Origin of the sequence: Bartonella rhinolophi, from assembly GCF_036576165.1 — a bacterium.
GTDB lineage: Bacteria > Pseudomonadota > Alphaproteobacteria > Rhizobiales > Rhizobiaceae > Bartonella.
The window spans coordinates 1-42,305 of the sequence record NZ_JBAFWY010000010.1; the positions used below are offsets into that span (position 1 = coordinate 1).

At 37.7% G+C, this 42,305-nt stretch carries 35 protein-coding genes, 1 tRNA gene and 3 pseudogenes; 12 read left to right on the top strand and 27 right to left on the bottom strand.

From position 1 onward, the window contains the following. The 15 genes and pseudogenes from V5N67_RS05990 to V5N67_RS06060 all read right to left on the bottom strand — a co-directional run. A pseudogene (locus V5N67_RS05990) lies at positions 1–2,257 on the bottom strand (hypothetical protein); the annotation flags it as partial. A gap of 245 nt (positions 2,258–2,502) precedes the next feature. After that, the gene (locus V5N67_RS05995) at positions 2,503–3,465 is read right to left on the bottom strand and encodes a phage late control D family protein (protein WP_332060989.1); all 963 of its coding nucleotides are present in this window, start codon (positions 3,463–3,465) and stop codon (positions 2,503–2,505) included. Further along, positions 3,456–3,710 (bottom strand): tail protein X, encoded by a 255-nt coding sequence (locus V5N67_RS06000; protein ID WP_332061022.1) that lies wholly within the window; start codon positions 3,708–3,710, stop codon positions 3,456–3,458. The genes V5N67_RS05995 and V5N67_RS06000 overlap by 10 nt, the downstream gene beginning before the upstream one ends. 569 nt (positions 3,711–4,279) lie before the next feature. After that, positions 4,280–5,062, bottom strand: coding sequence for an ABC transporter ATP-binding protein (locus V5N67_RS06005; RefSeq protein WP_332060990.1), 783 nt, complete (start codon positions 5,060–5,062; stop codon positions 4,280–4,282). Then, positions 5,055–5,846, bottom strand: a pseudogene (locus tag V5N67_RS06010) (ABC transporter ATP-binding protein); the annotation flags it as partial. The gene V5N67_RS06005 and the pseudogene V5N67_RS06010, both read right to left, overlap by 8 nt. Before the next feature lie 79 nt (positions 5,847–5,925). Beyond that, the gene (locus tag V5N67_RS06015; protein WP_332060992.1) at positions 5,926–6,855 is read right to left on the bottom strand and encodes an ABC transporter permease; all 930 of its coding nucleotides are present in this window, start codon (positions 6,853–6,855) and stop codon (positions 5,926–5,928) included. A 2-nt stretch (positions 6,856–6,857) separates the two neighbouring features. Then, entirely contained in the window at positions 6,858–7,931 is a 1,074-nt protein-coding gene (locus V5N67_RS06020) for an ABC transporter permease (RefSeq protein ID WP_332060993.1), read from the bottom strand. A 93-nt stretch (positions 7,932–8,024) separates the two neighbouring features. Then, positions 8,025–9,659, bottom strand: a complete 1,635-nt coding sequence (locus V5N67_RS06025) for an ABC transporter substrate-binding protein (RefSeq protein WP_332060994.1) — start codon at positions 9,657–9,659, stop codon at positions 8,025–8,027. A gap of 233 nt (positions 9,660–9,892) precedes the next feature. Next, complete coding sequence (locus V5N67_RS06030) at positions 9,893–11,527, bottom strand: ABC transporter substrate-binding protein (protein ID WP_332060995.1); 1,635 nt, start codon at positions 11,525–11,527, stop codon at positions 9,893–9,895. A 377-nt stretch (positions 11,528–11,904) separates the two neighbouring features. After that, complete coding sequence (locus V5N67_RS06035) at positions 11,905–13,530, bottom strand: ABC transporter substrate-binding protein (RefSeq protein ID WP_332060996.1); 1,626 nt, start codon at positions 13,528–13,530, stop codon at positions 11,905–11,907. A gap of 1,373 nt (positions 13,531–14,903) precedes the next feature. Continuing rightward, positions 14,904–15,530: a DNA-3-methyladenine glycosylase I gene (locus tag V5N67_RS06040; RefSeq protein ID WP_332060997.1), complete on the bottom strand. Its 627-nt coding sequence runs from the start codon at positions 15,528–15,530 to the stop codon at positions 14,904–14,906. After that, the gene (gene xseA / locus V5N67_RS06045) at positions 15,508–17,133 is read right to left on the bottom strand and encodes an exodeoxyribonuclease VII large subunit (protein ID WP_442879250.1); all 1,626 of its coding nucleotides are present in this window, start codon (positions 17,131–17,133) and stop codon (positions 15,508–15,510) included. The genes V5N67_RS06040 and xseA overlap by 23 nt, the downstream gene beginning before the upstream one ends. A 566-nt stretch (positions 17,134–17,699) precedes the next feature. Further along, positions 17,700–18,500 carry a TIGR02186 family protein gene (locus V5N67_RS06050; protein ID WP_332060998.1) on the bottom strand — a complete coding sequence of 267 codons (801 nt, stop codon included), beginning with the start codon at positions 18,498–18,500 and terminating at the stop codon, positions 17,700–17,702. Positions 18,501–18,502: 2 nt separating this feature from the next. Next, positions 18,503–19,423 carry a sulfite exporter TauE/SafE family protein gene (locus V5N67_RS06055; protein WP_332060999.1) on the bottom strand — a complete coding sequence of 307 codons (921 nt, stop codon included), beginning with the start codon at positions 19,421–19,423 and terminating at the stop codon, positions 18,503–18,505. Between the two features lie 167 nt (positions 19,424–19,590). Beyond that, positions 19,591–20,397 carry a hypothetical protein gene (locus V5N67_RS06060; RefSeq protein ID WP_332061000.1) on the bottom strand — a complete coding sequence of 269 codons (807 nt, stop codon included), beginning with the start codon at positions 20,395–20,397 and terminating at the stop codon, positions 19,591–19,593. A gap of 574 nt (positions 20,398–20,971) precedes the next feature. Between V5N67_RS06060 and V5N67_RS06065 the strand changes: the two genes are divergently transcribed. From V5N67_RS06065 to V5N67_RS06075, 3 genes are read left to right on the top strand one after another with little or no spacing between them, the layout of a single operon-like run. Further along, positions 20,972–21,718, top strand: coding sequence for an electron transfer flavoprotein subunit beta/FixA family protein (locus V5N67_RS06065; protein WP_332061001.1), 747 nt, complete (start codon positions 20,972–20,974; stop codon positions 21,716–21,718). Positions 21,719–21,770: 52 nt separating this feature from the next. Further along, positions 21,771–22,691 (top strand): electron transfer flavoprotein subunit alpha/FixB family protein, encoded by a 921-nt coding sequence (locus tag V5N67_RS06070; RefSeq protein WP_332061002.1) that lies wholly within the window; start codon positions 21,771–21,773, stop codon positions 22,689–22,691. 3 nt (positions 22,692–22,694) lie between these two features. Further along, entirely contained in the window at positions 22,695–24,356 is a 1,662-nt protein-coding gene (locus V5N67_RS06075; RefSeq protein WP_332061003.1) for an electron transfer flavoprotein-ubiquinone oxidoreductase, read from the top strand. A gap of 383 nt (positions 24,357–24,739) precedes the next feature. Here the strand turns inward: V5N67_RS06075 and V5N67_RS06080 are convergent, their stop codons facing one another. From V5N67_RS06080 to V5N67_RS06105, 6 genes are all read right to left on the bottom strand, one after another. Then, positions 24,740–25,531, bottom strand: coding sequence for a pyrroline-5-carboxylate reductase (locus V5N67_RS06080; RefSeq protein ID WP_332061004.1), 792 nt, complete (start codon positions 25,529–25,531; stop codon positions 24,740–24,742). A 59-nt stretch (positions 25,532–25,590) separates the two neighbouring features. After that, the gene (locus V5N67_RS06085) at positions 25,591–25,836 is read right to left on the bottom strand and encodes a hypothetical protein (protein WP_332061005.1); all 246 of its coding nucleotides are present in this window, start codon (positions 25,834–25,836) and stop codon (positions 25,591–25,593) included. A 106-nt stretch (positions 25,837–25,942) separates the two neighbouring features. Then, positions 25,943–26,323, bottom strand: a complete 381-nt coding sequence (locus tag V5N67_RS06090; RefSeq protein ID WP_332061006.1) for a YraN family protein — start codon at positions 26,321–26,323, stop codon at positions 25,943–25,945. Next, entirely contained in the window at positions 26,316–27,203 is an 888-nt protein-coding gene (gene rsmI / locus V5N67_RS06095) for a 16S rRNA (cytidine(1402)-2'-O)-methyltransferase (protein ID WP_332061007.1), read from the bottom strand. The genes V5N67_RS06090 and rsmI overlap by 8 nt, the downstream gene beginning before the upstream one ends. A gap of 55 nt (positions 27,204–27,258) precedes the next feature. Next, entirely contained in the window at positions 27,259–27,957 is a 699-nt protein-coding gene (gene pyrF / locus V5N67_RS06100; RefSeq protein ID WP_332061008.1) for an orotidine-5'-phosphate decarboxylase, read from the bottom strand. A gap of 80 nt (positions 27,958–28,037) precedes the next feature. Further along, entirely contained in the window at positions 28,038–29,132 is a 1,095-nt protein-coding gene (locus V5N67_RS06105; protein ID WP_332061009.1) for an Mrp/NBP35 family ATP-binding protein, read from the bottom strand. Between the two features lie 653 nt (positions 29,133–29,785). Here V5N67_RS06105 and rpmH point away from each other — a divergent pair. The 8 genes from rpmH (at position 29,786) to V5N67_RS06145 (ending at position 35,719) form a co-directional block, all read left to right on the top strand. Next, positions 29,786–29,920, top strand: a complete 135-nt coding sequence (rpmH, locus tag V5N67_RS06110) for a 50S ribosomal protein L34 (RefSeq protein ID WP_332061010.1) — start codon at positions 29,786–29,788, stop codon at positions 29,918–29,920. A gap of 117 nt (positions 29,921–30,037) precedes the next feature. Further along, a complete protein-coding gene (gene rnpA / locus V5N67_RS06115) occupies positions 30,038–30,430 on the top strand; it encodes a ribonuclease P protein component (RefSeq protein ID WP_332061011.1) in 393 nt (130 codons plus the stop codon). Beyond that, positions 30,420–32,258 carry a membrane protein insertase YidC gene (gene yidC / locus V5N67_RS06120; protein WP_332061012.1) on the top strand — a complete coding sequence of 613 codons (1,839 nt, stop codon included), beginning with the start codon at positions 30,420–30,422 and terminating at the stop codon, positions 32,256–32,258. The genes rnpA and yidC overlap by 11 nt, the downstream gene beginning before the upstream one ends. Then, positions 32,255–32,902, top strand: coding sequence for a ribosome biogenesis GTP-binding protein YihA/YsxC (gene yihA / locus V5N67_RS06125; RefSeq protein ID WP_332061013.1), 648 nt, complete (start codon positions 32,255–32,257; stop codon positions 32,900–32,902). The genes yidC and yihA overlap by 4 nt, the downstream gene beginning before the upstream one ends. A 138-nt stretch (positions 32,903–33,040) precedes the next feature. Then, the gene (locus V5N67_RS06130) at positions 33,041–33,733 is read left to right on the top strand and encodes a glutathione S-transferase family protein (RefSeq protein ID WP_332061014.1); all 693 of its coding nucleotides are present in this window, start codon (positions 33,041–33,043) and stop codon (positions 33,731–33,733) included. Positions 33,734–34,057: 324 nt separating this feature from the next. After that, the gene (gene dapB, locus V5N67_RS06135) at positions 34,058–34,870 is read left to right on the top strand and encodes a 4-hydroxy-tetrahydrodipicolinate reductase (protein ID WP_332061015.1); all 813 of its coding nucleotides are present in this window, start codon (positions 34,058–34,060) and stop codon (positions 34,868–34,870) included. A gap of 33 nt (positions 34,871–34,903) precedes the next feature. Next, positions 34,904–35,524 carry a 2,3-bisphosphoglycerate-dependent phosphoglycerate mutase gene (locus V5N67_RS06140; RefSeq protein ID WP_332061016.1) on the top strand — a complete coding sequence of 207 codons (621 nt, stop codon included), beginning with the start codon at positions 34,904–34,906 and terminating at the stop codon, positions 35,522–35,524. 110 nt (positions 35,525–35,634) lie between these two features. Beyond that, a tRNA-Leu gene (locus V5N67_RS06145) sits at positions 35,635–35,719 on the top strand. A gap of 219 nt (positions 35,720–35,938) precedes the next feature. Here the strand turns inward: V5N67_RS06145 and V5N67_RS06150 are convergent. The 4 genes and pseudogenes from V5N67_RS06150 to bgtA all read right to left on the bottom strand — a co-directional run bounded on the left by V5N67_RS06150 (position 35,939) and on the right by bgtA (position 38,619). Further along, positions 35,939–37,321 carry an AAA family ATPase gene (locus V5N67_RS06150; protein WP_332061017.1) on the bottom strand — a complete coding sequence of 461 codons (1,383 nt, stop codon included), beginning with the start codon at positions 37,319–37,321 and terminating at the stop codon, positions 35,939–35,941. A 96-nt stretch (positions 37,322–37,417) separates the two neighbouring features. Next, the gene (locus V5N67_RS06155; protein WP_332061018.1) at positions 37,418–37,636 is read right to left on the bottom strand and encodes a hypothetical protein; all 219 of its coding nucleotides are present in this window, start codon (positions 37,634–37,636) and stop codon (positions 37,418–37,420) included. 128 nt (positions 37,637–37,764) lie between these two features. After that, the gene (locus tag V5N67_RS06160) at positions 37,765–37,992 is read right to left on the bottom strand and encodes a hypothetical protein (protein ID WP_332061019.1); all 228 of its coding nucleotides are present in this window, start codon (positions 37,990–37,992) and stop codon (positions 37,765–37,767) included. Further along, positions 37,989–38,619, bottom strand: a pseudogene (gene bgtA, locus V5N67_RS06165) (gene transfer agent endolysin BgtA). Before bgtA ends, V5N67_RS06160 begins: the two are co-directional and overlap by 4 nt. A gap of 999 nt (positions 38,620–39,618) precedes the next feature. Between bgtA and V5N67_RS06170 the strand changes: the two are divergent. After that, the gene (locus tag V5N67_RS06170) at positions 39,619–40,779 is read left to right on the top strand and encodes an MFS transporter (RefSeq protein WP_332061020.1); all 1,161 of its coding nucleotides are present in this window, start codon (positions 39,619–39,621) and stop codon (positions 40,777–40,779) included. 145 nt (positions 40,780–40,924) lie between these two features. Here the strand turns inward: V5N67_RS06170 and V5N67_RS06175 are convergent, their stop codons facing one another. Both V5N67_RS06175 and V5N67_RS06180 read right to left on the bottom strand, forming a co-directional pair. Further along, positions 40,925–42,169 carry a phage late control D family protein gene (locus V5N67_RS06175; RefSeq protein WP_332061021.1) on the bottom strand — a complete coding sequence of 415 codons (1,245 nt, stop codon included), beginning with the start codon at positions 42,167–42,169 and terminating at the stop codon, positions 40,925–40,927. Next, positions 42,166–42,305 (bottom strand): tail protein X (locus V5N67_RS06180; RefSeq protein ID WP_332061023.1); only part of this gene is annotated, 140 nt, incomplete at its 5' end. The genes V5N67_RS06180 and V5N67_RS06175, both read right to left, overlap by 4 nt.

Sequence of the window (42,305 nt, forward strand, 5' to 3'; positions counted from 1 at the left end):
TTCTGCCATCGCTCTTGCCACCAATGCTAATGACACCATCAGCACTTTTTACCAAACCATTGCTCGATATATGCGAAATCCGACCGTAAATATCTGTCAGAGATTGATCAACTGCCGTAAAAGCAGAGCCTACACTCATATAATTGGCACTCTGGATCGCGTAAGTTGGAGACTGACCGTTCAGCATATCCGCACCAGCACCAAAATAACCCGAAGCATTCGCTGCAACCTCAGAAATGTCTGATTGTGCTTCTCCCAATTTAATATGCATCTGGTCTAACTTACTATTGGTCGCATAAAATTGTGAACCACTCACCGCTTCTGTCGAGCTCTCAGAAACTTCAGCTGTAATTCCAGAAATGTCCGACACAACAAAGTCTCTTAAAGCTTTTAGCTGTGCAACATTTACTGCATCAGTATCTGCAGTTCCTGCTGCCACTCCTATAATCTGCCGTGTTATGCCCTTATCAAGATTGCCAACACTGATAGCACCTGTAGTGCTTTTCCATGCAAGTCCAGCAGGATTATTACTGTTGATTACAGCACCCAATACAGGATCATAACCCCATCTCGCTCCAAAATTAGCAACAGATTTTGCACCCAAAGCAACTCCATCATGAACAGATGCCGCTGCATTATAACCAATAGCAATTGCATTGATTCCTGTGCTAGATGTACCTCTACCAATAGCAATTGCATCATCAACTGTAGCTCGCGCAGAAAATCCTACAGCAACAGTATAAGAACCAGCTGTCGTTAAATTTTTGCCAATTGCAATAGTCTGTTTTCCAGGATTCTCAATTACTGATACATATTGAGTTTTTTGTTTTACAATCTCTTCTAAAGATTTTAACTGCACAACATTATCAGAAATTTTATTAGAAGCCTCCGTGAGAAATTGATCAACAGCAGTAAAAGCAGACCCTACATCAGTATATTGTACATTCTGAATGGCATAAGATGCAGCAATTTGAGCACTATCTGATACTACAAGGTCTCTTAAAGCTTTTAGCTGTGCAACATTTACTGCATCAGTATCTGCAGTTCCTGCTGCCACTCCTATAATTTGCCGTGTTATATCTTGGTTAGGATCGCCAACACTGATAGCAGCTAGAGTGCTTTTCCATGCAGCACTATTATTGTTTGTTACCATATCTGAGATAGGATCGTAACCCCATCTCGCTCCAAAGTTAGCAACAGACTTTGCACCCAAAGCAACTCCATCATGAACAGATGCCGCTGCATTATAACCAATAGCAATTGCATTGATTTCTGTGCTAGATGTACCTCTACCAATAGCAATTGTATCATCAACTGTAGCTCGCGCAGAAAATCCTACAGCAACAGTATAAGAACCAGCTGTCGTTAAATTTTTGCCAATTGCAATAGTCTGTTTTCCAGGATTCTCAATTACTGATACATATTGAGTTTTTTGTTTTACAGCCTCTCCTAAAGCTTTTAGCTGTGCAACATTTACTGCATCAGTATCTGCAGTTCCTGCTGCCACTCCTATAATCTGCCGTGTTATGCCTTTATCAAGATTGCCAATGCTAATAGCACTTGCAGTGCTTTTCCATGCAATATCATCATCTCTATCTATTATAGCGCCCGCTATAGGATCATAACCTATTTGCTTATCACCAATATTAGCGAGAGAATCTGCACCCAAAGCAACTCCTCCCAAAACAGTTACCCGTGTATACTCACCAAAAGCAATTGCAGACCCCGCCTTTGAAACAATGGCTGAACGTCCAATAGCAATTCCACTTTGAGCAAAATCAACAAATGCGTTATTACCAATAGCGATAGCAAAATTGCCCTTCGCTACCACGCCATCTCCTATACCAATAGGATCTTCCCATAACCAATGTGGTTCTCTCGTAGCTGGAGTTAAGCCCGTATTAAAATACCTAGGTGCAACATTATTATCAATTTGCTCCGTATACTGAGGAATTGCACCTACAGCTATTTCTTCTTGAGGAGTTGTACTGACTGTTATCGCTTCACCAAAACTTGGACTATAAGCTCCATTAACAGCACTATCTGTATCACAAGCATCGATATTATTATTTAAAACGGCATTACCATGATTATCTTCAGAATCAGATGTACTGGAACTGTCAGGCTTCACAGGAGGATCTCCTGCCACCGCAATATTCATAATAAAAACAGGGGATACACTCAATAAGAGTGCAGCTATTGTCGTTTTCAATAAACTTATCTTAAAAAAACTTTGTGTTGGATATGATTTTTTCATAAACGTCCCCAATAAAATATTATCACAAAAAAAACATATTTTACCGATATAATCATTCCATTATGCCATAATTTTGACATATAATCGCCACATATATGATGTAAAAACAAATAGCAAGAAAAAATGCAATGTCTTTGTGTTCGTGGAAATAATTTAAAGAATTGAAGCCTATAGAAGAATTATGGGGTGTTATTTTTCTGCATTTTTTAAGTTACTGCTAAAATTTTGAAGCTTTTAAAATCCCTTCAAAATATAATTTTTGTTGCATATCTGCTAGCTTTTTCATAGCGATGGGTAACTGTAGAAGCTCTCCATTGCCCGTTAATCTCTCCACGAAACCCACGCAGCAGAAGAGATTGATCTGCCATAATCTCTGGGCAGCCCTCCAGCGTTAACGAACCACTCCCAACAGCACGACAAAGCCTATCCCCTTCTGAGGCAGCTGCTGCCAGTGCCTCTTCCTTACATGTATAACAACTGCGCAAACGCCGCGTGGGACCTGTGAAGCTTGTCTGATGCTTAACCTGTACTTGCTGCCCCTTGGCACGATCAAAATAACTGGCTTCAACCGCACCATATTGCGTTCGCGGCTCTAAGGTGAACTCCCATTGAGAGCAATGATGCTTATGGATTTCGAGGGTTGGTAAACTCTCACGCCCTAAAAATAAGAACTTATTGTCCTTGATTAAAAAACGTGCCTGCATCTGATCAGCAAGCCGTGTTAAAAAATCAACAGCCGATTGATCCGTACGGACAACATAAGACAACGGTTTCTCATAGAACTCTGGACTGACTTTTGCTTGGTAACCATGGCGTTTGGCTAATGTCTCAACAATATCCCCAACGGTTTGGGCATCAAAATGCTCACTTGTCTGTTCTTTGATCTCTTTGCGCATGGAAGCACTTTTGCCACAGATGCGCAAAATTTCTCCGTCACTGCTACCAGAGCTCACAACCGATTCGACAATAAAACATCCCATCAAAGCACTGATGCTGTCCTCATAACCAAAGCTAACCTGTAGATCGCTTTTACTTTGGGGAATCTCTAAATCATTGCCACTATCATCAAACTCTGCCTCGAATGTATCACATTCATTCCCTGCATGATCAACGATGGTGGCAGATAAAAGACGCTGGTAAAAAACCTCATGAACAGGTTTGTCACCCACTTTCACCACAATAAAAGGGCGTGTATACCTTAATCCCATAAGCGCCTCACCGTGCTTTTCTTATCACGCGTTGTAAATTCAGGCAGGAGAACACGCAAACCACGCGGCAAAAAATGACCATATTGGGCAATCCCTAGATTCGCTGATAAGGTGGCTTCTAAATACCCTTCTAAAGCTCCCACTTGAGCACGATCCCCTAGAACAGAAGTTGCATGCTCATGGCAAATCAGATCAAGGCTCATATCCTCTAGTTCCACAAGCAAATGTTTTTCAGGAATCTTCATTGCTGAAGCACTAAAACCATCCACAATCTAATTGGCTAAATCTTCCCCCCTACCTGCTCCATGTCAGCTTGAGCACTCTCGAGAAAAGTTTCTCACGCATAAAAAAATTGCTGAGCCATTCTCAAAAGCCACTCAATCTTTGTTTAAAATCTTCTCATAAGTCTTGAAACCACTGGAAAATTTATAAAACTGGATAGCATAATTAAGGCAAACAATGGTGCTCTTGATGTATAATTCAAAGTCAATTACAGCTAAAAAATAAAAAAATTTTCACTAACTTAAACGATGCAGCTTCTCATTCAAAACTCAGAAGTTTCAGTACAAGCTTTGATATACCACCGAGTATATGGAAAGAAAAATAGAAGAAAAAGCTTGCATTATCTACACTGGATAGCAGATACGTTAACTTAACGAATATTGCTACACAACGTCAAAAATACTACAATAACGACTTCTTTCAGCAAATCTACATTGATCAAATTTTTTAATATCAGAAAAAATGAACAAATCTATCTTGCAAAGATAAAAGCCTAAAACAGAAAAAACTTCCCTCTTTTCTGTAACATCTATCAGACCCTTTCTTCTTTATGAGAAATAGGCTCAATACTCGCTTCAAAAAACATCTTTGTATAATCATGCTGTGCATGCAAGTTACGTAAATCATCATTGCTGAGCTCTTCAAGAATAACTCCTTTATGCATAATGCCAACACGTCCACATATATGAGCAATGACGGGAAGATCATGGGATACCATCAAATAGGTTAATTTCTTTTTTTCTCGCAATGATTTCAACAAATTCAAAATTTCAGCTTGTACCGACACATCTAACGCAGATGTTGGTTCATCCAGCAACAAAACCTCTGGTTCAATAATCAAAGCCCGTGCCAAAGCAATCCGCTGACGCTGTCCTCCAGATAACTCATGTGGGTAACGATAAAGAAATGAAGAATCTAAACCAACGGCATCTAAAATATTATATACACGCTCTTTTCGATTATCCATACCGTGAATTGCAAGCGATTCTGAAAGAACAGTATGCACCATCTTTCTTGGATGAAGCGAAGCATAAGGATCTTGAAATACTATTTGAATACGACGTAAAAAAGCTTTGCTTTTTTTCTGTAATACTTTTTTGCCATCAAAAATGAACTCTCCATTATAATGCGAAATAAGCCCTACCAATGCATTTAAAATCGTCGATTTTCCACACCCTGACTCACCGATTAAACCATAAGCCTCACCGCGTTTAATATGGAAATTGACATCTTTAACAACTTTTATCGTCTTGTGCCCACGCCCAAAAGTGACAGATAAATTGGAAACATCAATGATATTTTCACAATTAGTCATGGCACACTCCTTCAACACCATTAACAATTGTTGGACCATGTAGCCAATTGGGATCTCGCTCAGGAACAGCCAAAACATCAACTGGTTTATCAAGCCGTGGTAAACTGTTTAATAAAGCCTTGGTATAAGGGTGACACGCATGCGATAAATCGCACGCAGGCAATTCCTCTAATATGCGACCAGCATACATCACCAAAACACGATCACAAAAATCAGCAATCATATTTAAATCATGACTAATAAAAATAAGCCCCATTCCAGATTTTGTTACAAGCTCATCTAATACCGATAAAACCTGAGACCTCACAGTAACATCAAGTGCAGAAGTTGGCTCATCTGCAATAATTAAATCAGGTTTAGGAATAAGCATCATAGCAATCATAACTCGCTGCCCCATGCCTCCTGATATTTCATGAGGAAATAATCGCATAACATGCTCAGGGTTGCGAATATGAACAGATTCTAACATAGAAACTGTTTTTTCCCACGCCTCCACTTTTGAAACACGATAGTGTGTACGATAAGCCTCTATGACCTGATCCCCAATTCGCACTAGCGGATTAAGCGAATATTTGGGATCCTGTAAAATCATTGAAATGCGCTTCCCACGAATAGTCCGCATCTGTGTTTCACTCGCAGTCAATAAATTGACACCATCAAAGTGCATTTTTTTAGCTTTAACGATTGCTGCTTTTGGGCTCAGCTTTAATATTGCCCGTCCAGTCATTGATTTTCCAGACCCAGATTCGCCAACAATTCCAATTTTTTCCTTTCCTACGGAGAAACTAACGCCGCGCACAACTTCTGTAATGCCACGCATTGTTGGAAAAGAAATACGTAAATTTTCTATATCTAATAATTTTTTATCCATTACGCGGATCCAATATATCACGAAGCCCATCACCCAAAAGGTTAAAAGCAAGACTTGCAAATACTATTGCACAACCTGGCATCGCTGCTAACCACCAACTTGTCATCATAAATTCACGACCCGTCGAAAGCATTACTCCCCATTCAGGACTTGGAAGTTGAGCACCTAATCCTAAAAAACCAAGACCTGCAGCTGTCAAAACAATTCCAGACATATTCAATGTTAACCGTATAACTACTGAAGGAATACACATCGGTGCAACGTGAAATAAAATAATTCGCCAAGATGATGCACCTTGCAGATGAATTGCTGCAACATAATCAGAGGAGCGTATAGTCAAAGTTTCCGCACGCGCTAAACGCGCTATTGGCGGCCACGCTGCAATTGAAATCGCAATAGCTGCATTCTCAATACCTGGTCCCAAAGCTGCTGAAAAAGCAAATGCTAAAATCAAACCTGGAAAAGCTAGAAAAATATCAACAATGCGCATGAGGACAATATCAACCCATCCCCCTATATAGCCAGATACAGTCCCAACAATCAGCCCTATAGGCCCCACAATAATTGTGGTAAGAAATACTATATAAAGGGTGATACGCGCACCAAAAACTAGTCGACTAAAAATATCACGCCCTAATTCATCTGTCCCTAAATAGTGCAACATAGATGGCGGCTGCAATCGGTGTGCAAGATCATTGCTCACAAAATCATGGGTAGCAATCCAAGGAGCAAAAATAGCACATAAGATAATAATAAAAATAATAATCAAACCAAACACAGCCGAAAAATTATGAGAAAATTTGATCGCCGCGTGATAAATTTTTTGTGCATTTGCTTGAACTATTGAACGCGGAACAGATTCATTTAACCAACTGCGCAAAGAAAATGCCGATTGTGATTCATGATGATTAATTATTGTCATATTCAACGTGTCCTCGGATCAAAAATGCGATAAAGTAAATCAGAAAATAAATTAATGAAGATAAAGATGCATCCTACAAACAAAGTACAACCTACAACTGCATTCATGTCTCCTGCCAAAAGAGCATTTGTCATATAACGCCCAAAACCAGGCCATGCAAAAATTGTCTCTGTTAATACAGCACCTTCTAATAAAAAAGCATACGAAAGCGCAACAACAGTAATAATCTGAACAGCCGCATTGCGAAAAGCATGACACCAAACTGTCCGCATCCAAGATAACCCCTTAACACGTGCAGTAATAATATATTCTTGATTAAGTTGCTCAATCATAAACCCACGAGTCATACGACTAATATAAGCCATAGCACCAGAAGCTAAAATTAAAGCAGGCATAATAATATGTCCAAAAGCATTACCAAAAGCTTCCCACTGTCCTTGTCGTGCAGTATCCCAAAGGAAAAATCCTGTTCTGGCTTCAAAAGAATATTCATAAATAAAATCAATTCGCCCTGGACCACCAATCCAGCCAAGCTTAGCGTAAAATATCAGCAACGCCATCAGTCCAAGCCAAAAAGTCGGCGTTGAATAACTAAGGAGTGTAAAAATACGAACAAAATAATCGATAAATGAATCACGATACATTGCTGCAAAGACACCAAGCGGGATCCCAAGACTTGTGGCAATAATGACAGCAACTGTTGCAAGCTCTAATGTTGCAGGAAATACGCGCATAATATCCTTTAAGACAGGACGTCCCGAAGTTAAAGCATCTCCAAAGTCAAACAAAAATATATCATAAAGATAATTCCAATATTGAACAATCAGCGGCTTATCAAGACCCAACTTATAAAACATTGCATCATAAGCTTCTTGACTGATATTATCACCGAGAATAGCAAGAACAGGATCTAGAGGAAGAAGGTGACCAATAAAAAAAGTAATGGTCACCAAACCAAGCAAAGTAATAAACACCGAAATCAGTAATTTAAATGCTTTGCAAAAAAAAGCCCATAAATGCAAATTTTTCTGCTTTGATGATACTACTCCATCAGTTTCTGGCAATGATAACGTCATATTGGTAAAATCCTACACACTTATAAAACGTGAGTGCGACGCTTTTCCCCCGCCACACAGTAAATAAATTACAACCAAGCGCTCTACACAGTTTTATTCATGTGACTGCGCATATTTTTCTACATCACTGTAGTAAATCCTAAAACTATTCCAAACCCAATTTTTTACTGTAGGTGCCATACCAACAGTATAATATGTCTGAAATAAGTAAACCATAGGACCATGCTCAAGAGCATAACGCTGTAAAGCACGATATTGCTCGATACGTTTCTTTTGATCTGGCTCAAATAATGCATCCATCACCATTTTATTAGCATTTTCATCATAATAACCAGCACGCCAAGCCAAATACATACTGTGCTTTTTTGTAAAGGTTGGATCAGGATTCAAAACACTATTTAATGAAACAGGATGCCCATCAGGATCAGAACTTCCCCACCTCATAATTGCAGTATCATAATTCCCACTACGAACATGACTCAATAATTGATTTTGTGCCATTCTTTCAATTGTAAGCTCAACACCAATTTTACGTGCATTCTCTTGAATAGATTGTGCAACAGGTGACATATAGGGAAGGCTGCCAACCAAAAGGTTAGCCTTAAAACCATTAGGATAACCAGCTTCACTTATTAACTGCTTTGCTTTTTCTAAATCTAACTTAAACGGCTGTCCTTCTTTTTCATCTAAAGCCCCTGGAATACCTAATGGCATATAACTTGCACGTGGGATAGCAACACCCTTTAAAACAGTTTTGCCAAGATTTTCGTAATCAACCAAATAACGAAATGCCAATCTCACTTTTTCATGAGAAAAAACTGTATTTTTGTTATTCAACGATAAGTAAACAGACTGTGGTCGTAAAACACGATTAACTTTAACAGGTCCATCTTGCTGTTCAATTCCCAAAATGTCTTCTGAAGAAAGATCACGCGCTATATCTACATCGCCTTTTTCCAAAAGCAATCTCTGACTTGCAGATTCAGCTACATGCTGTATTATAATTTGCTGTATTTTTGGCGCCTCTCCCCAATAATGTTGAGCCGCCTCTAATATAACTTTTTCCCCTGGGTTCCAACGCACCAATTTATAAGGACCAACACAAGCTGAATGCGTAGCCAAATATTTATTGCCCATATCACCATTAACGCTATTGGCTTCAATTGTCTTGCGATCAAGCAAAGCAGAAGCATAAGACTGTCCAATCACAGTCAATATAAGCTGGATAGGATAAGGCTTATCCAATTTCAATTGCAGAGTTTTGTCATCCAGAGCCTGAATACTTGTTTCAATATTATCTTTGGTAAACCCATAATTTATCAAAGACTGAGCATAATTAAATCCTAATTTAACAATACGACGCATCGACCAAGCAAGATCTTGCGCCGTTGCCGCCCTTCCATCATAAAATTTTAAATCATCACGAAGGTGAAAAACAATTCTTTTGCCGTTATCCAAAACATCCCAAGATTGAGCCATCGCAGGACGGATTTTCGTAGCATCAGATTTATCATATTGCACTAACGCACTGCACATATTCATCAATAGTTCACTCGTCACAATCTCAAGAGATTGCGCTGGATCAAAACTGCTAATTGAATCAATATTCCACGCCATCACTAATATATCTTTAAATGACGGACTAGAAGCTGACGCAACAGATCCATTCAGAAAACTCATCACTCCCAATAAAATACAAAACTTCTTTAATGCGCTTTTCTTTTTCATTTTATCCACCACTTTGCATTCCATTTTATCTTTTAGACAATTTATAAACGAAGCATTTCTGATTTTTCTATTTCACTTTTTAACAGCACAATAAATTTTTCTACCTAACCTTCATAAAACATATTCTCAAGCGTTAATTTATAAATTGAGATATAGCCCCATAACATAACAAACACCTCTCAAATATGATTTTTTATAAACAAAATATAGACTACATCCACCACAAACTGCTTTTATTGATGTGACTGCGCATATTTTTCTACATCATTGTAGTAAATCCTAAAACTATTCCAAACCCAATTTTTTACTGTAGGTGCTATACCAACGGTATAATATGTCTGAAATAAGTAAACCATAGGACCATGCTCAAGAGCATAACGCTGTAAAGCACGATATTGCTCGATACGTTTCTTTTGATCTGGCTCAAATAATGCATCCATCACCATTTTATTAGCATTTTCATCATAATAACCAGCACGCCAAGCCAAATACATACTGTGCTTTTTTGTAAAGGTTGGATCAGGATTCAAAACACTATTTAATGAAACAGGATGCCCATCAGGATCAGAACTTCCCCACCTCATAATTGCAGTATCATAATTCCCACTACGAACATGACTCAATAATTGATTTTGTGCCATTCTTTCAATTGTAAGCTCAACACCAATTTTACGTGCATTCTCTTGAATAGATTGTGCAACAGGTGACATATAGGGAAGGCTGCCAACCAAAAGGTTAGCCTTAAAACCATTAGGATAACCAGCTTCACTTATTAACTGCTTTGCTTTTTCTAAATCTAACTTAAACGGCTGTCCTTCTTTTTCATCTAAAGCCCCTGGAATACCTAATGGCATATAACTTGCACGTGGGATAGCAACACCCTTTAAAACAGTTTTGCCAAGATTTTCGTAATCAACCAAATAACGAAATGCCAATCTCACTTTTTCATGAGAAAAAACTGTATTTTTGTTATTCAACGATAAGTAAACAGACTGTGGTCGTAAAACACGATTAACTTTAACAGGTCCATCTTGCTGTTCAATTCCCAAAATGTCTTCTGAAGAAAGATCACGCGCTATATCTACATCGCCTTTTTCCAAAAGCAATCTCTGACTTGCAGATTCAGCTACATGCTGTATTATAATTTGCTGTATTTTTGGCGCCTCTCCCCAATAATGTTGAGCCGCCTCTAATATAACTTTTTCCCCTGGGTTCCAACGCACCAATTTATAAGGACCAACACAAGCTGAATGCGTAGCCAAATATTTATTGCCCATATCACCATTAACGCTATTGGCTTCAATTGTCTTGCGATCAAGCAAAGCAGAAGAATAGGATTGTCCAATCATAGTCAGTATAAGCTGAACAGGATAAGGCTTATCCAATTTCAATTGCAGAGTTTTGTCATCCAGAGCCTGAATACTTGTTTCAATATTATCTTTGGTAAACCCATAATCAGTCAAAAACCGAGCATAACTAAATCCTAATTTAACAATACGACGCATCGACCAAGCAAGATCTTGTGCTGTTGCCGCCCTTCCATCATTAAATTTTAAATCATCACGAAGATGAAAAACAATTCTTTCGCCGTTATCCAAAACATCCCAAGATTGAGCCATCGCAGGGCGAATTTTTGCAGACGCAGATTTATCATATTCCACTAACGCACTGCACATATTCAGCAATAATTCACTCGTCACACTCTCAAGAGATTGCGCTGGATCAAAACTGCTAATTGAATCAATATTCCACGCCATCACTAATATATCTTTAAATGACGGACTAGAAGCTGACGCGACAGATCCATTCAGAAGATTTATCACTCCCAATAAAATACAAAACTTCTTTAATGCGTTTTTCTTTTTCATTTTACCCCCCACTTTTACATTTCATTTTATCTTTTAGACAATTTATAAACAAAGCATTTCTGATTTTTCTATTTCACTTTTCAACAGCACAATAAACTTTCTTACCTAACCTTCAAAAACATACTCTCAAGCATCAATTTACAAATTGAGATATAGCCCCATAACACCATAGAAACCTCTCTCATGATATAACTTTCTTATAATTGTAAATATCGATCAGCCTGAATTATTAGTCTACATCTTAAACACACTTTAATAAATTAAACACTAGTGCCCCTGCAATTTATCTCTTAAACGGTTTAAAACCACATTTCATGCAGAGGCATTAGTTATGTCACAATTACGCCTCACCTTATATTACAGCATTTAATATATGTTTATTTCTCAATTGCATTATAAAAAATGCGGGGTGCATTATTCCAAACCCATTTTTTGACAACAGGTGACATAGCTACAACACTATATTTTTGAAAAATAAAAGCATATGGTCCTTTTTGCATAAGCTCACGCTGCAAGTCAGCATATATTTCTGCCCGCTTTTGAGGATTTTTTTCAAATAATGCTTCCTCAACTTTCTGATTCATATTTGCATCAAAATATCCCTTCTGCCAACTTGGATAAGCTGTATTTTTAGCTTCCAATCGATTATCAGGGTTGTAAATAAGGCGTAAAGCCATTGTATGAGGATCCGCAGAATCATTATTCCAACCAACAAAAACAGTATCAAAAGTACGTGCATAAATTTTTGAAAATAGTTGCGCACCTCCTAAGCGTTCAATTTTTAGATGCACACCCACTTTTGCCGCATTATCTTGGATAGACTGCATGATCGGCAAATTAAGAGAGGATGCTCCTACCATAACATCTGCCTCAAAGCCATTTGGATAACCTGCCTCAGTTAAAAGTTGCTTCGCTTTTTGAAAATCAACTTTGAAAGGCTGTCCTTCTTTTTCATCCAAAGCACCCAAAGTACCAAGAGGAAGAAAGCTTGCACGTGGAATAGCAATCCCTTTTAGGGTTGTTTTTGCAAGACCTTCATAGTCAATAAGATAGCGCATCGCTAAACGTACTTTTTCATTAGCAAAAATAGGATTCATCATGTTGAACCCCCAATACATCATGGACGGCACCAACACTCTCTCAACCTTAATATCTGTTGTTGCTTGAAGATCTGCTAAATCCTCAGGCGTTAAATTACGTGCAACATCAATATCGTGTTTTTGCAACAATAAGCGTTGCGTTCCCGACTCAGCAACATGGCGAATGAGAATTCGCTTCATCTTAGGGGACTGCCCCCAATAATGAGAGCTTGCACGCAATAAAATGGCTTCTCCAGGGCGCCAACTTTCTAACTGATAAGGTCCCACACAAGCAATATGACTTGCTAAATATCGGTTGCCCAAATCACCATTTTGTTCATTTTTCATAATAGTTTCACGATCAAGCAAAGCAGTGGCACGACTGACAATAACATTATTAAAAAGGAGTTCTTCTGGATAAGGCTTATCAAATTTTATTACCACAGTTTTTTCATCTGGCGCTTGAAAAGCAGAATCAACTGTTTCGGCAGTGATACCATAATCATTAAATATCGCAGCATTAGCCATGTTCAATTTGACAACCCGCTTCATACTCCAAACAAGATCATTGGCATTAGCAGAACGACCATCGTTAAACTTCAAATTATCACGTAAATGAAAAGTAAACGTTGTACTATGTTCATCACTTGCAACATCCCAACTTTTTGCCAAAGATGGCACCACTTTCGCTGCATCATCTCGAGAAGCACTAACCAAATTATCACAAACATTGAGAATAATTTCATCTGGAATGACTTCATTAATTTGTGCAGGATCAAATGTACTGATTGCGTCAATATCCCAAGCTATTACAAGCGTATCAACAGGTGTTTTCGCTGGAGCTTGTTGCAAAAACACACCCATAGCAACCAGAGCAGAAACAAAGGAACTGCTTCCTTTCAATATCTTTTTTTTCAAATTCATAAACTTTTCCTTTTATATAACATATATTAATTAACTCATTCTGAAATGATACAAAAAAATTATAACAACAAAGACTGAATAAAGATGATTTAATATATACAGTCATTCCTTTTTAATTCACTGACTTGCATCTCAACTCAATCATAGAAAGTAAGCTTTTATCTTCATAGTTCACCAGCTTACATCTGCATCACCATACTTCTTTGCGCGCTACAATAAACGATAAGCTTCACCTTCTTCTCAAACCGATCATTAAATATTGTAAGCCCTATGTAAAACCACCGTATGAAGATTCACAAATCGCTATTTTATCCTTTTAAACTGTATTAAAAATGATTGCGCCTATCAGATATCAATTTCAACACACATACCCATTCTTAACTGCATTATAGTGGCTGAATTGAACAATCGGTCAGCAAAAAACACCCCCTGCCAAAACACCAGTTTCAGTGAAAAAAACTCTTTATTTTTTTGAAAGCCATGCGTAAAAAAAGTTCTTTTTTACCCATAATACCAAGCAATTCGGCAATAATAAAACTCGCATAAAAAAACACTCACTCATTTCAGAGTCATTTTTTCAAGGATACCATCACCAAAAAGAGAGTGCATAACCTAAACACATTTCTTTTATTAATTAAGAATAAAATTTATCATACAAATCCCCTCAAAGCGTAACAGACTATAAATTTTTCTCAATTTCAATGTTCATATTGCTTCGCATCAGCAAAAAGTCCGCGCTCCAAAACACCCTTTTTTCAACTGTAAATGTTTGTAATTTCATTTAAACAATACAGTGAATAAAAATCTGTCTGACTTTAAGTATTTTTCTAAAAAACTAAAAGTTCACACAAAAAAAGATTATTTCTAAAGGGAAGAATTATCAGATAATAAAGCTTCACACAAGTATCCTAAGTCATTTAATATTAGTTTTTTATATGGCAATTTGTCTATATTTTTTCACGAACATTTGATAATCGTACATCATACAAATTATAACTAATGTTTATACATTCAGTAAAAGTTTTACAAAATGGATTTCATTACATTTCAAGGAACATTATAATGTGCAATTGATCCATTATAATTATTATACAACTAACTAATAGATGGATATTACTCAAAATTAACAGACTAACGCGCATCTGCAACGATTTTAGAAACCGTTTTTGAAAAAGTATGGACTGATTTTTCTTTAATTTTTTTGAGGATTACATTACTGTATCTATTAACGACAGCTGTACATTATGCTTTCACGCCCTCAAACAATTACTAAATGACAAAAAATGGATAAGTTTCCAAAAAACTATTCCACATTCTTTTATATTATCTCATTTAACAATAGAGTCTCACCTATCATAAAAAATTTTGCGAATTTAACGACAAAAGCACCCTTCAAGATGATCATTAACAATTCCTATTGCCTGCATAAAAGCGTAACAAACTGTGGGGCCGACAAATGTCCAACCACGTTTTTTTAAATCTGCCGCAAGACGGATAGAAGTAGGTGTGATAGGATTATCCCGCAATATTTGAAAATTTACCTTTTCATAACGCTCAAATTGCGGTGGCTGAAAAGACCAAAAATAGTGAGACAAACTACCCCACTCTGCAACAATTTTTTGCGCTTTGAAGGCGTTATTAACCACTGACCGAATTTTTCCCTGATGGCGAATAATACTTTTATCAAGCATTAATGTTTTGATCTTTTCTTCATCATAACAAGCAATCTTTTCGAAATCGAAGGAGTCAAAAGCTTGGCGAAAATGAGAAATTTTTTTTAAAATTGTCAGCCAAGAAAGTCCTGCCTGAAAACCTTCAAGACAAATTTTTTCAAATAAACGATGATCATCAAAAACAGGTTTTCCCCATTCATCATCATGATACGCACAATAAAGTGGATCAGTCCCTGCCCATGAACAGCGGACTTTTCCATCCGCCCCCATAAGAAGCCCTTCATCAAGCATTAAATTTACCGTATCAAAAGAGCGTTCCTTGATCATCTTGTTTTGACTTTATCCGTTTAGATTTTGAAGACCTCTTGAGAACATGATCATGTGTTAAAACACTAATTTCACCATCAAAAAATCGCAAATTTATGGATCCTGTTTCAGGAACCTGCACCAACCGCTTAATAGGCTTATTATCTTGCCCCAAAGCCAAAACAAAACCACGTTCTAAAATATTTTGATATGAAGTGCTTCTTAAAATCCTGAATGCTATTTCCGTCCGAGCGCGTTGTTTTTCAACATTGCGCAAAAAAGCACGACAAAGACGTGCAGTATATTCCGTTATATTGCGTTGTGCTTTTTCAGTATTTAGTAAACGTAACGAAAGTCGTGTACCAAATGCACAAAAATAAAAACGTTTTTTCTCATAATTCACACAAAAAGCACGCTGTAATCGACTTAAAGTTTCACTAAAATTACGCCGAGGTAAAACGAAAAATTGGTTGGCATTCTGAAGCCTTTGCACAACTGCATATAATTTTTGTTGGTGAAAATCAAAATTCAATAAACGCGGCGAAAAACGTAGATTAACTGCATGAAAATAAAAACGTTTTTTTTCGTAGCTCACACAAAAGGCACGCTGTAATCGACTTGAAATTTCATCAAAACTACGCCGAGATAAAGCAAAAAGCTGATCAGCAGTCGGAAGACCTCGCACAACTGCACGCAACCTTTGTTGATAAAAATCAAAATAACGTACCAATCCCTTACGCAAGCGCGCACCAAGCGATGCCACTTGTACTTCAAGATCAAGCTTAACGGGAACTGCTCGTTCTGCCGCTCCTGTAGGAGTTGGAGCGCGCCAATCAGCGACATAATCAATCAAAGTCCAGTCCGTCTCATGCCCAACGGCAGAAATAACAGGAAGAGAAGAAGCATAAACAGCACGAACAACAGCTTCATCATTAAACCCCCACAAATCTTCTAAGCTTCCTCCTCCTCGTGCAACAATAATGACATCAGGTTTAGGAACAACACCTTCTAAAGGCAACGCATTAAAACCTTCAATAGCAGCAGCCACTTCCTGACCACTTGTTTCTCCCTGAACCCGTACGGGCCAAACCAAAATATGCAACGGAAAACGATCTGATATACGATGAATAATATCGCGAATAACAGCACCTGTTGGTGATGTCACAACACCTATAATTTTGGGCATATAAGGCAAAGGCTTTTTCTTTGCTTCATCAAATAAGCCTTCATCGGCAAACTTTTTTTTGCGATTTTCTAGAAGAGTCATCAAAGCACCAACCCCCGTTGGCTCAAGAGCTTCAATGACAATTTGATACTTTGATGATCCAGAAAAAGTCGTAAGCTTGCCCACAGCAACCACTTCCATTCCTTCTTCAGGAGGAAATTTGAGCTTGCCCATAACACCACGCCAAATAACAGCCTCTAACCGAGCCTTATCATCTTTCAAAGCAAAATAGGCGTGACCTGATGAAGCATGTGGACCGCGATAACCTGATATTTCTCCACGCACCCGCACATAACCAAACTTTTCTTCAACAACGCGCTTTAAAGCACCCGCTATTTCAGAAACACTAAATTCCACTACATTCGTGGCTACTGTTTTTTCAACAAACAAATTTACCATTTTTTCCAATTCACGGATGTTGAGATATTCAATCTTAATACTTACACAAACATGTATCCATCAAAATGAACAACACCTCTATAAAATAGAATGTCCCAAATGAGATTCTATACACAACATATTATTTGCTATTGGGAAATTCTCAACGTACTAAAAAATCTCCCCCCTCTCACGAAAAGTGTTAACAAAATATGAACACACTTGAAACATGAATACAAATGTTCCACCAGTCTTACAGAGAAATAAACACAAAAAAAGCACTGGAATAGCCTTTCTTTTATTTTCTTCTTATTACGTAACTGAAATGCGATATACGTGCAGATATGCCAAAGAGTCTCTTATTATTCTATTATTTCTCGTCGACATCATGGCAAATTTTTTAAAATGAATACTTCATGATACTAAGCAAACAATCCGTAAATTTTTCTAATTTTTTATGGAGAGATAGGATTGATAATTTTTGCAAACTTTTTTCATATAACCGTAATGAGAGCAATCATTGTTGTACCTGTCTTTCTTTTTTACGCATTTTCTGCAAAAAATAAATATCTTAGAATTTTCTCTTGCTAATCTTTTCGAAAAATCAAACGACATAAAAAGCCTGTACTAACAGCCACAAGCACTGCAATAATACCATACAACAAACTGTATTTGTGAGCTCCATAGAAAATTGTATAAGCAATATGCGCTTTAACTATTTCAAGTGTAGTGGTTGCGCTATCAATAAACTGTTCATCACGAAAAAGATAAGCATGCACCTGATAATGTCCAACAGGAATATTTGCTGGCAACTGAAAATGCGCCGTAAAAAGCGAACCAGAACCAAAATGAACACCACCTACTTCTTCATTATAAAGCTTTTTAGCTTTTTGCAACTTTATAAGCTCATTGCGAAAAGTTTGTATTTTTGCTGGATCTTTTTCATTCGTCTGCAGCAAAAAATAAGATAACCCCAACCTCAAACGTTTATAATTTTCAGCACTGGTAATATCATCAATTGCACGCGTTGTTACCATTGAATAAAAGGAGGGAACATTTTCAAAAATGAGGGAACCTGAATTAACCCAAACTCCAGCATTCCGTTTCTTTTCTCGCATCACCATAGGTCGTGCTTGTCCTTCCAAGATCACAACAATATCATAGCGTTTTTGTCGAGAATATAACGGATCAATATTTTCCAAAACTCCAGCAATATAAAGATCACGACCATCAAAATGTGCATCAACTGTGATCGTATTTGTTGTGACAATAATCTGAATCGCTTCACGATCAACCGATGCAACTTCCCCACCCACATCCGCCCACGTAGAAAAAGGAAGTACATAAAACCAGCTTGAGATTATGCATAAAGAAAACAATTTACCCATTTTTATCTCATAAAAGTAGCTAAAGAGAAAAGATTATCAGGGCGTATAAATAATTGAAAAGCAAGGCGCATACACACAATCAACACCAAAAATGCAAGCGCCATACGCAGTTGTTCAGCCTTTAACTTTCGTCCAGCCCGTATTCCGTATTGCACACCAATACTGCCTCCAAGCATCAACAAAAAAGCTAAAACAATATCAACAGACTGATGACTCACACTTTGTAAAATTGTTGTAAAAGAAGAGACAAATGTAATCTGAAAAAGTGAAGTTCCAATCACTACACTAGTTGGAACACGTAAAAGGTAAACCAGCGCTGGCACCGTGAAAAATCCTCCACCGATTCCCATAATAGAAGAAAGCAACCCGACAATTAAACCAATTCCTAAAACTGGAATAATGCTTACATATATCATCGATGTTCGAAAACGCATTTTAAACGGCAATTTATGAATCCAATTATGCCGGCCAGCAAGACGAATATGGATTTTTTGTGCTTTGCGCTGTCGCATCATATCACACCAGCTCTCAATAATCATCAAACTTCCAACACTCCCAAGTAAAATCACATAAAGAAGTGAAATAATGAGATCCAATTGTCCCAGTTCCTTTAAAATTGAAAAAATTTGAATTCCGATTAAAGAGCCAATCCCCCCTCCAATCGTTAAAAGAATACCAAGCTTAATATCAAGAGTACGCCTTCTAAAATGTGCAATCGCACCCGTCACAGATGATGCAATCATCTGATTAGCCCCCGTTCCAACAGCAATAGCAGGAGGAATATTATAGAAGATCAATAAAGGCGTGATTAAAAAACCACCACCAATCCCAAAAAGACCTGAAAAAAAACCTGCCACCACCCCCATACCAATCAAAATCAGCATGTTAAGCGACATTTCAGCAATTGGTAAATAAATACTCACTTACAGAACCTTCAATATAATTTGAGGTTTGTTTGAATAGTTTTAAGCTCTTTTTTAATAACCTTTGTTGCATTTTTAAAAAGAACAGTTTTAGACTTTACACACATCGTTGAAAAATCATAAATTGTGTAAATACACCCCTCACATTCACTGATCTAATAACAACATCACAAATTAAAAAAACGAGCCCCTCTTAAAAAGCTATAGGAACATAACGTTATCGCTACCATAAATGCAATAATTAAAAAACAAATAAGTAATTTTTTAACAGAATAACGTAAAAAAAATCTCTCCCTCAAAGGCTTTGCTTTTAAAGAAGAATCACACTGACTATCCTCAACGCAACCTCCAGATGTTTGAATATTTGGTGCAAAATGCATGATAAGCCCTTCAGCTTCTTTTAAAGAAGGCTTCGTGACGTTTGTTGGCAAAGAATTTTCCCCATCTTGTTGGGATGCATTTACAGCATTTATTTGGGTTTGATTCATGCTTTTCTGTTCTGAAAAATTTGGTGCCTCTTGGCACGAAAAGCTAATTTGGCTTTCCATATGAGCAAGATGGTGCACTATAGAATTAAGCGACTTTGAACGAGAAACACGTCGTGTCATTGCAGCTTCTTGCGAATTTTTCTTTTCGCTACGCAAATCATTATGCAAATTTTGAATAAGCATTTTAATCTGCCCCAAATGCTCAAAAAGCTCTTTTTCTCTCTTATTGCGCATAGAATACTCGGCCAAAATTGCGCGGCTAATATCATCCAAATAAGACTTAAAACTATCTTCCATGGAGCTTGGTGATACCAAATGATGAGGCGAAGACTTCATCTGCATTTGTGCATGAACAGAGCGTAAATTTGTAGCAATATCCGACATTGTCATTGCAGCATGCGCACTCACTGCCTCCTTTTGCTTAACAGCAAAAGAAGAAAATTTGTCGTGTGGAACTTGATTTATAATATGGCTTTTCGTACTCACAAAACGCTACCCCTCATTTATCTTCTTCGAAGAATCGCACAAATGAGTGAGAAGTGTGCGTTATTTTAGTAAATAGAGCTTTAAAAATTATCAGAAGCACTTAAAATAATAATTTTGATGTCCCTACTCTCAATATTTGAATTGAAAAACGACCATTTTTCTTCTCACTATTGTATCGTTACCATGGAATACGCATCATAGCCATAGAATCTGAGCATGTGGAACTAAAAAAGGATATTCCCATTTTGTTATTCATATATTTATACCATTTTTAGCACCCCTTATTTTAAGTTCCTTTCATGAAACTGTTGCACAAACTATGATGAATATGTTCAATTTTTGAAGCCAATACCCGATTAGGTTTTGTACCTTTTATGTAGAGAAGAAAGCAACTATTAAGAAATAAAGCAGCAAAAATATAAACTGTGCACAACAGTTAATGATAAAAAATACAAATAAATGTAAGAAAGCTTACATGATTAAAAAAAATTATAAAAGAAATTCAGCTCTAAACGATTTGGTTTCTGATCATTATTATTATAAACTTGTGGTCGTATAAATAAAGAGGATCATTATGAAGGTAGTTGTCGCTGTCAAACGTGTTGTTGATTATAATATCAAAATACGCGTCAAACCTGATAGCACAGGTGTTGATCTGTCCCATGTAAAAATGTCTATGAACCCTTTTGACGAAATTGCCGTAGAAGAGGCAGTTCGCCAGAAAGAATCTGGAAAAATTTCAGAAGTTGTTCTTGTTTCAATTGGACCAGAAGCAGCACAAGAAACTTTGCGAACTGGACTTGCAATGGGTGCTGACCGAGCCGTCCTTGTAACAACTGAAGAAACACTCGAACCCTTAGCAATTGCTAAAATTCTCAAACGAATTATTCATGAAGAAAAACCAGATATGGTCTTTTTGGGTAAGCAAGCCATTGATGATGATAGCAACCAAACTGGGCAAATGCTGGCTGCCCTTCTTGGTTGGGGGCAAGCAACTTTTGCCTCATCTCTCAACATAGAAAATGGATATGCAACAGTCACCCGCGAAGTCGATAACGGCACACAAACTATTTGTCTCCCCCTTCCCATGGTTATGACTGCTGATCTGCGATTAAACGAGCCACGCTATACTTCTCTCCCTAATATTATGAAAGCGAAAAAGAAACCCATTGAACAAAAAGCACTTTCTGATCTTGGTGTGAACACGCAAGCACGCTTAACAGTTCTCAGCGTTGAAGAGCCACAACCTCGGAAATCTGGTGTCAAAATGGCTAATGTAGCAGAGCTTATCAGTGCACTAAAACAAACAAAGCGCATTTAATATTCGAGAGTAAACTGGTTAAAAGCAACAATGCATAAAAGGGCAAAAATTTATGGCAATTCTTTTATTGGCTGAACACAATACAGAAGAAACTGCAAAAGCACTCACCGCCGCTCGAGAAATCAGCGATAATATTGATATTTTGGTTTGTGGCACAAAGGTTCAAACACTTGCCGAAAACACTGCGCATCTGGCTGGTGTACGGCAAGTCCTTATTGCTGAAGCCGATTACTTAGCAAATCAGTTAGCTGAACCCGTAGCAGATACGATCGTTCAACGAGCAAATGATTACGATGTGATCATGGCTGCTTCTACCAACATGGGCAAAAATATAATGCCACGTGTGGCTGCTCTTCTTGATGTTATGCAAATTTCAGATATCATCTCTATTGTCGCACCTCATACCTTTAAACGACCAATTTATGCAGGGAATGCTATTGAAACTGTCCGCAGCAATGATCTTAAAAAAATTATAACCGTACGCACAGCCTGCTTCACGCCAGCTCCCTCTCAAAATGACGCTGCTCCTATTAAAACAATAACGCCAGCTCCCAATCCAAACCTTTCTTCTTTCATTAAAGAAGAAACCAGTAAAAGTGATTGTCCTAATATTGCTTCAGCACGTGTTATTGTATCTGGCGGGCGCGGTCTTGGTTCTCAGGAGCAATTTATGGCGCTCCTTCTCCCTCTTGCCAATAAATTAGAAGCTGCCTTAGGTGCTAGCCGAGCAGCTGTTGATGCAGGCTACGCCCCTAATGATTGGCAAATCGGGCAAACAGGAAAAATCGTCGCTCCTGAACTTTATATTGCCGTTGGCATTTCTGGTGCAATTCAGCATTTAGCTGGAATAATGGACGCACAAGTTATTGTAGCCATTAATAAGGATGAAGAAGCCCCCATTATGCAAATTGCTGACTACGCCCTTGTCGGCGACCTTCATCAAATTATTCCTGAATTGGAGAAAGCTTTATAAACCATGAATGCGTCTCTGCATCACCAACGCGAAAGCATGGAATTTGACATAGTAATTGTGGGAGCAGGACCTGCAGGACTTTCTGCCGCAATCCGCTTAAAACAGATTAACCCTAAACTTTCTGTTACAATCGTTGAAAAAGGTACCCAAGTCGGTGCTCACATTCTATCTGGTGCAGTTATTGATCCCATTGGTATTGACACACTCTTGCCAGAATGGAAAAGTGAGCACCATCACCCTTTCAAAACACCTGTCACTAGTGATCAGCTTTTTTTTCTGAAGCCGAAATCCGCCACAATATTTCCCAATATTTTTCGCCCAAAAATCTTATCAAATGATGGTTGCTACATTGTTTCACTGGGAGATGTCTGTCGTTGGCTAAGTAAAAAAGCCGAGGCGCTCGGCGTTGAAATTTATCCTGGTTTTGCCGTATCGCATACTATCCAAAATGATAACGGAGCTATCATTGGTGTTCTTACAGGTGATATGGGTCTTGATAAAGATGGAACCCCTAGAAAAAATTATATGCCTGGGATGGCATTATTGGCTAAATATACTCTGATTGCCGAAGGAGCACGTGGTTCAATTGCGAAACAACTGATACAAAAATTTGATCTCAGCAAAGGTCGTGAACCCCAAAAGTTCGGTCTTGGTCTCAAAGAACTCTGGGAAGTTAATCCTACAAAACATAGACTTGGTTTAGTTCAACATTTTACTGGCTGGCCATTAGATAATAACACTGGCGGTGGAGGTTTTCTTTATCATCAAGAAAACAATTTAATTTCTGTCGGCTTTGTGGTGCATTTAGATTATCAAAATCCTTATCTCTCTCCCTTTGAAGAATTTCAACGTTTTAAAACACACCCAAAACTCTATGAGATCTTCAAAGACGCAAAACGCCTTTCCTATGGCGCACGTGTTATCAGCGAAGGTGGTTGGCAGTCTGTACCAAAACTCACCTTTCCTGGTGGAGCACTTATCGGCTGTGCTGCTGGTTTTGTTAATGTCCCTCGTATCAAAGGATCACACAATGCGATCTTATCAGGTATATTGGCAGCCGATAAAATTGCTATAGCTCTTGCTCAAGGGCGCGCTCATGATGAAGTGAAAGAAATCGAAGAACATTGGCGAAAAGGTCCCATTGGCAAAGATCTTTATAAAGTGCGCAATGCTAAACCACTCTGGGCAAAATACGGCACAAAACATGGAATGACACTCGCAGGCTTTGATATATGGTGGCAACAGCTGTTCGGGTTTTCCCTATTTAAAACACTTCCACACAAAAAAGCGGATTACGCGTGTCTTGAACCAGCAGAAAAATTCCAACCCATTGCTTATCCAAAACCCGATGGTATTGTAACCTTTGATCGTCTTTCCAGTGTTGCGCTCTCTAATACGCATCACGAAGAAATGCAACCTTGTCATTTAAAAATAGTCTCACTAGAAAAACAAAAAAACTCTGAATACGCAATCTATGGAGGACCTTCTGCACGCTATTGCCCTGCCGCTGTCTATGAATGGCTAAACCATGATAACCATGAAGCTTATGTTATCAATGCTTCAAACTGCATCCATTGTAAAACATGTGACATCAAAGATCCCAACCAAAATATCAATTGGACCTGCCCACAAGGAAATGAAGGACCTATTTACCCAAATATGTAATGATTGTTCATTTCGCTAAAGTTGGAAGCTATAAAATGCAATCAATGGTAAAGTCTTCTCTTAACTCAAAATCTTACCTTACTCCATTGATGCAAAATAAAACGCACTTTATACCACACCCATAACACGCCATAATACAATGTCTCAATTTTTTTGTTAAACTTTTTTCATCAAAAAATCGTATAACATGTTTTTATTAAATAATTTTTTCTATCAATGATCAAAAATATTTTAACCACTTTGACGCGCTATAGCAAAATCCCAAATATGAACCCCTCTTACTATTGAACGCACTTAACAAACAATTTTGTAGATTCTGTATTCATGTAAACACGTTAATATCCCATTCATTCGAATGAAAAAAGAAATATTGAGCAAACATTCTAATTTGTAAATGAAGCGTTCATTTTCTGCAAAGTTGTCTCAAGAGCCGTTATTAAAGCACTTCTTCCACCTTGGCGAGAAAAACAGTTTGATAAAAATTCATTTGTTCCTCCCTTCGTTGAAAATTCTTTCTCAAGCAACGCAAAATCGAGAGATGCAGAACCATCAGTCGCTATAATTTTGCGCATTTCATCAGTAAGACTTCCAAACATCATCGCAAGAAACTCTGCCGACTGCTGTTTCTTTAACCCCTGTGCAACAAACCACTGATGTGCTGTTTCTATAAAATTAAAATAAACCCCCATTAGTGAACCCGCAGTCATGAACAGGTTAAACTGATCTTCTGCATCCAACACCACTGTACCGCCCAAAGCATCAAATAAAGTGCGTAAAAATGGGTGGTCAGGATAAATTGGCGTTAAATTTTTGCATTCCGCGACAAAAGGAAGCGGAACAGCACGATAAACTTTATGATTGATCCATTCTTCAACTTCTGCTGCTTTTGCCATAGCAAGTACAGAAACAACAAGCTGTTCTGGACGAAAACGAAGAGAACGCAGAACCTCTTCTGCAATTTGATTGGGTAAACAAAGAAAAACACAATCACTAATATCCAGCAATGCTTGATTGTTTTCGGCAATTATAACCTTAGCATAACTGCGCGAAAGGCGCTCTGCTATTTGTGCATTACGTGGCGAAACAATAATTGAAGGAACATCAAAAGTGCTATTCATTAAGCCATCCACCATTGAAGCGCTGATTTTACCGGTTCCTAAAAAGCCAATTTTCATTTCTCTTTCTCACTTTCATAGATAATTTTAAATGGAATCCAATCAGCGTTTCACTCATTTTAACTAACGTAAATGCTAATTGAAGAAGCAACACATAACACAGCAAGAATAATCAATCCCAAATAGATTTTGGGCTTATCAAAGAGAACTGCAAAAGCAGAAAACCAACCAACAATAGCTGCCGTTAATGCAAACAAAAAACCTGACTTATTCATGAGTACAATATGCACTGCCATAAGACCACCAATAACCAGCGCTCCAAAAACAATCAACAAGCCAGTTGCAAATTTTTCATAATCATCCATCTCTCGCTCCTCATAGAGTTTAAATTGTTACTCACTTTTTCATCCATAAATACATATACATAAAAATGAATTTTTACCTATCATAGTCTAAACGATATGGAAATTTTCATTTGTCAGACGTAAAAAACGCTGGAATATGATGCGGAAAACGCCACGGCAAAACTGCAATCAAATCAAAACGCACACATAAAAGAGAACGATCTCTTTGCCGTGCTAACCAAATATCTGCTGCTGCTTCAATGCGCCTCTCATTCATCCGAGAAACCGCAGCCATTGCTTCAACCAATGTTGAACGTGCTTTTACCTCAACGATCAAAACAAGATTTCCACGCCGTGCAATTAAATCGATCTCACCACACTTTGTTTTAAAACGAATTTCAGCAATGTGAAATCCTTTAAAACGCAACCACCAAGCTGCCCATTTTTCCGCACGAACACCTCGATAAAAAGATTTTTGTCTGCGCTCTTTTTGCTTAATTTTATGCATCTTTTAAAAAAGTCAACCGTTGAAAGAGTTCTTGCTTTTTTAAGCCAGTTTTTTTAGCAACCATTGCCGCCACCTTAGCAGCAGAATGCACGCGTGCCAAATCTAATAACATTTCATCAATCTCTTGATCGCTCATCACTTCCAAAGAGGGAAGTCCTGCACCAACAAGCACAACAATTTCTCCACGAATATGTGCCTGTTCTCTATAATTTTCAAATAAAGTACCTAAATTAGAAACATTTACCGTTTCAAACTTTTTTGTTAATTCGCGACATATTGCAGCAGGTCGATCAGCCGAAAAAATAGAAATCATATCTTGTAAAGTCTCGATAAGACGATGAGGCGATTCATAAAAAATCAAAGTGGCAGGAATAGCTTTTAATTGTTCTAATCGTTTTTGACGTTGTGACTTGCGCGCACTCAAAAAACCTGCAAAGAAAAAACTATCGGTGGGAAGCCCCGTCGCCACTAAAGCGGCTAAAAGAGCTGATGCACCAGGAATCGGAACAATCATGTGACCAGCTTCACGTGCCTGTTCAACCAACTTAAAACCAGGATCAGAAATAAGCGGTGTCCCAGCATCTGAAACAAGCGCCACGGTTTTGTTTTCTGCCAAAGCCGCTAATAATCGTGCCCCTGATTTTTGTGCATTATGTTCATGATAAATAAATGTTTTTTTTTGAATACCGTAGCGTTCCAACAAAATGCGCGTCACCCGCGTATCCTCACACGCTAAAATATCAACTCCTGCAAGCACTTGCAAAGCACGAAGAGTTATATCTGCAAGATTCCCAATAGGCGTTGCCACCAAATACAGCGCTGATTCCATAACGGGCGCAGAATAAGCATGGGCGCCTATGAAATAGGCTTTTTCACTCATACCCTTCTTTCATCATCACATACCTCCTCTCCCTAAGGTCTCACCAATATCTTTATTAGTGATCATCTGCCATTTCTGCCAAAATTTTCTTTGTCGCTGCCACAGGATCAATTGCTTGAACAATTGGTCGCGCCACAACAAGATGACTTGCTCCAGCATTTAATGCTTTTTTTGGCGTCATAACCCGTTTTTGATCATCATTATCGCTTCCCAAAGGACGAATCCCTGGTGTAATCAATGCCATATCAGCTCCAATAACTTTCCGCAAAGCCTCTGCTTCCAGAGCCGAAGCAACAATCCCACCCATTCCTACATTTCGTGCTTGTTCAGCTCTTTTAAGAACTAAATTTTTCAAATTTTCTCTATAGCCTGCATTTTCCAAATCGGCATCATCCATTGATGTCAAAACCGTTACCCCAAGCAAACATAAATCGCTCCCCTTAGCGACAGCAACGGCTGTCTGCATTGTTTTTGGATAAGCGTGAATCGTCAGCATCGAAACGCCTAATTTAATAATATTCTCCACAGCTTTTGCAACGGTGTGATCAATATCCAGTAATTTCATATCAAGAAATACTTTTTTTTGCGCCTTAATGAGCTCTTTAGCTAATTCTATTCCACCAGCAAAAACTAACTGATAGCCTATTTTATAAAAACAAACATCATCGCCCAATTGCGTGATCAGTTTTTCTGCTTGTTTCACATTTGGAACATCTAACCCAACAATAAGACGCTCATGTATTGCAGTTCCCATAAAAAACCCTTTTTTTCTTTTAATGTTCTTTATATTTCGAATGATTAGATTTTAGAAAACCCTTTTAGAAAAACATAAATTTAACAAAAATTATTTTTTATTTTATCAATTATAGTACGATAAAGCTTGGCATGCTCGCCATCAGGCTTAGCAACAAAGATTGGCATACCATCATCTGAAGAAGAGCGTAAAACTGCATCAAGCGGCACTTCTGCCAAAAAAGGAACAGCTCGGCGTTCCGCTTCTGCACGTGTACCACCATAACCAAAAATATCGTATCGCTTTCGCGTATCGGGAGCAATAAAATAACTCATATTCTCAATAAGCCCTAAGATAGGAACACCAACTTTCATAAACATTTCTATCGCTTTACGCGCATCAACCAAGGCAAGATCCTGTGGAGTAGAAACGATCAGCGCCCCCGTCAAAGGGACTTGCTGAGCGAGCGTTAATTGCGCATCTCCTGTCCCTGGTGGCATATCAACCACCAAAACATCAAGGGGCTCCCATAAAACATCTCTTAACAATTGCGTTACAGCTGCCATCACCATAGGACCACGCCATACTACTGGCTTTTCTTCCTCAACCAAAAATCCCATTGACATCAATTTAAGACCGAATTTTTCAAGTGGTTGAAGCTTTTTCCTATCACTCAACTGTGGTTTTTGATGAACAAGCCCTGTCAAACGTGGTAAAGATGGACCATAAATATCAGCATCCATCAAACCCGTCTTGAACCCAAAATCTTGCAAAGCTAAGGCAATATTTATCGCCATTGTAGATTTGCCAACGCCCCCTTTTCCAGAAGCAACCGCAATTACATGCCGTACACCTTCTATCGGCATCTTCGCAGGCAATAGATTTGCTTTACGTTTTTGTGCAGAAAAAACTGCATCGTTACGTGCTTGAAGAGGTACCTTCGATTTTTTTTCCGCCGTCAGTGTAACAATAACAGACTCAACCCCATCCATAGCGCACACCACTTTTTCAGCATAACAGCGCAACGCTTCCCACTCCTGCAGACGACCATCAGGAACTGTAATGGAAAAGAAAACCTTACCATTAGCAATTAATATTTCTGAAAGAAGCCCCAACGATACAATATCGCCTTCAAAATCTGGTCCTTTAATTTTACGTAACTCTTTGCGAATAGCCTCGCTTGTGATAGGCTTCACACTCTTTCCTCTCTGTACAAATGCTAGAGAATTTAGCAATTTAGCAATAAAGACGAAAACACTTATCGCTCATCTCTTGAAGATTTTCCACTTTATGAGAGTTATAAAGTGTTAATAGCTTATACCTTATCCCTTTCAAAACATGAAGCCAACCTCAAATAAAAACTTTGCGTAGAAAATCTGTTACGAAATCCTAAAAGACACACTTTGTTATACAATCAAGCTTTACAGATTCTCCTATAAGCACCTCTAAAATCCAAAAAGTTGAGCAAATTTTTCATATTGAAAATAGAACCAGCGCATACACAAAACAATATCTTTCATAATTATACAATAACCATTATATAATAATCTGCTTTCTGTAGCTCTTCTTAACGCTTTTGCTATTCATTTGTAGTACAGAAAAAATAACTGTAAACTGAATCATTGTAACCACTCATTATTTTCTTAGAATTTTAAAGTGTTACACACGAAAATAAACATTCGTTGTAGAACCTTTTTACATTTTTTCAAGGAATAGAAAGATAATCTAAGATTGACTTTTTTTATGTTTTTCCTTATGGATTAGCAATCATTCAATGAAAGTAAGCTTGTTCATCTAATGCATAACTGCCCATGAATTAAGAAGGGCCGCACACTGCGGTATTAAATAAATGAAACGTACTTACAACCCCTCTAAACTTGTTCGTAAACGCCGCCATGGATTTCGTGCACGCATGGCAACAGCTGGTGGACGTAAAGTTATTGCAGCTCGGCGTGCCCGTGGACGTAAGCGATTATCCGCTTAACTATTAAATTTTTACAACAAGTTGAATATTGTTGATTTTTCCTTGTTGTGAAGCTTTCGTTGTGAACCTTTGATGCCTGTTTTTGCAGGCATTTAGTGAAATTGCGAAATGTTCTTTATGAAAAAAAAACATCCCTGCCGCATTCGTAAAAGAGCAGATTTTTTAGCTGTACGCACAGGAGAAAAGCGACGTGGTCCTTTGTTTTTGCTTGAAGTTAAACCTCGTGAACAAATAGCAGACATAAAGCGTCCCCTTGTTGCACGTGTGGGCTTTACTGTCACGCGTAAAAACGGTAATGCAGTCAAACGTAATCGTATAAAAAGACGCTTACGTGAAGCAGTAAGAGTTGGTTTAGCAGACGATATGGAAGCAGGAACAGACTACGTCATTGTAGCACATCGAGATGTGCTCCATGCTCCTTTTACGTCTTTGATCAACGAATTAAGCCGACGGATAAAGTCAAAAACAAAATGCCAACAACGACAACAGAGTAATACAAATGGAATATAACCGCAATTTTTTTATCGCTATTGGATTGTCTTTTGTAGTGCTCATCGCATGGCATTTTCTTTATGTTGTTCCCAAACAAGCCGAATTGCAACAACAACAAATCATTGCGCAGCAGTTGTCAAAACAACAATCTGCATCTAGCACTGGCAAAACAAATTTTTCTGATGATGCACTCACTCATGGATCAGCATCTGAAACCAATTACCCAATGACTCCTGAAATGCGAAAAGCTGCATTGGCGACAACAAACCGTATCACAATCAAAACTAGTGAACTTGAAGGCTCCATTAGTCTTGTTGGTGCACAATTTGATGACCTTTTGCTCAAAAAATATCGCCTAACCGTAGATAAAGAATCACCAGAAATTGCTTTGCTAAATCCTAAGGGATTCTCAACAACCTATCTTGCAGAATTTGGCTTTATAAGCTTATCTTTACCAGCAGAAGCATTGCCGAACCCTAAAACACAATGGCAAATAGAAGGAGAAAATATAACGCTAACTCCTTCAACACCTGTTACTTTAATCTACAATAATGGACAAGGACAGATTTTCCGCCGCACCATTTCGGTTGATGACCACTATATGTTTACCATTGAAGATTCTATTAGTAATGAAAGTGATGAGCCCATATATCTTTCGTCTTACGCTCGCGTTGCACGTGCAGCTCCCCCAGAAGATACAAATGCAACCTATTTACTTCATGAAGGCATGATAGGTATTGCGGGTGATTCACTCAAAACTGAAAAGTACAAAACCTTAGCAGAGCTTAATCCAAATCCTGATAATGGAAAAAAAAGTATGACTTTTCCTAGAGTTACGGGAGGTTGGATCGGTATCACAGATAAATATTGGGCTGTTGCGGTTATTCCTTCACAGGATAAAGAATATACAAGCCGCTTTATTTATTTCGATCATCTGAATACCCACTATCAGTCTGACCTGCATAGTACGCCTTTAACTATTGCACCCCATGAAACAAAAACCGTCACAAATCGTCTTTTTGCTGGTGCAAAACAAGTTGAAATTATTAATTACTATCAAAATGAGCTAAATATTAAGAAGTTTGCTCTTTTAATTGATTGGGGCTGGTTTGATTTTATCACAAAGCCAATGTTTTCTCTCATTGACATGCTTTATAAGCAAACAGGTAATTTTGGTGTTGCCATTCTTCTTGTCACAGTACTCTTGAAAACACTTCTATTCCCGCTTGCAAATAAGTCTTACAAGTCTATGGCACGTATGAAACTTTTGCAGCCGATGTTACAAGAAATTAAAGAAAAGTATCCAGATGATCGGACAAAACAACAACAAGCAATCGTAGAGCTATATAAAACTCAAAATATCAATCCTCTTGCAGGATGTTGGCCAATGTTGGTTCAATTTCCAATATTCTTTGCTCTTTATAAAGTTTTGTATATCACCATTGAAATGCGGCATGCCCCTTTCTTTGGTTGGGTTCAAGATTTGGCAGCACCTGACCCAACTTCTCTTTTTAATCTGTTTGGTCTCTTACCTTATACAGTTCCAACATTTCTCATGCTTGGTGCATGGCCTTTCATCATGGGGATCACAATGTTTTTACAAATGCGTATGAACCCAGCACCCCAAGATCAAACGCAAGCTCTCATCGTCACGTGGATGCCCGTCATCTTTACCTTTATGCTAGCTTCTTTCCCTGTTGGTCTTGTTATTTACTGGGCATGGAACAACGTATTGTCGATGATTCAGCAAAGTATCATGATGAAACGTCAAGGTGTCAAAATTGAGCTTTTCAATAATCTGAGAGCCATGTGGCAAAAATCACCCAAAAAAGAAGTGCATGAATGACGAAAAGCTTTTCTTTTTCTGGAATTTTTTCTCGCAATTGGGTTTTTATTCGTGGTGTGCCTACAATACACTTTCTTCCTCCTGAGGGACCACCAGAAATCGCATTCGCGGGGCGTTCTAATGTTGGAAAATCATCCCTAATCAACGCACTAGTTCAGAAAAAAGGCTTAGCACGTACCTCAAATACACCGGGGCGCACGCAAGAACTTAATTATTTTGTACCCGACGGTTTCAGTGGAGAACGAGGGGACCTCCCTCCTATGGCACTCGTAGATATGCCAGGGTATGGTTTTGCTGAAGCCCCAAAAAATTTAGTTGAAGCATGGACACATCTGGTTTTTAGCTATTTACGGGGACGTACAACACTGAAACGTGTGTATGTCTTGATTGATTCACGTCACGGAATTAAAAAAAATGATGCCGATGTTCTAAACCTTCTTGATAAAGCAGCTGTTTCTTACCAAGTTGTTTTAACAAAAAGTGATAAAATAAAATCGAATGAACTTGAAAATTTAGTAATGATTACAAAAACAAAGCTTCTTAAACATCCAGCAGCCTATCCTGAGCTTCTCATAACATCTGCAGAAAAAGCATTAGGCTTAGAGGAATTGCGCGCTGCCATTTTGCAAGCAGTCACACAATAAAATGCATCTTGTCGTTAATATATTATTAAGTATGATTGCTGACAGCTGCTAATGATCTTGTACTTCCAACAAAGCATCTTTATAAAAATTCTTATCATTTTAACAAACCCGTCAACTTCATTTTTGATAGCGTAGACTATGCTGACACTTTTTCATTCGCCCCTCTCTTCTGCCTCCCGCTTCATACGCCTTATTCTCGGAGAATATAATATAACCACCCAATTGATTGAAGAACATGAATGGGCAAGAAGACACGAATTTCTTGCACTCAATCCAGCTGGAAATGTCCCCGTTCTTCTTGCAGAACACGAAACTCCATTATCAGGAGCCACCGCTATTTCCGAATATTTAGATGAAACACGTGGAAGTTTGCAACAAAGAAATAAATTTTTTCCAGAAAACCCTTTAGATCGTGCTGAAGTACGCCGTCTTAACGATTGGTTTTTAAATAAATTTGAAAATGAAGCTATACGCCATATTGTGCGAGAACGAATCTACAAGCGTGAAATGCCGATAGCCATTGGTGGCGGTGCTCCAGATTCGCAAATTTTACGCAATGCGCGCGCTAATATTCTTCCCCATATGAACTATCTCAATTGGCTCTGCGCATCCCGTGACTGGTTAGTTAATTCTGCACTATCCTATGCAGATTTAGCAGCAGCAGCTTCTATTTCTGTCCTTGATTTTCTCGGAGAAATTGACTGGGAACAATCTCCCGCAGCCAAAGACTGGTATATGCGAATTAAATCGCGACCTTCTTTTCGCTCTCTTTTAACAGATCGCGTCCGAGGTATTGCAGCAAGCACTCACTACGCTGACCTTGATTTTTGAAAAATTCTTCCAGACAAAATGAAAGCAATATTTCATGGATAATATACTTCTAGTGCGCTTCTATTACAGCAAAATCTCAAAGGATGACATGTCTCATACATGAGATTCATATCATTTTCTCAAACATACATTTAAAGAGCTTTTTGAGCAGTATTCATATTATTTTTTAATAGTGACGACTGCACCTCTTCACAAATTTGTATAAACGAGCAGTGTGTTTAAATAACCAAAGAAGTAAAATCTTTTTTCTTATATACAGAACTGTTGGAAAGAAAAAGAGAATTTGCCTATACTCAAAGAGTAAAGTGCTATAAGGAGAAAAATATGCGTCTTACAGTTGTTGGTGGAAATGGAAAAATGGGACGCGAACTAATCGCAGCGATTCAGCGTAGAAAGGACGTAGAACTTTGTAGTGTACTTGTACGCAAAGAGTCTCCTTTTGTAGGAAAAGATGCAAGCATATTAATTGGTTCAGATATCATCGGCATTCGCATCACCGATGACCCAGAGAACGCCTTTTCTGACACAGAAGGTATTTTAGATTTTTCTCAACCACAAACCAGCGTTCTCTATGCCAACAATGCCTCTCAAAAAGGTTTGGTTCATATTATTGGAACAACAGGATTTAGTAAAAAAGAAGAAGAAAAAATTGCAGCTTTTGCGCAATATACAACTATCGTTAAATCTGGAAATATGAGCCTCGGAATTAATCTTTTGTCTAACCTCGTAAAGAAAGCAGCCAAAGCATTAAAACCTGATGATTTTGATATTGAGATTTACGAGATGCATCACTCTAGCAAAGTTGACGCTCCTTCTGGAACAGCTTTTCTTCTTGGGAATGCCGCAGCTGAAGGTCGTAATGTTATGCTCAAAGATGTCAGCGTTAGTGGACGCAACGGTTATACGGGAAAGCGTGAAAAAGGCACTATTGGCTTTGCCTGTTCACGAGGTGGAACAGTCATTGGCGATCACAGCGTTACTTTCGCTGGCTCACATGAGCGCATTGTTCTTTCACACTCAGCACAAGAACGCTCTATTTTTGCCAATGGCGCATTAAAAGCAGCTTTATGGGCAAAGGAACAAAAAAATGGTCTTTATTCAATGCTCGATGTTTTAGGATTGAGTGATGAATCCTAAACATCCAATAATAACCGACGCAGGAAACTCATAATGGGACGCACACTTGTATTAATTCGTCATGGACAAAGTGAATGGAATCTCAAAAACCTTTTTACTGGCTGGAAAGACCCAGACCTGACAGAAAAAGGTCATACAGAAGCAATAACCGCTGGAAAGAAACTCAAAGCAGCTGGTTTAAAATTTGATATCGCTTACACATCCGCCTTACAGCGCGCGCAAAAAACAGCTCAGCATATTTTAGAGCAAATGGGACAAGCAGATTTGCAGTTGATAAAAAATTCAGCATTAAATGAGCGTGATTATGGTGATCTATCTGGCCTGAATAAAGATGAAGTGCGTCAACAATGGGGACAAGAACAAGTACAAGCATGGCGCCGTTCTTATGCTATCGCACCACCTAATGGAGAAAGCTTACGCGATACTGGTGCACGCGTTTGGCCCTATTATCTTTACCATATCCAACCTTATATTTTGCGCTCTCAAACTGTCTTGGTCGCAGCACATGGTAACTCTCTTCGTGCTCTTATTATGGCACTTGAAGGTCTAAATGGTGAAGAAATTATATCTCAAGAATTAGCAACTGGCATTCCTATTATTTACACATTCAATTCTGACTCAACAATTTTATCAAAGAAAATCGTATCATCTTAAATCTTTAAAATCGTAATATACATAAAGAGTTTCATCCCATACTTCTCTGTGAAAAAGTGAATTTACAATTTTATTGACAGAGTTACTCCCTAAGCTTAAATGAAGTTTATGCCCAGATGGCGGAATTGGTAGACGCGCAGGTTTCAGGTACCTGTGCCGCAAGGCGTGGAGGTTCGAGTCCTCTTTTGGGCACCATGTTCTTTTTTATTTCATATAACTTATTGATTTTATTTTCTTTTTTAAAAGTGAGGGATACATAAATAAAGGTGAGGGAATAGGATTTTCGAACGCGTCTCTATGAAGAGCGTTCTTTTTTCAAATTTTTATATTAACTAATGTCTTAATTTTTTCTGAGTCCTGTTTTAAAAGACTATTAAAATTTTCTAATGAATATGCCAATAATCTCACGATCGATTATTCTAATCCAGTAATCTTTCTTATGGAGTTGATAATTTTCGCTACACTTCCCGTACCAGAAGCAATATCTTTAAGTATTTGTACAGCTGATGAAAAACTTATTTTTTGAGTTATATGAACCTTTGCTTTTTGAATAATAGGCTCAATAGCATTTTGAGCTTCTTTCGTGAAGGTATCTAATTCTAGAAATCTGTTACACATAACTCTAGGTGGCTCAAAATCACTTGCCTCATTACGCACAGAAAATAGATTATCTAGTTTACCTTGATTAATAAGGTAAGGCGAATGCGTCGAATAGATTACTTTATTATCCTCTAAGCTCGATAATTTCTGTAAAAAATCTAATATATTCTCTTGTAGATGAATATGTAAATTGTTCGCTGGCTCATCTAATAAAAAAACTATCCCATTTTTACTTCTGTGTCTACGAACCTCAGTAAAAACTTTAAAACAAAAGAACCAACGAAATCCTTTACTCCTTTCATACAAAGAAAAAGAACGATTCTTTGCTTTAACCTTTAAACAAAAATCTACAAAATTACCATCGCTACTATTAGATCTCTCTATTACACAATTATCAAATACGCTTTTACCTTCAGTAATATCCACCCAATCTTTTTTCACTACAGAATTTAAATAATCATTTACCGACGCCATACGCTGATCAATCGCATCAACATCATTACAATCAACAATATCGCGCTGAAAATTAATATCAGGTACAGCTTTTTCATCTTTTACACCCGCATGCATATAATAACTTCCTATGAGGAAATCATTTAAAATCATCCGCCATTGGTGATTTTTCTCTGAACTTAATAATGAATCTTGTGCTACATATTTTCTTTTTAAAAATCTGATTTTATCAGGCACCTCAAACATAAAATCATCATAATAGACTATTTCAGGAGTTCGCTCAGCTATCCATTTCATAATAGAATCGTCTTTATCTATCTGTTTTTTATTAATGCATATAATACCTTCATCACACACACTATTCTTAAACGGATAGATAAAAGACAATTCAAATTTTCCATACTCATTATTTGTAGTGTCTTTACAGATTAGCTTTTTAGAAAGTGTTTCTAAAGATTTCAGTGCATTCATATCGTCACTATTACAAGAAAGACATGCTGATAAAACGATATCACCATTAAAATAAGAGCTCTTTGGACGAATAGAAACGAAAAAATCTTCTGGTAATTGCTTTGCTCTACAAAGCACAGATATGAAATTGATACCTTTTAAAATTGTAGTTTTTCCCGATTCATTATTGCCAACAAGAACAAAAGGAAAATCTTGATTTCCTTTTGTAAAATCTATTTCCACAGGCTGTGAAATTCCTCGAAAATTTTCTAATTTAAATGAAGTAAAAAGCATGATAATCCTTAAAGATATCTGAAATAAAAATGTTTTATGATGTGTGGGATAGAAATATTCAGTATTGTATTATAAAGTAATTCAAGCAACAAGCTTTTAACTCTTTAATAACCACTGCTTTAGATGCGTGAAAATATCGTCTACTGCATCTACGAGACGTGCAAATTCAAGAATAAATAAAACGATGATGAGCACGATCCATTTCATAAAGCGAGACATCATTTTCACACTTTGGTAGGTAACAATTATCTCTTGAAGCATTTCCTTTTCTGCATCCGTAAGCTCTGTGTGCTTTTCAGTTTTTCTTTTAACCATGTTTCCACCCACACAAGCGTTCGCCCTGTTTGTTATGCTTTAAGATGTCTCTTGCTAAGCTGGAACTCATTGTAGTGAGGTCTTGACGTTCCAAATAAATTGGTCTCCAACCAACACAAGAAGCGCTTTTATTCGTCACGCACCCAGCGAGAAAGCTCAACGCGCACATCAGCATCACTTTTTTTGTTAATTTCATTTTCCACCTCAAACCGTGTTGTTGCTGCCTCTAAAGCTTTCTTCGTTTGCTTTTGTTTCTCTGCGTTTTTTCCAAGGAAAAAAGCTTTCACTAAAGCCATAAAAAAAGCAGCGAAAGCTGCCATGAGAGGGAGGAGATTCTTCTTGACCCACCACATCATAAGCGTTGCTCATGAAAGCGCTTGGCTATAAACGCAATACCAATACAGGCTGCTATCACCATAATGGCTGCCAATGCCCATTGCACGGGACCATTCCCTGCTAACAAGCCTCCAAGCCCCGAAAAAGAACCAATGATTGGTGCAAGTGCTTCTAGTTTTAAAAAACCTGCTGGCTCTTTTGTTTCTACTGTTTGATAGTTGGAAGCAACATAAGACCCTTTCACCCATAACCCCGCTTCTGCTGCTCGACGATTAACAAGACCTTGAAGACGCTTTCCACCCGCTTTAGTCCATCTCTGTAATTCGGCTGGTACAGCTTCATAATCACCTTTATTCAGCTTTTTAAGAAGTGTAGAGTTGGCAAAATGCTGCTGTCCCTACATTATAACAAAAAGACACTAATGCTGCGAATTGCTCATCTGTTAAAGAAACCGTGACAGCTTGCTCAACAGCATTCTCAAATTGTCTCAAATCTTGGTAAAGAATATTTTCTGCCTTTTCTTCAGTGATATTCATATTTTTGTGAACAACAGGTTTTCCAGCAGCACTTGTATGTCCATAGCCGATTGTCCACATACCAACGGAATCTTGATAAGATTGTAAATGCAAGCCTTCCCATTTCTTAATGAGAGCAAGCCCTTTCTTTGCATATTGTTCCCTTCATAAAAAAACCTGCAAAAAGTAGAGCTGAATGACATGATATATTAAAATTAAATTCTTTCTTACCTTGAAGGATTCAAATAATTATAGAAAATAAGCACTTTAGCTAAAAAAGCGTTATAATTCCTTACTTTTGAAAAAGAGAGCGATTGCTTAAAAATATTAAAGTAATAAATTAAACCCCGATTATACTACATTGAAATATAGCTCATAAAATAACAATCATAATGAACGCTAATCAGATAGTTCAGGTGCATATATCAGAGGGTATCCAGAATGTTTCCAATCAAATTATTCAAGTCTCTGGTTTATCAGTAAACAATATCATGAAAGCTTTGGTTCCTATACTCACAAAGATAAAGCCATTCTATCTGCCTTATTTCAGCCGAATGAAGAAACAGGAGTAGCTTTTGCTAAAATAGATGAAGGCAGGTTAAAAAAGTTTCGTTCTGTAGACGAATTATTCCACAATTTATATGCGGACGATTGGACATACCAACCATCTTCAAACGCGATTTCAAATGTAAAATGAAAAAACGTTATGGACATTCTTGGGGCACTAACTTTCACAAAATTGCTGAACCTTTGAAAAATAAACTGTTAGAAAGCTGGTACCGTAAGTACATATTAACTAAAAAAGTACTAAGAATTGACTTTTATTTACAGAAAGACTAAGTTGCATTTTGGAAAGATATCTTTTCAAAAATGTAGCATTTAAAGAGGGATTTCAAATCATATAATGCAGTCACTGGCTCTTTGGCAGCTCTTGAGGCAGTGAAATATTTAACGAATTTTGACAAATGTCAAATTATGGAACGTACATTATTCATTGATTTTTCTGGATATCAAATTGATAAAAGTAGACACCCATATAATGGCTATTTCCATATTTGTAATAAGATATGAATTTATGTGTCTCATATGAAGTAATGGATTAGTTACTTTATTAGCGCTGCTGGTGAGTAAATGGCTAGTATACTAACATTTGGGTTTCTATTTAATGGTATAAGAATTTTGACAGGCGCTTTTATTGTGTTTTATATGCTTGAAAAAGGCTTAACTATTGTTGATATAGGTATAATTAAATCATTCCAAGCTTTTATTATGATGGTTACAGATATTCCTCTTGGATATTTTGCAGATAGAAAAAGTTATAAAATCTCTATAATTTTGGCGTCCGCTTTTTCAGCTGCATGGCTGTTTTTTATGGGGGTTTCTAACGGCTTTTACGGTATTCTTTTAGCAGAATTTTTTAACGCGTTGTCACTTACATTGATTGCTGGTGCCTACAATGCTCTACTTGTTCAATACGCAAAAAAAAAGCTTACATCTACTAAAAAGGTGCTTGGCTCCAGCTCTCAATATAATTATGTTGGCATGTTTATATTTAGTTTGGTAGGCGCGTATTTTGCTGATTATTCTAGCCAATATATATGGTACATATCTGCATTTTTAATGATGATTACAACAATATTTGGTTTATTTTTTTTGGATGATCTAAAAGGAGAGAAAAAAACAGAACAGCCGAATTCTTTAATTTCTGACGTAAGAGAAATGTTATCTATTTTTGTTAAAGTTCCTTATATATCTCTATGTTTTTATTTTTCACTTATTTTTTTCAATATATTTTCGCAGTATTGGCAGTGGGTATTTAAAGACTATGATATTAATGTAACTTATTTTTATCTTGGTATGATATTTTCTCTTATATTGTTTTCCCAACTACTGGCTAGTTTTTTATTTACAAAACTGAATGAGAGAATGAATTTTGTTTTACTGCTGTTTCTTTCAGCTTTTATGATTTTCACGATTGTTTCCTTTGATCCAAAAAAAGAAATTGCCGTTATTTTAGTATGCATAATTTTTTATTTAATTAAATATACATCTCTTCGTGTAGAAGTTACCCTGCACAATAGTATTGGCGATAACCTCAGAGCAACATACGAGTCTTTCCTGTCAACTGTTGTAAGACTTAGTTTATTGGTATTTTTTTACATTAGTGCGTACATGATAGATATATTTGGTTTTTTGTCATTAGTTTACATTTTTGGTATATTTGTCTTTACATTTATTTTTTGCAGCATTTTTTTAGAAGAAGCCTTTAAAAAGCTTCAGCGAAAATATTAACTTATCGTTATCACTAAGTTTCATTCTTTCCCAGTAGCTTGGTAGATCAAATCACATATCGCAGTCATTATCAATTTATTGGCTTTTTAATTTTTTCTTGCATTCAATAAAATGACAACAAACCTACCTCCTCCTCTCATTGAATCTAATCAATGATGTCATCCTTATCTGGTGTGGTGTTGGCAACATTTCCCGCGGCATCTTCCTGCCCTTCATCAAAAAGTTCGCAGTCTATTTGTGTTGTATAGCCTCCATTGGGTGCAAACTCATGTTTAACGCTTTTGATACGCCATTCGAAAGGGATGTAAGGTCTAAAGGGTGGTTCTTGAATAAGCTTTGCTTCTGCTTGGATGAGGGGGTTCCCACCCATATCACACGAAAAGGATGATTTTCCACGTGATGACTTATTGCGATAAGAAGCAATCGCTGCAACAGCTTCTGACTGGTTGTGATAGGTATATTTTAATTCATGAAACGGTGCTTCACCAGATTTAACTTCTTTTTTTTCACCACTGCGTAAATCATGATAGCTGGCAATAACACCGCCTTTTTTCTCTTCCCCTTCTTTTATGGATGTTGATTCTGTCTCTTGTAGCTTAGGCAGTGTGGGGCTTTTGTTGGTATCACTCTCATCCATGTGAATAAAGTTTTCATCTTCCTCCATTTTTTCTGGTGCCCGTGCATCGGCAGCAGCTTTTTGATCGTCTCCAGCATCCATTTCTAAGCCATTGGCTGCCCCTGCTTCATCACGTGCGCTATATTTAAAATCCCAAGAGCTACACATTCTCTCATTGATGGAAACTATCGGAAGCGGCTCCCCCGTTATGGCTTTGCCAGCACCACGTTTGGCAAGTACCAGTTTCCCATCAACAGGCTTTGCAACAGCATCATATTCCGCAGCAAGGCGTGCAGCAAAAGCCATGTCACTTTCCGCCGTTTGATCAATGTGACGCACAACAATTTTGGCAAGTGTCGGGTCAACCTTTGCCTCATAACCATTCCGTGTTGCGATCTCTTGAACAATACTACCTAATGTTTTTTGATGATAGGATTGGCTTTTGGGTGTTCTGTAAGATGTGTTCATCGCAGCAGCACGCCCCGTAACACTTAAAGTTTGCGGTGGGCTGCTTACCGATATTTCATCAATCAAGTACGTGCCCATATCCCGCACAGCTCCCCCTTCATAGCCAAGAATAATAGAAATCACTGTTCCAATTAAAGGAATATCCAGAAAACCATTGTCATTTGCCCGTGCACGATCATCAAGCTCTATGGTGATACGGTCGCTTTTGTCTTCTGCCTCATCTGTAATTTCAATCGACAAGACATAATCCATGAGAGAATTTGTAATATCTTCGCCATTTGCTGTAACTGTGCAAAAAGGCTTCATGATTTGCGTCCCCAAATTCTAATCACTGGTGTGGCTTTAGGATAGGGTAAAGAAGGCAAAACTATCCTTACCCCCGCTTTTAACAGAGCACCATAATTTGCAAGACCATGATTAGCCGCATAAACACGTTCAACAG

Excerpts from the sequence above, each read along its gene's own strand:
- V5N67_RS06050 (WP_332060998.1), bottom strand. The coding sequence starts at position 18,500 with ATGGGTAAATTGTTTTCTTTATGCATAATCTCAAGCTGGTTTTATGTA.
- V5N67_RS06080 (WP_332061004.1), bottom strand. The coding sequence starts at position 25,531 with ATGAAAATTGGCTTTTTAGGAACCGGTAAAATCAGCGCTTCAATGGTG.
- V5N67_RS06175 (WP_332061021.1), bottom strand. The coding sequence starts at position 42,169 with ATGAAGCCTTTTTGCACAGTTACAGCAAATGGCGAAGATATTACAAAT.
- rpmH (WP_332061010.1), top strand. The coding sequence starts at position 29,786 with ATGAAACGTACTTACAACCCCTCTAAACTTGTTCGTAAACGCCGCCAT.
- V5N67_RS06065 (WP_332061001.1), top strand. The coding sequence starts at position 20,972 with ATGAAGGTAGTTGTCGCTGTCAAACGTGTTGTTGATTATAATATCAAA.
- rnpA (WP_332061011.1), top strand. The coding sequence starts at position 30,038 with ATGAAAAAAAAACATCCCTGCCGCATTCGTAAAAGAGCAGATTTTTTA.
- V5N67_RS06005 (WP_332060990.1), bottom strand. The coding sequence starts at position 5,062 with ATGACTAATTGTGAAAATATCATTGATGTTTCCAATTTATCTGTCACT.
- dapB (WP_332061015.1), top strand. The coding sequence starts at position 34,058 with ATGCGTCTTACAGTTGTTGGTGGAAATGGAAAAATGGGACGCGAACTA.
- yihA (WP_332061013.1), top strand. The coding sequence starts at position 32,255 with ATGACGAAAAGCTTTTCTTTTTCTGGAATTTTTTCTCGCAATTGGGTT.
- V5N67_RS06150 (WP_332061017.1), bottom strand. The coding sequence starts at position 37,321 with ATGCTTTTTACTTCATTTAAATTAGAAAATTTTCGAGGAATTTCACAG.
- V5N67_RS05995 (WP_332060989.1), bottom strand. The coding sequence starts at position 3,465 with ATGGGATTAAGGTATACACGCCCTTTTATTGTGGTGAAAGTGGGTGAC.
- V5N67_RS06020 (WP_332060993.1), bottom strand. The coding sequence starts at position 7,931 with ATGACGTTATCATTGCCAGAAACTGATGGAGTAGTATCATCAAAGCAG.
- V5N67_RS06015 (WP_332060992.1), bottom strand. The coding sequence starts at position 6,855 with ATGACAATAATTAATCATCATGAATCACAATCGGCATTTTCTTTGCGC.
- V5N67_RS06075 (WP_332061003.1), top strand. The coding sequence starts at position 22,695 with ATGAATGCGTCTCTGCATCACCAACGCGAAAGCATGGAATTTGACATA.
- V5N67_RS06130 (WP_332061014.1), top strand. The coding sequence starts at position 33,041 with ATGCTGACACTTTTTCATTCGCCCCTCTCTTCTGCCTCCCGCTTCATA.
- V5N67_RS06085 (WP_332061005.1), bottom strand. The coding sequence starts at position 25,836 with ATGGATGATTATGAAAAATTTGCAACTGGCTTGTTGATTGTTTTTGGA.
- pyrF (WP_332061008.1), bottom strand. The coding sequence starts at position 27,957 with ATGGGAACTGCAATACATGAGCGTCTTATTGTTGGGTTAGATGTTCCA.
- V5N67_RS06035 (WP_332060996.1), bottom strand. The coding sequence starts at position 13,530 with ATGAATTTGAAAAAAAAGATATTGAAAGGAAGCAGTTCCTTTGTTTCT.
- V5N67_RS06030 (WP_332060995.1), bottom strand. The coding sequence starts at position 11,527 with ATGAAAAAGAAAAACGCATTAAAGAAGTTTTGTATTTTATTGGGAGTG.
- V5N67_RS06025 (WP_332060994.1), bottom strand. The coding sequence starts at position 9,659 with ATGAAAAAGAAAAGCGCATTAAAGAAGTTTTGTATTTTATTGGGAGTG.
- xseA (WP_442879250.1), bottom strand. The coding sequence starts at position 17,133 with ATGGTAAATTTGTTTGTTGAAAAAACAGTAGCCACGAATGTAGTGGAA.
- V5N67_RS06000 (WP_332061022.1), bottom strand. The coding sequence starts at position 3,710 with ATGAAGATTCCTGAAAAACATTTGCTTGTGGAACTAGAGGATATGAGC.
- V5N67_RS06140 (WP_332061016.1), top strand. The coding sequence starts at position 34,904 with ATGGGACGCACACTTGTATTAATTCGTCATGGACAAAGTGAATGGAAT.
- V5N67_RS06155 (WP_332061018.1), bottom strand. The coding sequence starts at position 37,636 with ATGGTTAAAAGAAAAACTGAAAAGCACACAGAGCTTACGGATGCAGAA.
- V5N67_RS06160 (WP_332061019.1), bottom strand. The coding sequence starts at position 37,992 with ATGATGTGGTGGGTCAAGAAGAATCTCCTCCCTCTCATGGCAGCTTTC.
- yidC (WP_332061012.1), top strand. The coding sequence starts at position 30,420 with ATGGAATATAACCGCAATTTTTTTATCGCTATTGGATTGTCTTTTGTA.
- V5N67_RS06040 (WP_332060997.1), bottom strand. The coding sequence starts at position 15,530 with ATGATCAAGGAACGCTCTTTTGATACGGTAAATTTAATGCTTGATGAA.
- V5N67_RS06090 (WP_332061006.1), bottom strand. The coding sequence starts at position 26,323 with ATGCATAAAATTAAGCAAAAAGAGCGCAGACAAAAATCTTTTTATCGA.
- V5N67_RS06170 (WP_332061020.1), top strand. The coding sequence starts at position 39,619 with ATGGCTAGTATACTAACATTTGGGTTTCTATTTAATGGTATAAGAATT.
- rsmI (WP_332061007.1), bottom strand. The coding sequence starts at position 27,203 with ATGAGTGAAAAAGCCTATTTCATAGGCGCCCATGCTTATTCTGCGCCC.
- V5N67_RS06070 (WP_332061002.1), top strand. The coding sequence starts at position 21,771 with ATGGCAATTCTTTTATTGGCTGAACACAATACAGAAGAAACTGCAAAA.